Consider the following 57,671-nt stretch of genomic DNA (forward strand, 5'->3'; position numbering starts at 1 on the left):
GTGTATGTCGCCCTGATGGAGGTTTCCACTCATGTCGCCACCGAAATAGGTTCCGCTGTTGTGACTGGCGGCTGGCTGGTTCATCGGGGCACTCACTTTCGAACCGGTTTGAACGAGTCGGAGATGTGGTTGGCGTGTATGTCGCCCTGATGGAGGTTTCCACTCATGTCGCCACCGAAATAGGTTCCGCTGTTGATCAGGACGTTCGCGCGCTGGCGGAACTCGGTGACGTCCACCCCCTGCTCGACGAGGAAGTCGAGGGTGGCGGCGACCAGGCGGCGAGTGACGATCTCCTGGTACTTCGCGACGTCCTGGTTCTGGAAGTCGTTGCGGACCTCGTCGAAGGTGGCCAGCTCGCGAACTCCGACCCGGGCGCCCCGGTCGATGCCGTACGGCAGGTTGGCCTGACCCGTCGCACCCCGCCGGACCAGCGACCGCACGACGGTCCGGGCCAGGTTGACCGGGGCCATCGCCACCACCCGCGGTGATTCGGCCAGCCCGGACAGGGCGGCCCTGGCGTAGGGCAGCGGCCCGATACTGCTGACGTCGTCAACGATCCGGTACTCGTCGCGGCACGGTGCCAGCGCGCAGGTGACGATCTCGAGATAGAGCGTGCGGCCCTGCAGCGCGAAGTGTGCGTACACGGTGGTGACCAGCTCGCCCCGCCAGGAGGTGACCTGGCAGGCGAGGTAGTGCCGGCGGGCGTCGAGTGGCTGCCGGATGATGTCCACCATGGCGGGGCCCGGGGTCATCTGGGCCAACTCGGTGGTCTCGGTACCTGCGGTGAAGACCTTGTCCGCCACCGTGAGGCCGGGCAACAGGTGCTCCGGCGAGTCCGCCTGACCGAGCGTCGCGAGCCGGTCCCGGACGTGCCCGACCAGCCGTTCGGCGGTGAACGGCAGTTCGTCGATCTCCCGCTCTGACTCGGAGGACCGGTCGTCGAAGCCCTGCTGCGGGCGGACCATCCGGACGGCCAGGTCCGAGGTACTCAGCACCCTTCCCGATCCGACGAAGGGCGAGTAGCCCGAGTAGACGATGGTGTTTCCGCCCTGCTGCCGCAGGACCTCCCGGATCCGGCCGTCGGACTGCAGGGGAGTCGGACGACCAGCTGGCCCGAACTGGATGGCCCGATGCCAGCGGAGCACCCTGGCGACGACCGTGGGTCCGATGCCGGTGAAGACGGCCAGCGCGACTCCGATCTGGATGATCGCCAGGAGACTCGTGACGGGGTTGGTGGCCGTGCCCCGAAGCGTATGGCCGGTCGCCTCGATGGCGACCCACGAGAACAGCAGTGCCAGCATCAGCCAGAACAGGCTGACGCTGAGCAGGCTGCCGACGGCGGGGCCGACCAACCGGTACAGCTGTGGAGACTCGCCGTTAACCATCCGACGCAGCGAGTCGCGGGCCAACCGGGCGGCCGAGACGGTCGACTGCACCGCGCTGAGCACGATCCCGGTCGCCAGGATGCCGAACGGTATGACGCAGAGGCTGAGGAACAGCACTCCGACGATGACGGAGTCCCGGATGGTGAGGATGTGCCCGGCCTGTCGGCAGTGCCCGAGCACGGTGCCGAGGTCGAACCCGTAGGACGGGGCCACCGCCCGGTTCGGCTGGTCGTACACCTCCCCCAAAGCGGTTCGGCAGAACCGCTCGTCGAGGTACGCGCCGGCGACGAGGTGTCGGGTGGCCGCGGTGGGCGTCACCATCGTGGCCGGCGTCGGCGTGAACGGTTGCGGCGTGGGTGGCCTTGGCGGCGGTACGGGGGAGAACTGATCGGTCATGGGTCGACCTCCGGGGAGGGAGCTGAGATCGGATTGTGGTGGGACGACCGGGCGGGACTGGGCCGTCACGGGGTAGCCGATAGATATCGTCAGGCTGACGTAATCAGTTACCAAGGGTAAGTGCCCGACTGGTTATCGTCAAGGTGACGATTGGATACACTCAGGCCGTGAACGGTCGAGGAGAGGTGACCCTGGTGTCACTGACGGTTGACCTGGTCGTGTTGACCGTGCGGGACGAGCGATTGCAAGTCCTGCTGATCGAACGAGGTAAGCAGCCCTTTCTGGGCAGGACCGCCCTACCTGGAGGGTTCGTCGGCGCCAATGAGGACTCCGGTGCCGCCGCCCTGCGGGAGCTCGCCGAGGAGACCGGGATCGACGGCCGCGCCCTCCACCTCGAACAGCTGTACAGCTACACCGAGCCCGGGCGCGATCCGCGAGGCCGGGTGGTCAGCATCGCGTACCTCGCGCTCGCCCCCGACCTGCCGCTGCCGGCGGCCGGCACCGACGCGCGACATGCCAGGTGGACGCCGGTTGACGAGCTCGGCTCGGACGACCTCGCCTTCGACCACGCCACGATCCTGGCCGACGGAGTCGAACGGGCCCGCGCCAAACTGGAGTACACGACGCTGGCGACGGCGTTCTGCCCGCCGATCTTCACCATCACGGAGCTGCGGCGGGTGTACGAGGTGGTGTGGGGGACAGGAATTGATCCCCGCAACTTCCATCGTAAGGTGGTCAACGCTGACGATTATCTCATCCCTACCGGCCAGCGCCGGGTGACCGACGTGGGCCGGCCCGCCGCGCTCTACCGTGCCGGCGGGGCGACCGTGCTGTATCCGCCGATGCTGCGCAGCGGAAGCCACGGGCCAACGGCGGGACAGCGGTGATATCGAGTCCGGCCCGCCGGACCGAAGGGCCGCGCCTAGCTGGTGGTGCCCCCGGTGGGATTCGAACCCACACTGTCGGAGGTTTGAGCTCCGTCTCTCTACCGGTTGGAGTACGGGGACCTTTGTCGGGTCTGGGGCCCGGCTACGCCAAGCCTACCTACTACGCTGAAGGCGGTGACACCCAACCCGGTGGGTGTCGGGTGGCAAGCGTTGGGGGTAGGGGTACGTGGCCGACACGCAGGCGGGTGCCGAGCGCAGGCGGGTGCTGATCGCGGAGGACGAGGCGTTGATCCGCCTCGATCTGGCGGAGATGCTCCTGGAGGAGGGCTACGACGTGGTCGGCGAGGCCGGGGACGGCGAGACGGCCGTCCGGCTCGCCGAGGAGCTCAAGCCCGACCTGGTCATCCTTGACATCAAGATGCCGATCATGGACGGGTTGGCGGCGGCCGAGCGGATCGCCGGTGGCCGGATCGCCCCGGTGGTCATCCTCACCGCGTTCAGCCAGCGGGACCTGGTGGAGCGGGCCCGGGCGGCGGGTGCGATGGCGTACCTGGTGAAGCCGTTTCAGAAGAGCGACCTGGTGCCGGCGATCGAGATCGCGCTCTCCCGCTACTCCGAGGTGGCCGCGCTGGAGTCCGAGGTCGCCGGACTGACCGACCGGCTGGAGACCCGCAAGGTCGTCGAGCGGGCCAAGGGCATGTTGATGACCTCGTACGGCATGACCGAGCCGCAGGCGTTCAAGTGGATCCAGCGGATGGCGATGGACCACCGGATGACCATGCGCGACGTCGCCGACCGGATCCTGGCCGAGACGCCCGGTGAGGCCGCCAGCCAGCAGCAGTGAACCGAGGCCGCCAGGCAGCAGCAGAGCGGCGACGCCGGCGGCAGCAGTGAGCCGCCGCCCCGGCATCGACGTCGGGGGATGACAGCCGACGCGTGTTACAGCCATACGGGCAGTCAGGCCACGCTACGTAACGTTTTTGTCAACGGCCCTTCCTGGACCTTACGGCGTGCCCGGCAGGTGGGATAGCGTCCCGCCCCAAGGCCGGGATAGCGGCCGGGTGCGTGCTTCCCGCAAGAGCCAATCGGCAGTGGGTGGTTCGGGCCAATTGGATCTAGGAGGGTTTCGAGCCTTGAAGCGTAATCTTGTCCGCGTGCTCGGCGGCGTCGCCATGATGGCGCTCGTCGCGGGCGGCGCCGCCTGCGGCAGCGGCGATGGCGACACCACGGAAGCTGGCGGCGATGCGTGTGGTTACAAGATCGCCTTTTTCGGGGCGCTGACCGGTCCCTCGGCGGCGCTCGGCATCAACGAACGTAACGGTGCCGCGCTCGCGGTCGAGCAGTACAACGAAGCGAACCCGGACTGCGAGGTCGAGCTGGAGGGTCTGGACTCGCAGGGCAGCCCGGACCAGGCGCCGGGTCTGGCCCAGCGGGCCATCGACGACGACAAGATGCTCGGCATCGTCGGTCCGGCGTACTCCGGTGAGTCGGAGGCGGCCGGTCCGCTGTTCGCCGAGGCCGGTCTGGTCACCATCACCCCGTCGGCGACCCGGCCGAGCCTGGCCGACCAGGGCTGGCCGACCTTCTTCCGGGGCGTCGGCAACGACCTGAGCCAGGGTCCGGCCGCCGGCGTCTACATCCGCGACGTGCTGAACGCGGAGAAGGTGTTCGTCATCGACGACCAGTCGGCGTACGGTGCCGGGCTGGCCGACGAGGTCAAGAACGTCCTCGGCGACCTGGTCGTCGACTCCGACAAGGTCCAGGGCGAGGGCAAGCAGGTCGACTTCTCCGCGACCGTCACCAAGGTGCGTTCCTCGGAAGCGGACGCGGTCTTCTTCGGTGGCTACTACCAGGAGGCCGGCCTGATCCGTAAGCAGCTCACCGACGCGGGCATCACCGCGACGATGGTTGCCGGTGACGGCGTCAACGACCCGGCGTTCGTCGAGTCGGCCGGTGCGGCCGCCGCCGAGGGCACCATCCTCACCTGCCCCTGCCAGCCGGCCACCGAGGCGCGCGGTAGCTTCGCCGCCGACTTCGAGGCGCTGCACGGCAGCCCGCCGGGCACCTACAGCGACACCGCCTACGACGCGGCGAACATCATGCTCGAAGGCATCAAGGAGGGCAACACCACCCGCGAAGCGCTGCTCGAGTGGGTGCGTGGCTACGAAGGCGAAGGCGTCGCGGCCAGCTACAAGTTCGACGACAAGGGCGAGATGGACGTCAACCAGGTTGTCGTCTGGGCGTTCAAGGTCGTTGACGGCGAGGTCGTGGCGGACCAGGAGATCCCCAAGCCCTGATCTGCCCGATCGGCGAGATCAGCTGTCTAGCGGGTGCGGCCGGGAGCACGCTCCCGGCCGCACCCGACTCTTTTCCCAGCCCTCGATGGAGCACCCTCCTTGGACGTCAACGGACTGCTCTCGAACTTCGGAGAGCTCACCACGACCGGCTTGACACAGGGCGCCATCTATGCCCTGGTCGCGCTGGGTTACACGCTGGTCTACGGCGTACTCAGACTCATCAACTTCGCTCACTCCGAGGTCTTCATCGCCGGTGCGTTCGCCGCGCTGTGGACCTGGGGCGCGCTCGGCCTGACCCAGGACTCGGTGGTCAGCGGAGTGGGCCAGATCGTCTTCTACTTCCTGATCGCGATGGTCGCCGCGGCGCTGGCGTCGGCGGCGACCGCGACCCTGGTGGAACGGGTCGCGTACCGGCCGTTGCGTAAGCGCAACGCGCCGCCGCTGGCGTTCCTGATCACCGCGATCGGCGCGTCCATCGTGATGGCCGAGGCGTTCGGGATCTACACCCGGCGGTTGCCGCAGGGCCTGCCGACCATCGTCAGCAATGAGCCGTGGTTCACCGTGGCCGGGGTGCCGGTCAGCATCGTGCAGGTACTGACCGTCGTCGCGGCGCTGGGCATGATGATCGGCCTTGACTTCTTCATCAACCGCAGCCGGATGGGCCGGGGCGTGCGGGCCGTCGCCCAGGACCCGAACACCGCCGCGCTGATGGGGGTGAACAAGGACCGGATCATCATGATCATCTTCGTGATGGGCGGCCTGATGGCCGGTGTCGCCGGCCTGCTCTACAACGTCCGCATCGGGGTGCTCACCTACAGTGTCGGCTTCCTGCTCGGGCTCAAGGCGTTCACCGCCGCCGTGCTCGGCGGGATCGGCAACCTGCGCGGCGCGCTGCTCGGCGGCTTCCTGCTCGGCGTGGTCGAGAACTACGCCTCCGGCCTGTTCGGTACGCAGTGGAAGGACTTCGTGGCCTTCGCCGTGCTGGTCGTTCTGCTGATGTTCCGGCCGACCGGCCTACTCGGCGAGTCCCTGGGGAGGGCGCGGGTATGACCAGTCTGCGGACCAAGCTGCACGACGCACGCGGCCAGCTCTCCGACCGCTGGCACCACATGCCCAAGTGGACCCGCTGGGTGCTGATCGCCGCCGTGGTGGTGTTCTTCTACGCCCTGCCCAACGAAGGCTTCTACCAGCACCTCGGGCCGATCCCGACCACCGAGTCCAACTTCGGTCAGGTGCTGTTCACCGTCTCCATCTACGTGCTGCTGGCGGTCGGGCTGAACATCGTGGTCGGCTTCGCCGGCCTGCTCGACCTCGGCTACTTCGGCTTCTTCGCCGTCGGGGCGTACACGGTCGCGGTGCTCACCTCGCCGAGCAGCGACCTGAAGACGCTCTGGCAGTGGGAGATGGCGCTGCCGCTGGCGATCGGCATCACGATGATCTCCGGCCTGATGCTCGGCACCCCGACCCTGCGGCTGCGCGGCGACTACCTGGCGATCGTCACCCTCGGCTTCGCCGAGATGATCCGGATCGCCGCGGTCAGCTCCGAGTTCCTCAAGGGCCAGCGCGGGCTCAACCAGATCCCGCACCCGCCCGGCGAGTACGCCGACGGCAAACCGGTCTTCGGTGTGCTGGACGCCCGCCCGTACTACTGGCTGGTGCTCACCCTGATCATCGTGGTGGTGATCCTGGTCAGCAACCTCAACCGCAGCCGGGTCGGCCGGGCCTGGGTCTCGATCCGGGAGGACGAGGACGCCGCCCAGCTGATGGGGGTGCCCACCTTCAAGTTCAAGCTGTGGGCGTTCGCCATGGGCGCGGCGATCGGTGGCCTGGCCGGCGCGTTGTTCGCCGGCAAGCAGAACTTCGTCAGCTCGCAGAACTTCGAACTGCTCAACTCGATCATCATCCTGGCCGCGGTGATCCTCGGCGGCTCCGGCAACATCGTCGGCGCGATCGTCGGCGGCGGCCTGGTGGCGTACCTGATCGAACGCTTCCGGGGCATCGAGCTGTTCGGCGTCGAACTCTACGAGTACCGGTTCCTGGTCTTCGGCCTGACTCTCGTCGTCATGATGATCTTCCGGCCGCAGGGCCTGATCGCCAACCGGCGACGATCCGCCGAGTTCAAGGACCGCCGTAAGGAGGTGGCCGTCGGTGGCTGACACCGAAGCGACCGGGGCCGGCCCGACCGCCGCGACCCGCGAACCCCTGCTCGAGGTCGACCACGTCACGCTGCGCTTCGGCGGCGTGGTCGCCCTGGACGACGTGAACTTCACCCTCTACAAGGGCGAGATCCTCGGCCTGATCGGCCCGAACGGGGCCGGCAAGACGACCTGCTTCAACGCGATGACCGGCATCTACCGGCCCACCGAGGGCGAGATCCGGTTCCGGGGCGAGCGGATCACCGGCAAGAAACGCCACCAGATCACCAAGATGGGCATGGCCCGGACGTTCCAGAACATCCGGCTGTTCCCCGAGATGACCGCCCTGGAGAACGTCCAGGTCGGCGCGGACGCCCACCACAAGACCAGCGTCATCTCGGCGATGCTGCGGCTGCCACGGCACTGGCGCGAGGAACGTGACGGCCGGGAGAAGGCCCGCGAGCTGCTGGACTTCGTCGGCATCGGGCACCGGATCGACGAAATGGCCCGCAACCTGTCGTACGGCGAACAGCGGCGGCTGGAGATCGCCCGGGCGCTGGCCACCAGCCCGGTGCTGCTGTGCCTCGACGAGCCGGCGGCCGGATTCAACCCGGCAGAGAAGGAGGAGCTGCTCCAACTGATCCGGCAGATCCGCGACCGGGGCGTCACCGTGCTGCTGATCGAGCACGACATGCGTCTGGTCATGGGAGTCACCGACCGGATCGTGGTGCTGGAGTTCGGAAAGAAGATCGCCGAAGGGCTCCCCGCCGAGGTGCGGGACGACCACCGGGTGATCGCCGCCTATCTGGGAGTGCCGGACGATGCTGCTTGAGATCGACGACGTCAGCCTGCTGTACGGGCGGATCCAGGCGCTGCACGGTATCAGCCTGACGGTGAACGAGGGCGAGATCGTCGCCCTGATCGGCGCCAACGGTGCCGGCAAGTCCACCACCATGCGGGCCATCTCCGGCATCCGGCCGATCGCCGCCGGGCGGATCACCTTCGACGGCGAGGACATCTCCAAGCTCCGGGCCGACCTGCGGGTCCGGCGCGGACTGTGCCAGGCACCGGAAGGCCGGGGCATCTTCCCCGGCATGACGGTGCTCGAAAACCTCGACATGGGGGCGTACACCCGGCGCGACCGCGACGGTATCGCCGCCGACCTGGAGCGGGTGCTGGGCCTGTTCCCCCGGCTGGCCGAGCGGCGCAGGCAGCACGGCGGCACGCTGTCCGGTGGCGAGCAGCAGATGCTCGCCGTGGGCCGCGCGCTGATGAGCCGACCGAAGCTGCTGCTGCTCGACGAGCCGTCGATGGGGCTCGCCCCGATGCTGATCCAGCAGATCTTCGACATCATCGTGGAAATCAACCAGCAGGGCACCACCGTCCTGCTGGTCGAGCAGAACGCCCAACAGGCGTTGTCCCGGGCCCACCGCGCGTACGTGCTGGAGACCGGTCGGATCGTCAAGTCCGGCACCGGCGCCGACCTGCTGCACGACCCGGCCGTCAAGGAGGCGTACCTCGGTGTCGCCTGACCCGGCACCGGTACGACCCGACCACCCCTCGGAGGAAACGTGACCACCTCACATCACCGGATCCGGCGGGCCGCCGCCGGCGTCGCCGGTGCCCTCGCCCTGCTGCTGGCCGTCGCCGGCTGCGGTGAGCAGGACAGCGTCGAACAGCCGGGCGGCGACGCGCCGAGCACGTCGGCCGACGACGAGCTTGCTGCGCTGGTCCCGGACGAGATCAAGGCCGACGGCAAGATCCTGGTCGGCGTCGACGCGACCTACGCCCCGGCGGAGTTCCTCGACACCGACGGCAGCACCGTCATCGGCTTCGACGTCGACCTGTTCAACACCGTCGCGGGCAAGCTCGGCCTGACCACCGAGTACGTGCCCAGCCAGTTCGACGACATCATCCCCGGGGTGATGTCCGGCAAGTACGAAATCGGGGTCTCCTCGTTCACCATCAACGACGAGCGCAAGGCCCAGGTCGACATGGTGTCCTACTTCGCGGCCGGCACCCAGTGGGCATCACGAGCCGGGGAACCGGTCGACCCGGACGACGCCTGCGGCAAGCGGGTGGCGGTCCAGGCCGGCACCGTGCAGGTGGAGGACATCGAGGCCCGCTCGGCGGCGTGCGTCGACGCCGGCGACCCGGAGATCACCATCGAGCAGTTCCAGGGGCAGGACCAGGCGACCACCTCGGTGGTCTCCGGCAAGAACGACGCCATGCTGGCCGACTCGCCGGTCTGCGCGTACGCGGTCCAGCAGACCAACGGCGAGCTGGAGCTGTCCGGTGACATCTACGACTCGGCGCCGTACGGCTACGTGGTCGCCCAGGATCAGGCCGGGTTCGCCGAGGCGCTGGCCGAGGCGCTCGACGCGGTCATCGCCGACGGCGGCTACGAGCAGGCGCTGAGCAACTGGGGCGTCGAGGCGGGCGGGATCACCGACCCGGCCGTCAACCCCTGAGCACCGGCTGCCGATGTCCGCGGACAATCCTCCCTCCCCGGACGGCGTGACGCCGTCCGGGGAGGCACCCCCACCCGGGCCACCTGCGCCCGAGTCCGGTTCGCCGGAGCCGGCGCGTGGCCGACCCGAGCCGATCCGGGCGGTGCCGGTGCGCCGGCCGGGCCGTTGGTTGGCGGTCGGCGTGCTCGCCGTACTCGCTGCGATGTTCGTCCATCTGCTGGTCACCAACGACCGGTTCCAGTGGACCTTCATGATCGACAACATGTTCCGGCCGCCGATTGTCGAAGGCGTGCGGACCACCATCACGATGACCCTGCTCGCGATGGTGATCGGCGTCGCGCTCGGGGTGCTGGTCGCGGTGATGCGGCTGTCCGGCAACCCGGTCCTGGCCGGCGTCGCCTGGCTCTACACCTGGTTCTTCCGGGCAGTACCCCGGGTGGTGCTGCTGGTGCTCTTCGGCAACCTCGGCATCCTCTGGGAACGGCTGGAGTTCGGGCTGCCGTTCGACCGGCAACTCGGCGCGCTGTTCGGCGTCACCGACTTCGAGGCCCGGATCTGGGGCTTCGACGCCCGGACCGCGATCAGTGGTTTCGTGGCCGGTCTGCTCGGGCTGGCGCTGTCCGAGGCCGCCTACATGGCGGAGATCGTCCGCGCCGGCATCGGCTCGGTCGACCCCGGCCAGGCGGAGGCCTGCGCCGCGCTCGGCATGAGCCAGGGCCTGACCCTGCGGCGGGTGGTGCTGCCCCAGGCGATGCGGGTGATCGTGCCGCCGACCGGCAACGAGACCATCGCGATGCTCAAGGACACCTCGCTGCTGGCCTTCGTTCCGGTCACCAACGAGCTGTTCTTCCAACTGTCGGCGGTCGGCTCGCGGACCTTCCAGGTATTCCCGATGCTGGTCGCCGCCTGCCTGTGGTATCTGGCGCTGACCAGTGTGCTGATGGTCGGGCAGTCATTCGTCGAACGGCGGTTCTCCCGCGGCTTCGGCACCGTCGCTGCGAAGGGGACGCGATGACCGCGCCGTCCACCGGGTCGGACACCCTGATGGTGCACGCCGAGAACGTGCACAAGTCGTTCGGCCCGGTCGACGTGCTCACCGGAGTGGACCTGGCGGTCCGGCCCGGTGAGGTGTGCTGCGTGATCGGGCCGTCCGGCTCCGGCAAGTCGACCTTTCTGCGCTGCATCAACCACCTGGAGAAGATCGACGCCGGGCGGATCCGGGTGGACGGGGAACTGGTCGGCTACCGGCAGCGGCGCGGCAAACTCCACGAGCTGCCCGCCCGGGAGGTGGCCGCGCAGCGCCAGCAGATCGGCATGGTGTTCCAGCGGTTCAACCTGTTCCCGCACATGACAGCGCTGGACAACGTGATGGAGGCACCGCTGCGGGTCCGCCGCCAGCCCCGGCCGGCGGTCCGCGAACTGGCGGCGGCGCTGCTGGACCGGGTGGGTCTGGCGGACCGGGCCGGCACCTACCCGGGGCAGCTGTCCGGTGGGCAGCAGCAGCGGGTGGCGATCGCCCGCGCGCTGGCCATGCGGCCCAAGCTGATGCTGTTCGACGAGCCGACCAGCGCGCTGGACCCGGAACTCGTCGGTGAGGTGCTGGACGTGATGCGGGACCTGGCCCGGGACGGGATGACGATGATCGTGGTGACCCACGAGATCGGTTTCGCCCGGGAGGTCGGTGACTCGCTGGTATTCATGGACGGCGGGGTGGTGGTCGAGTCGGGCGTACCCCGGCAGGTCCTGGCCGACCCGCGGCACGACCGGACCCGGGCCTTCCTCAGCAAGGTGCTGTGACCTCGGGCGGGTCGCGGTGACCTCGCGCCGGCGCGGCGGGCGCGGTGACCTCGCGCCGCGTCCGGCGCGAGCCGCCCGGCGCGGTGTCACACCCCACGACTAGAGTCGCTTGACGTGACCGACGACGCGTCCCGCCTGCTGCTGCTCGACGGCCATTCGCTGGCCTACCGGGCGTTCTTCGCGCTGCCCGTGGAGAACTTCTCCACCAGCACCGGCCAGCCGACCAACGCGGTCTACGGCTTCACCTCGATGTTGATCAACGTGCTGCGCGATGAGCGGCCGACCCACATCGTGGTCGCCTTCGACGTGTCCCGCCGGTCGTTTCGCACCGAGCGGTACGCCGAGTACAAGGCCGGCCGATCAGAGAGCCCGGCCGACTTCGCCGGCCAGGTCAGTCTGGTTCAGGAGGTCCTGGCCGCGCTGCGCATCCCGTACGTCAGCAAGGACAACTACGAGGCCGACGACGTCATCGCCACCCTGGCCGGCCAGGGGCGCGACGCCGGCATGCAGGTGCTGATCTGCACCGGCGACCGGGACGCCTTCCAGCTGGTCGACGACCGGACCACCGTGCTCTACCCGCGTAAGGGTGTCTCCGACCTGGCCCGGATGGATCCGCCGGCGGTCACCGCCCGCTACGGCGTCGGTCCGGGGCATTACCGTGACCTGGCGGCGCTGGTCGGCGAGTCCAGCGACAACCTGCCCGGGGTGCCCGGCGTCGGTCCGAAGACCGCCGCCAAGTGGATCAGTCAGTACGGCGGCCTGGACGGGGTGATCGCCCAGGCAGACAAGATCAAGGGCAAGGCGGGGGAGAGCCTGCGGGAGCGGCTCGCCGACGTGATCCGCAACTACGAGCTCAACTGTCTGGTGGCCGATCTGGAGCTGCCGCTCACTCCGGCCGAATCCCGGTGGACCGGGTGGGACCGGGAAGCCGTCCACCAGGTCTTCGACACCCTGCAGTTCCGGATCCTGCGCGACCGGCTCTACCAGTACCTCGACGCGGTCGAGCCGGAGGCCGAAGCCGGTTTCGACCTGGCCGGCGAGGTGCTCGGCACCGGGGCGGTCGCCCCCTGGCTGGCCGCGCACGCTCCGGCCGGGGCCAGCGTCGGCGTCGCGGTCGCCGGCAGCTTCGGCCGGGGCACCGGCACGGTGACCGCGATCGCGGTGGCTACCGACGCCGGGGCCGCCGGGTGGTTCGACCCGGCCGCGCTGGACGCCACCGACGAGGCGGCGGTCGCCGGCTGGCTCGCCGACGACCGCCGACGCAAGGTGCTGCACGACAGCAAACCGGCCCGGCTGGCGTTCGCCGCGCACGGTTGGTCGCTGGACGGCATCGACCGGGACACCGCGCTCGCCGCCTACCTGGCCCGCCCGGACCAGCGCTCCTACGACCTGGTCGACCTGGCCCTGCGCTACCTGCACCGGGAGCTGCGGGTCGACGCCCCCGACGACGGCCAGCTCACCCTCGACGGGCTCGGCCCGCAGAGCGAGGTCGAGCAGAACCTGATGCTGCGTGCCCGGGCCACCCTCGATCTGGCGGCGGCGATCGATGCCGAGCTGGCCCGTGACGGGGACGCCTCGACCCGGCTGCTCGCCGACGTCGAGCTGCCGCTGGTCGAGGTCCTCGCCACCATGGAGCAGGCCGGCATCGCCGCCGACACCGAGTACCTGACCGAGCTGGAGGCGCAGTTCGCCGCCGAGGTCAAGGCCGCCGCCCAGGCCGCGTACGGGGTGATCGGCCGCGAGTTCAACCTCGGCTCGCCCAAGCAGCTGCAGGAGATCCTCTTCACCGACCTGGGCCTGCCCAAGACGAAGAAGATCAAGACCGGCTACACCACCGACGCCGACGCGCTGCAGTGGCTGTTCGCCCAGACCGAGCATCCGCTGCTGGCCCACCTGCTGCGCCACCGCGACGTGGCCCGGCTCAAGTCGACCGTCGACGGGCTGCTCAAGTCGATCTCCGACGACGGCCGGATCCACACTACCTTCAACCAGACGGTGGCCGCCACCGGCCGGCTCTCCTCCACCGACCCCAACCTGCAGAACATCCCGATCCGCACCGAGGAGGGCCGCCGGATCCGGCGGGCGTTCGTGGTCGGAGCCGGCTACGAGTCGCTACTGACCGCCGACTACAGCCAGATTGAGATGCGGATCATGGCGCACCTGTCCGGCGACGAGGCCCTGATCGACGCGTTCAACTCCGGCGAGGACTTCCACGCCGTCACCGCGGCATCGGTGTTCCAGGTGTCGTTGGAGTCGGTCGACGCCGAGCAGCGCCGCCGGATCAAGGCGATGAACTACGGTCTGGCGTACGGGCTGAGCGCCTTCGGCCTGTCCCAGCAGCTCGGCATCGCCACCGACGAGGCGAAGGCACTGATGGAGGAGTACTTCCGCCGGTTCGGCGGGGTCCGTGACTACCTGCAGGCGCTGGTCGGCCAGGCCCGCCAGGACGGCTACACCTCCACCATCCTCGGCCGCCGTCGTTACCTTCCTGACCTGGTCAGCGATAACCGGCAGCGTCGGGAGATGGCCGAGCGGATGGCGCTCAACGCCCCGATCCAGGGCTCCGCCGCCGACCTGATCAAGGTGGCGATGCTGCACGTCGACACCGCGCTGCGCACCTCGTCGCTGCGGTCGCGGATGCTGCTGCAGGTGCACGACGAGCTGGTCTTCGAGGTGGCGCCGGGGGAGCGGGCCGAGCTGGAGAGCCTGGTCCGTCGCGAGATGGGCGGCGCCCACCCGCTGTCGGTGCCGTTGGAGGTCTCCGTCGGGGTCGGCACCGACTGGCACACCGCCGGGCACTGACCGGCCGCCGACCGACGTCGGAGCCGCCGGCCGGCCCGGCGTCCGGGGTCGGGGGTCGGGGGTCAGCCGACCGGGTCACGCCTTCAGCGGGTCGTGGCCCCAGTTCATCAGCGAGTGCCGCCACCGGGTGTCGCTGACGTCGCCGGACGGACGCTGGGCCAGGTGCCGGTGCACGTACCCGACCACCTTGCGCATGTGGGCGTAGTCGTCGTCGGACAACGCCTCCCGCTTGGTCCGCAGCAGGTCGACGATCCGGCGGCCGGAGGCGTGCCCCACCGACTCGCCGCCGTCGTGGTGCTGCCCGGCGGCGGTCGACTCCGGGGTACGCAGCCACTTCTCCAGCTCACCCGGGCTCATGTTGACCGCTTCGACGAACGCCCGGTACGCCGCCGCGCCGTCGGAGGCGTCGGTCCGGGTCGGGCGGGAGCCTGCGGTACGGGTGCGGTCACTCGGCACGGCGCAAGGCCTCCGGCTTGTGCACCGCGTCGCGGCCGGACTTGTCGCTGCGGACCCGGTACTGCGGATGCTCCTGGTCGGCGACCACGGTACGGCCGGCGGCCTCCCGCCGGGTGGTGATCTCCTCTTCGACGGTGCCCGGCACGGTCACCCCGTGGCTGCGCCAGTTGACCCGGTCACCGGGTCGCGGATGCTCGACCGGTCGGCCGGGCCGCTGCTCGGGCCGGTCGCCCTCGCGGGGGCGTTTGTTCCTCGCCATGGCGCCCGGGTACCCACCGTCCGGGCCGGCAATCCCGCCGGCGCGAGGTCTACGGGGTGATCTCGGAGATCGGCAGCTTCACCGGGAACGGGGCGTCGAGTTCGAGCAGGTCGGCGGACTCGCCGACGAGGGCGTACTCCCGCTCGCCGCTGGCGCCCGGCCGGTCGCCGAGCCGGTAGGCGTAGATCCGCACCGGGTCCTGCTCGACCCGCCAGTAGTGACCGATGCCGACGGCGGCGTACCCGGCGGGTTTGTCGAACCGGTCCCGGCGGCGGGTCGCCGGGGAAACCACCTCGACGACCAGCAGCACCTCGTCGGGGGTCAGGTAGTGCCGGTCGCGGCTGCCCTCGGCGCGGTGCAGCAGCACGTCGGGTTCGTAGGTGTTGCGTGGCCCGACAGCGACCCCGACCGCCTGGGTGGCCCGGTAGCCGTCCGGCGCGTGCCGGCGCAGCCAGGCGCAGAGCAGGAACGAGATGTCCTGGTGGTCGAGAGTGGGGGAGGGAACCACGGTGAGGACTCCGTCGAGGAGTTCGACGCGGGGGGCGTCGGCGGGCAGGGCGAGGACGTCTTCGATGCTGTAGTCAGCCAGCTGCTGCCGGACCGGGTCCGGCTGCCACGGTGCGGTCCACGCCCCGCCGGACGCTGCGGCAGGATGGATCGGCTCGGCGCTCACCCGGTCAGCGTACCGCCGCCGGGGTGCCGGCGAGGGCCGGCGGCGCGTCGGTGGGTCGGCACGGTGCGCGTCGGCCGTCTCACCCCGCCGTGGGCGGCCGGTCGGCGACGAAGATCGCGGTGCCGGGGAACAGCCGCCCGCGCAGTGGACTCCACTGCCCCCAGATCTGCTCGTGCCCGTCCGGCCACGGTGGTTCGACGACGTCGAGCAGCCGGAACCCGGCGGTGACGAGTTCCCGGACCCGGTCGCCGAGCGTACGGTGCTGCTCGACGTAGCTGGGGGTGCCGTCGTCGTCGGTCTCCACGTACGGCCGCCGGTCGAAGTAGGAGTGCACCGCGACCAGGCCGCGCTCGCCGGGGTCGTCGAGGAAGATCCAGCGCATCGGGTGGGTGACGGCGAAGACCCAGCGTCCGCCGGGGCGCAGCACCCGGTGTACCTCACGCATCACGGCCGCCGAGTCGGCGACGAACGGCACCGCGCCGAACGCGGTCCAGACGATGTCGAACGCGGCGTCGACGAACGGCAGCGTCAGGGCGTCGGCCTGCACCAGCGGCACCCGAATACCGGTGCGGTCGGCGCCGGCGACGGCCTGGCGCAGCATGCCCACCGACAGGTCGAGTCCGACGGTGCGAGCGCCCTGCCCGGCGAGCCATCGGCTGCCGCTGGCGGCTCCGCAGCCCAGTTCGAGTACCCGCCGGCCGGCGACGTCGCCGAGCAGCCCGGCGTCGGCCTCCCGCAGCCCTTCCGGGCACCAACGCAGGTCGGCGTCGCCGAGGAACCCGCCGTGCTCGGCCTGGTAGGCGTCGGCGTCGGAGTCCCACCAGCGTCGGTTGGCCTGCCGGGCCTGCTGATCGCTGACCTCGTTTCTGGTTACTCTGAGTTGGTCAGGATCCGGGAGCCGGCCGGGATCCGGGCCGACGTCGGGCCCGTCGGCGGGTGCGGGCGGTGCGGTGGTCACGGCTCAGACGGTACGGGCAGCGTCGTGTGGGAGCGTTACCGGCCTGGCGTGCTACGCTTGATGACCCGCGAAATCGATGTGATCTCGGTCACAGTGGGCCGCCGGGGGTGCGGGAATCCCCGCCTGTGGGTCCGTTTTTTCCCAACCACCGACATGCGCGCCCGGATAGCTCCCGGGAGGGCTTGCACGCTGTGGTAATGCAACCGGTAGGCTAGTCGATGCGCTCGCGGATCGTGTGCCTCGGCAGGGAGCAGGTCCGCGGTCGGCGGTTACATCCGATGATGGCAGCGGCGGTCGATGATCCCCTCGGTCACGGTCGGTGACGAAGACGTCATCGTCGCGGTGTGCCCGCCGGCGGATCCGTGAGCCATGCCAGGTCACCGCAACGACAAGCCAGCAGTGACACCCATCCGATCCGGAGCAACCGCCCACATGACGAGCAGCATCGAGGCCACCTCGAGCGCCCCCAAGGTCACCGTCGACGACCTCGGCACCGAGGAAGCCTTCCTCGCGGCGATCGACGAGACCATCAAGTACTTCAACGACGGCGACATCGTGGAAGGTACCGTCGTCAAGGTCGACCGGGACGAGGTCCTGCTCGACATCGGCTACAAGACCGAGGGCGTCATCCCCTCGCGTGAGTTGTCGATCAAGCACGACGTGGACCCAGCCGACGTTGTCTCGGTGGGCGACCACATCGAAGCCCTTGTCCTGCAGAAGGAGGACAAGGAAGGCCGGCTGATCCTGTCGAAGAAGCGCGCCCAGTACGAGCGCGCGTGGGGCACGATCGAGAAGATCAAGGACGAGGACGGGGTCGTACGCGGCTCGGTCATCGAGGTGGTCAAGGGCGGTCTGATCCTGGACATCGGGCTGCGTGGCTTCCTGCCCGCATCGCTGGTGGAGATGCGCCGGGTCCGTGACCTGCAGCCGTACGTCGGCCGCGAGCTCGAAGCCAAGATCATCGAGCTGGACAAGAACCGCAACAACGTGGTCCTGTCCCGCCGGGCCTGGCTGGAGCAGACGCAGTCCGAGGTGCGCACCGAGTTCCTCAACAAGCTGCAGAAGGGCCAGGTCCGCAAGGGCGTCGTCTCCTCGATCGTCAACTTCGGCGCCTTCGTCGACCTCGGCGGGGTGGACGGTCTGGTGCACGTCTCCGAGCTGTCCTGGAAGCACATCGACCACCCGTCCGAGGTGGTCGAGGTCGGCCAGGAGGTCGAGGTCGAGGTGCTCGACGTCGACCTGGACCGCGAGCGGGTCTCGCTGTCGCTGAAGGCCACCCAGGAAGACCCGTGGCGTCAGTTCGCCCGGACCCACGCGATCCAGCAGATCGTGCCCGGCAAGGTGACCAAGCTGGTGCCGTTCGGTGCGTTCGTCCGCGTCGACGACGGCATCGAGGGCCTGGTGCACATCTCCGAGCTCGCCGAGCGGCACGTCGAGATCCCCGAGCAGGTCGTCCAGGTCGGCTCGGACGTCATGGTCAAGGTCATCGACATCGACCTGGAGCGTCGCCGTATCTCGCTGTCGCTCAAGCAGGCCAACGAGGGCTTCGTCGAGGGCGAGGAGCACTTCGACCCGACCCTCTACGGCATGGCCGCCACGTACGACAACGAGGGCAACTACATCTACCCCGAAGGCTTCGACCCGGAGACCGGGGAGTGGCTGGAAGGCTTCGACAAGCAGCGGGAGACCTGGGAGCAGCAGTACGCCGAGGCCCGCAACCGCTGGGAAGCGCACACCCGGCAGGTGCAGACCGCCCGGGCCGCCGACGCGGACGCCGCGGCCAACCCGGCTCCGCCGGTCGCCGCTGCTCCTGCGGGCGGCGGCGGAGGCGGCGGCGGTGGGGCGACCTCCAGCTCGACCCCGTCGCGGGCCAGCGAGGAGCCGGCCGGCACCCTCGCCACCGACGAGGCGCTCGCCGCGCTGCGGGAGAAGCTGGCCGGGGGCAAGAGCTGAGGCCCCATAGCAACACCGGTTGACACAGACAACGGTCCCGCCGGGCGGAATGCCCGGCGGGACCGCTGTCTGTCGCGGCGTACCACTGTCTGCCGCGCCCACCGTGCGGCCCGGGTCCTGCGAGACCGCCCGCTGACCGGATCCGGTGACCACGAGCCCCCCGGCGGACCGGCCGGGCAGCCGATCCGGTTCACTGGGCGGCATGCTGAGGGTAGGTCTCACCGGCGGCATCGGCGCCGGCAAGAGCGCCGTCGCCAACCGGCTCGCCGCACACGGCGCGGTGATCGTCGACGCCGACCGGCTGGCCCGGGATGTGGTGGCACCGGGCACCGACGGGCTGGCCCGGGTAGTCGCGGCCTTCGGGCCGGAGATCGTCGCCGCTGACGGTGCCCTGGACCGGCCAGCCCTGGGCGCCCGGGTCTTCGCCGACCCGGCCGCACGGCGTCGGCTGGAGGAGATCGTTCATCCGCTGGTCCGGGCCCGTACCGCCGAACTGACCGCCGCCGCCCCGGCCGACGCGGTCGTGGTCAATGACGTACCGCTGCTGGTGGAGACCGGGCTGGCCGCCACGTACCACCTGGTGGTCGTGGTGTCCGCGGCCGAGGCACTGCGCGTCGAACGGCTGACCCGCGACCGGGGGATGGCACCCGATGACGCGTGGGCCCGGATCCGTGCCCAGGCCGACGACGCGCAGCGGCGCGCCGCCGCCGACGTGCTGTTGTCCAACGACGGCAGCCGCGACGACCTCACCGCCGCCGTCGACCGGCTCTGGCATGACCGGCTGGTGCCGTACGAGGCGAACCTGCGGGCCGGCCGGCCCGCGCCGCGTCCGCCGCTGGCGCTCCTCGCCGAGCCCGATCCGATCTGGCCGGAGCAGTTCGACCGGCTGGCCGCCCGGGTGCGGCGGGCGGTCGGCGCCGACCGGCGGGTGGACCACATCGGCTCCACCTCGGTACCGGCGCTGCCGGCCAAGGACGTCATCGACATCCAGCTCACCGTCGAGTCGCTGGACGACGCCGACGGCTGCGCGGACGCCCTCACCGCAGCCGGGTTCCCCCGATTCCCCGGCGCCTGGTGGGACAACCCGCGCCGCGATCCGGCCACCGGCCGGCCGGGTGAACGCTGGCCGAAGCGGCTGCACGGCAACGCCGACCCGGGCCGACCGGTCAACCTGCACGTGCGGGTCGCCGACTCGCCGGGCTGGCGGTACGCGTTGGCGTTCCGCGATCACCTGCGCGCCGACCCGGGCGAGCGGGCCGACTACCTGGCCGGCAAGCGGCGGATCGCGGCGACCGCGCCGACCACCCGGGAGTACGCCGAAGCCAAGGAGCCGTGGTTCGACCAGGCCTGGCCGCGCCTGCTGCGGTGGATCGAGGAAACCGGCTGGCAGCCGTGACGACGGACCGGCCTGCGGGGTGAGCAGGTGGGGCGCTCGCGGCGGCCGGGTCACGCGGGGCGTGACAACTCCGGGTGCGCTCACCGGCTGGCGCCAGGGCAGCTACCCGAACATCCGGACCCGTGGCGCGCCGCGATGGGCGCTGCCGGTGGTCCGCGCGGCCGCCGCGAGCGGCCTACCCTGTCACGGTATCGCGGGTGAGGCAACCCACACAATGACAATATCGATGCCGATCGGCGACCATCGGCACTCTGTCGGACCCGCGGCGTAGGTTGGGGGTCATGGCGCTCGACATCCCGCGACTCGACGGCCGCTTCCAGGTCGTCAGCGACTATTCGCCGGCCGGCGACCAGCCGGCGGCCATCGACGAACTTGAGCGCCGGGTGCGTCGCGGCGATCGGCATTCGGTGCTGCTCGGCGCGACCGGCACCGGCAAGAGCGCCACCACCGCCTGGCTCGTCGAGCGGCTGCAGCGGCCCACCCTGGTGATGGCCCCCAACAAGACGCTCTGCGCCCAGCTGGCCAAGGAGTTCCGCGAGCTGATGCCGCACAACGCGGTGGAGTACTTCGTCTCCTACTACGACTACTACCAGCCCGAGGCGTACATCCCGCAGACCGACACCTACATCGAGAAGGACTCCTCGATCAACGAGGAGGTGGAGCGGCTACGGCACTCGGCGACCATGTCCCTGCTGACCCGCCGCGACGTGATCGTGGTCGCCACCGTCTCGGCGATCTACGGCCTCGGCACCCCGCAGGAATATCTCGAACGCGCGGTCAAGGTCACCGCCGGCGCCGAGCAGGACCGCGACTCGCTGCTGCGCCGCCTGGTCGACATCCAGTACACCCGAAACGACCTGTCGTTCACCCGGGGCACGTTCCGGGTCCGCGGCGACACCCTGGAGATCATCCCGGCGTACGAGGAGCTGGCCGTCCGGATCGAGTTCTTCGGTGACGAGATCGAGCGCCTCTACTACCTGCACCCGTTGACCGGTGACGTGGTGCGCGAGGTCGACCAGCTGCTGATCTTCCCGGCGACGCACTACGCCGCCGGGCCGGCGCGGATGGAGCGGGCGATCCGCGACATCGAGGCCGAGCTGGCCGACCGCTTGGCCGAGCTGGAGCGGCAGGGCAAGCTCCTCGAGGCGCAGCGGCTGCGGATGCGCACCACGTACGACATCGAGATGATGCGCCAGGTCGGTTTCTGCTCCGGCATCGAGAACTACTCGATGCACATCGACGGGCGCGACTACGGCAGCCCGCCACACACCCTGCTGGACTACTTCCCGGACGACTTCGTCACCGTCGTCGACGAGTCGCACGTGACGATCCCGCAGATCGGCGGCATGTTCGAGGGCGACGCCTCGCGCAAGCGGATGCTGATCGACCACGGGTTCCGGCTACCCAGCGCCGCCGACAACCGGCCGCTGCGCTTCGACGAGTTCCTGGAGCGGGTCGGCCAGATGGTGTTCCTGTCGGCCACCCCCGGGCCGTGGGAGCTGGAGCAGGCGGCCGGCGAGTTCGTCGAGCAGGTGATCCGCCCGACCGGCCTGGTCGACCCGCAGGTCAAGGTCAAGCCGACCAAGGGCCAGATCGACGACCTGATGCACGAGATCCGGCTGCGCACCGACCGCGACGAGCGGGTGCTGGTCACCACGCTGACCAAGAAGATGGCCGAGGACCTCACCGACTACCTGTTGGAGCACGGCATCCGGGTGCGCTACCTGCACTCCGAGGTCGACACGCTGCGCCGGGTCGAGCTGCTGCGCGAGCTGCGTAAGGGCGACTACGACGTACTGGTCGGCATCAACCTGCTCCGCGAGGGCCTGGACCTGCCCGAGGTGTCCCTGGTGGCGATCCTTGACGCCGACAAGGAGGGCTTCCTGCGTAGCGGCCGCTCGCTGATCCAGACTATCGGCCGGGCCGCCCGTAACGTTTCCGGCGAGGTCCACATGTACGCCGACAAGATGACCCCGTCGATGACCGACGCGATCGACGAGACGAACCGGCGGCGGGCCAAGCAGGTGGCGTACAACGAGGCCAACGGCATTTCCCCGGAGCCGCTGCGCAAGAAGATCCACGACATCCTGGACGACATCTACCGGGAGGCCGACGACACCGACGGCGCGCTCGCCGGTCGGTCGGTCGGCGGCTCCGGCCGGCAGATGTCGCGCGGCAAGGGGCCGGTGCCGGAGACCCGCAGCAAGGGCCGGGGCACCGCCACCCCGTCGAGTGCCGGCATGGCCCGCGCCGACCTGGCTCAGCTGATTCAGGAGCTCAACGACCAGATGCTGAATGCCGCACGTGAGCTGCAGTTCGAGCTGGCCGCCCGGATCCGCGACGAGATCTCCGAGCTGAAGAAGGAACTGCGGGCGATGGACGTCGCGGGCGTCAGCTGAGCCGATCGCCGGGGATGAGCTGGGCCAGCTCCGCGCCGGGGCGCTGGTAGGCCCGCCACAGCAGCCCCCACGTGTCGTCGAGACCTGCCTCGTCGTCGCCTCGCCTGCCGGGCGCGGTCTGGGCGGGCTGTGGTGTCGGTGGGGCAGGCGTGGCAGGCCAGCCCGGCTCACCGGGGCGGACCAGCTCCAGCTCACCCCATTGCAGGTAGAAATCCCAGGCGTCCTCGACGGTGCGGAAGACGCCGACCTCACGGATCTCCCGCTGCGGGTGCCGGAAGTAGACCAACGCCTCGTCGGTGTACTCCAGACCCCACCCGACGGCCGGAAACTCCGGTGCTCCGTCCGCCGAGTCGACCGGTTCGATCAGCACGAACTGCGCGGGCGGTGAAATTGCTTTCACTGTTCCTCCAAGTTGTAAACTATGGGAATCCCATGTTCTGCGGTGACTGGCAGACATTCAAGTCTCGAAATCTCGCTAACCTCTACTTACCCTCAGTCGCGAACGGAGGGAGTCGGAAGTGGCGATGCCTGCAAGTCCCACGATCAGACGGCAGCGGCTCGGTGGCGAGCTGCGTCGGCTCCGCCGCGTGGCCGCAATGACTCTGGAGCAGGTCTGTGACCAGCTCGGCTGGGCGTCAACATCGAAGCTGTCCCGGCTCGAACTGGGCCAGAGCAGACCAGACCTGGCCGACATCCTGGACCTGCTCGACGTCTACAACGTCGTGCCAACCGAGCGGGAGAAGTTGGTCATCATCGCCCGCGATGCCGCCGCCACCCGAGGCCGGTGGAAGGCGCTCGGGTCGATGGGCCAACGCCAGCGTGGCTACACCGAGCTGGAGGCCAGCGCCGCCACAATCTTCCAGTACCAGCAACTGCTGGTGCCTGGGCTGCTGCAGACCCCGGAGTACGCCCGGCTACGGGTGCGCTCCGGCCGCGACGTCTACGGCGACCTCGACGTCAATGCCGACACACTCGCCCGCACCGCCCGCCAGGAAGTGCTGCGCCGCGAGCACCCGCCGCACTACGAGGCGGTCATCGACGAGAGCGCCCTGCTGCGGGCCAGCGTGCCACCCGAGACCCGGCGTGGCCAACTGCGCCACCGAACGCACTCGGCGAGCTGGACAAGGTCACCATCCAGGTGCTGCCGCTCGCTGCGGTTCTGCACGACTCGTTCGTGCCACACACCAGCTTCTCGCTCTACTCGTTCCCTGATCCGGCCGATCCCCGCACCGTCGTGCTGGAGACGCTGACCAGCGACATCCACCTCACCGACGACGAGGACGTGATGCTGTACGCCCGGATCGGCCGCTGGCTTCAGCAGGCGGCGCTGCCGGCCGATGAAAGCCGGGATCTGCTGGCTAAGCTGGTGGCAGAGAGTTGAGTGGATTGCCCGCCGGAAGGGGGTGCGCCGTGGAGTCGACCCCAACCGAGCCGCTGTGTTGGCGCAAGAGCAGCCGCAGCAACGCCAACGGCAACTGCGTCGAGGTTGCCCCGGCTGATGGGGTCGTCGCAGTGCGCGACTCCACCGATCCGACCGGTCCGCAGCTCGCCTTCCCGGCCACCGGCTGGCGATCCTTCGTGGACAGCCTGCGCGGCTGACGTGGTGCGGGCGAAGCCCTACCGTAAGGGGCGGCAGCGTGGCGCCGCCAACCGATCGTCTGACCCGCCGACCGGGGTAGACGGTCGAGTGCCCGGTCACGACTCAGGGGCGCCGCCGAGCCTCACACCCCAACGGGGCCAGGGTCAGCTTGACCTCGGCCCGGGCGTTGCACGGGAGGCCGGGGTTGAGGCGTCGACACGGGCAGCGCGGCGTCGCGCCGGGTTGCTATCGTGCCGGGTCCGCAGCCCCACGCCCTCCCCGGAGCGCCGTCGATGACCATCAACGAGCACATCACCCATTTCGCCGGACTGCCGGTGGTCGACTTCGACCCGCAGACGGCGGCGGAGCACACCGGCACCCCGGTCGCCTGGCGACTCAGCGCGTCGGAGGAGGACGAGGTCGAATTCGCCCAGCTCTTCGCCACCTGGCTGGACACCGTCGACCCGGCGAGCGTCGACGCGCTGGTGACCGGCGACTGGGGAGAACCGTGGGACGTCGCGTTCCCACTGGAGCTGCTGGTCGACGCCGCGCCCCGGCTGACCAACCTGCGGGCCGTCTTCCTCGGCGAGATGACCTTCGACGAGTGCGAGATCTCCTGGATCCTGCAGCCCGACGTCACCCCGCTACTGGCCGCCTACCCGGCGCTGCAGGTGCTGCGGGTACGCGGTGCGATGTCGCTGCTGTTGCAGCCGGTGCGGCACACCGGGTTGCGCGAGTTCGCCATCGAGTCCGGTGGGCTGCCGGCCGGCCTCACCCGCGTCGTCGCCGCCAGTGACCTGCCGGCCTGCACCCATCTGGAACTGTGGCTGGGCACCCCCGACTACGAAGGTGACACCTCAGTGGACGACCTGGCGCCCATTCTCGACGGCACCCGGCTGCCCGCGCTGCGTACCCTCGGGCTGCGCAACGCCGAGATCGCCGACGCGGTCGCCGCCGCGCTGACCGCCGCGGCGGTGGTGCCCCGTCTGGAGACCATCGACCTGTCGTTGGGCACCCTCGGCGACGACGGAGCCACCGCCCTGCTCGCCGGGCAGCCGCTGACCCACCTGCGTCGTCTCGACCTGCACCGGCACTACCTGTCCGACGCGATGATGGTCCGGCTGCCGGCCGCGCTGCCCGGCGTCGACGTCGACCTGAGCGACCAGCAGGAGGTCGACCCGCACCGGGGGCGGTACGTCTCGGTCGGCGAATGACCGGTTGTTAACCTCACCCGATGAGCCACACCACGCCACTGGTCGTGGTCGGCAACCCGGGCAACCGGCGGGTCGGGGCGTTCCGCGCCGCCGCGCACGCCGCTGGCCTGCGTGTCCGGGTGCTGCCCTGGCGGGAACTCGCCGCCGGGGCGGAGGTCGCCCTGCCCGACGGGGCGACGGTACGGATCGACTCACCCGACGAGGACTCCGAGGTGGACCGGTTGCTGCGCGGCGCCGACCGGCCGCTCGACCATGGCGAGATCAGCGGCGGCGCCGCCTGGTACGCCGGACTGCGTACCGCCCTGGGGCGGCTCACCGCCGCCGCCCGGCGGGCCGGCGCGACCCTGCTCAACGACCCGGCCGACATCGCCGTGCTGTTCGACAAACGCGTCGGGCACCGGCGACTGGCCGTCGCCGGGGTGGCCCAACCGGCCATCCTGGACATCGCGCCCGGCGACTGGGCACAGCTGCGTACCGCCCTGTCCGACGCCGGCTGGGCCCGGGCCTTCGTCAAACCGGTGCACGGGTCGTCGGCGTCCGGGGTGCTCGCCCTGCACGCGCACGGCAGGCGGGTGCAGGCGGTCACCTCGGTCGAGCTGGCCGACGACGGGCGGCTGTTCAACTCGTTGCGGGTGTGCACCTACCGTACCGAGCGGGAGGTCGCCTCGATCGTGGACCAGCTGGCGCCGGACGGGTTGCTGGTGCAGCGCTGGTTCCCGAAGGCCGGCCTGTACGGCCGGGTCGTCGATCTGCGGGTGCTGGTGATCGCCGGTGAGCCGGGCCACGTCGTGGTGCGCAGCAGCGACGGCCCGCTGACCAACCTGCACCTGGGTAACCGGCGCGGCGACCCGGCGGCGGTGCGGGCGGCGTTCGGCCCGCGCCGGTGGGCGGCGGCGCTGGCCGACTGCGTGCGCGCGGCGCGCAGCTTCACCGGCAGCCTGCACGTCGGAGTGGACCTGATGATCGGCAGTGACTGGCGGCGGCACGCCGTGGCGGAGGTGAACGCCTTCGGGGATCTGCTCCCCGGGGTGTGCGACGCCGCCGGGCGGGACAGCTACGCTGCCCAACTGCATGCCATACGTACCGGCCGATTCGCCGCCTGGCGGACCAGGGCCGCGATGGGGAGGTCGGCATGAAGGACCTGATCGGCAGCCATGACCTGCTGTTCGTCACGCTCGACACGTTGCGCTACGACGTGGCGGCCGAGTTGCTCGCCGCCGGTCGGACACCGCAGCTGGCCCGCGCGCTGCCCGACGGGCAGTGGCAGCGCCGGCACAGCCCGGCCAGCTTCACGTACGCCGCACATCAGGCGTTCTTCACCGGCTTCCTGCCCACTCCGGCCGAGCCGGGCCGTCATCCCCGGATGTTCGCCGCGGCGTTCCCCGGCAGCGCCACCACCGACGAGCACACCTGGGTCTTCGACGCACCCGACCTGGTCACCGCGCTGCGCAAGGAGGGCTACCACACGGTGTGCGTCGGCGGGGTCGGCTTTTTCAACCGGTCCTCGCCGTTGGGCGCCACCCTGCCGGGGCTGTTCGCCGAGGCGCACTGGGAGCCGGCGTTCGGGGTGACCGCGCCGGGCTGCTTCGAGGCTCAGCTGGACCGGATCGCCGAGGTCGTCCCGGCCGTTCCCGCCGACCAGCCGCTGTTCCTGTTCGTCAACGTGGCCGCGATGCACCAGCCGAACCGGCACTACCTGCCGGGCACCGAACGCGACAACAGGGACAGCCACGCCGCCGCACTGGAGTACGTCGACCGGCACATCGGCCGGCTGTTCGCCATGGCCAGCTCCCGGGGCCGGCCCTGCCTGACCATCATCTGCGCCGATCACGGCACCGCGTACGGCGAGGACGGGCACAGCGGGCACCGGGTCGGCCACGAGGTGGTGTGGACGGTGCCGTACGCCGATTTCGTGATCGCCCCCGGCGACTGGTCCGACGCCGCGACGCCGGACCCGGCGTGACCGTCGCGGACCTGGACGGCTCGCCGTACCAGGGCTACCTGTACGGGTATCCGCACAAGACGGCCTACCGGCCGCTGCGGCCGCGCCCCGCGCTGGCCGACGTCTGGTCCGGGCAGCGCCGCACGGAGCTGTTCTGCTACCTGCACCTGCCGTTCTGCGAGATGCGCTGCGGCTTCTGCAACCTGTTCACCCGGGCCAACCCGTCGGCCGGGCAGGTGGCCGCCTACCTCGACCAGCTGCGCCGCCAGGCGGTACGGGTGGCCGCCGCGCTCGGCGACGACGCCCGGTTCGCCCGGGTCGCCGTCGGTGGCGGCACCCCCACCTACCTGGACCCGGACGAGCTGTCGACGATGTTCGACCTGATCGACCGGTTCCGGCCGGCGGGCGTGCCGACGGCGGTGGAGACCTCACCGGCCACCGCCACCCCGGACCGGCTGGCGGTGCTCGCCGCCCGCGGCACCACCCGGATCAGCATCGGGGTGCAGAGTTTCCTCGACGCCGAGGCGCGGGCCGCGGGCCGGCCGCAGCGTCGCGTCGAGGTCGAGCGTGCCCTGGCCGCCATCCGGGACCAGCCGATCCCGGAGCTGAACATCGACCTGATCTACGGCATCCCCGGCCAGACCGACGCCACCTGGGCGCAGTCGCTCGACGCGGCGCTGTGCTGGGAGCCGGAGGAGATCTACCTCTACCCGCTCTACGTCCGCCCGCTGACCGGCCTGGCCCGCCGCGCCCCGGCCGACCTGCCTGATCCACAGTGGGACGCCCAGCGGCAGGCGCTGTACCGGCACGGCGTCGACCGGCTGCGCGCCGCCGGCTACCGGCAACTGTCGATGCGGCATTTCCGCCGTGCGTCGCTGCCGGTCGTCGTCGCCCCGGAATACTCCTGTCAGGAGGACGGGATGGTCGGTCTGGGCTGCGGTGCCCGGTCCTACACCAGCGACCTGCACTACTCGTTCGACTACGCGGTCTCCGTCGGGCAGGTGCGGGCGATCATCGACGACTACCTGCGCCGGCCGGAGTCCGACTTCGACGTCGCCGAGGTGGGTTTCCGGCTGGACCGCGACGAGCAGCGCCGGCGCTGGCTGATCACCTCGCTGCTGCGCACCGACGGATGCGACCGGGCGGCGTACGCGGCGCGGTTCGCCACCCGGGTCGTCGACGACTTCCCGCAGCTGGCGACGCTGGTCGACCGGGGCTGGCTGACGATCACCCCGGACCGGCTGGCGCTGACCGACGCCGGCCTGGCCCGCAGCGACGCGATCGGCCCGTGGCTGGTCTCGACCGTGGTCCGGGCGGCGATGGCCGGCCTGCCGGCCCGGTGAGTCGGATGGACCTGAGCATCCTCTACCGGGGTCCGCTGGCCAGCTGCAACTACGACTGTCCGTACTGCCCGTTCGCCAAGCGCCGCGACGACCCGGCGACGCTGCGCACCGACCGGGCGGCGCTCGACCGGTTCGTCGACTGGGCCGGCCGCAACCCGCACGGTGACCGGATCTCGGTGCTGTTCACTCCGTGGGGCGAGGCGCTGACCAGGTCCTGGTACCGGCGGGCGCTGCTGCGGTTGGCCGCGATGCCGCAGGTACGCCGGGTGGCGATCCAGACCAACCTGGCCGCCCGGCTCGACTTCCTGGCCGACGCCGACGCCGAGCAGCGTCGCCGGCTGGCGTTCTGGGCCACGTACCACCCGGGCCAGGTCGACCGGGAGGTCTTCCTACGCCGCTGCGGCACGCTGCGTACCGTCGGGGTGCGGTTCTCGGTGGGGGTTGTCGGCCTGCCCGAGCACCTGGCGGCCGCGCGGTCGCTGCGGGCCGCCCTGCCGGCCGAGGTCTACCTGTGGGTCAACGCCGCGGACGGGCACCGTTACGACGCCGCGCAGCAGCGGGCGTGGACCGCGATCGACCCGCTGTTCGACTACAGCGTGCACCCGCATCCGTCGGCCGGCCGGTCGTGCCGTACCGGCGAGTCGGTGGTCTCGGTCGACGGTGCCGGCACGGTACGCCGCTGCCATTTCGTCGCCGAACCGCTGGGCAACCTCTACGACGGCTCCTACCGGGTCGGCCTGCGGCCGCGTCCCTGCCCACTGGACTCGTGCGACTGCCACATCGGCTACGTGCATCTGCGGGACCTGCCGCTGTACGACGTTTTCGCCGGCGGCGTCCTGGAACGTATCCCGCACGCCTTTCCCGATACGGCGTCGGGGATCGCAGCGGCGGCCCGACCGGCCGCCGCCGCGGATCCGGTCAGCGGCGGGTGACCCGGTCGACGGCGCGCAGCACCGCGGCGTACCCGTCCTCGGCGGCGATCCGGGCCGCGAGGTGCCGGGCCCGTTGCGCGTACGTCGGCCGGTCGAGCACCGCGCGGATGGCGTCGGCCAGTCGGTCGGCGGTGAGCCGCCGGGCCGGCAGCGGTTCGGCGGCGACCCCGAGACGCGCCAGCCGGGCGGCCCAGAACGGCTGGTCGGCGATGAGCGGTACGGTCACCGCCGGCACCCCGGCCCGCAGCCCGGCGGCGGTGGTGCCGGCCCCCGCGTGGTGGACCACCGCCGCCACCCGGGGCAGCAGCCAGTCGTGCGGTACGTCGCCGACCGCGAGGACGCCGTCGTCGCCGACCCGCAGCCCGCCCCAACCGGCCTGCACGATCGCGCGTACGCCGGCCCGGCGTAGCGCCGCACCGATCAGGGTCGGAAGTGACGCGTCGAGCACCGCCATGCTGCCGAAGGTGATCAGCACCGGCGGCGGTCCGGCGTCCAGGAATCCGGTCAGTTCCGGCGGGGGAGTGCAGTGCGGGTCGGTGGCCGGCCACCAGTAGCCGACGACCTCCAGCCCGGGGCGCCAGTCGGCCGGTCGGGGCAGCACACTGGGGCTGAATCCGTGCAGCACCGGCCAGCCTGAGCGTCTGGCCTGCCGCAGCAGGGCGGCCAGCGGGACCGGCGGCAGGCCGAGCCGGTGGCGTAGCCGCCGGGAGGAGCGGTCGTACGCCCGGGCGCTGGCCGCCTCGGCGCCGCGCCCCAGCGCCCGGTTGCCGACCGGACCGAAGGACCGGTCGCCGAGCAGCACCGGCGGGAAGTCGCCGGTCGGTGCGACCGGTTGCAGGAAGACCCCGATGCTCGGGATCCCGCGTCGCTGTGCCACCGAGTAGCCCAGCGGCGCGGTCGTGGTGGCCAGCAGCAGTACGTCGGCGTCGGCACCGACGTCGACCAGCCCGGTTGCGAGATCGTCGAGGTAGCGCCGGCCCTGCCGGACGAACTCGGCGGTGCCCCGCAGCCCGCCGCCGAGCCGGTGCAGCCGCCGCCCGCCGGGGGTGCGTTGGGCGGCGTACGGGTCACCGGGTAGCGGCCGGAAGGCGAGACCGCCGCCGGTCACCAGCGCGTCGAAGGTGCCGTGGGTCGTCACGGTGACCCGGTGGCCGGCGGCGCGCAGGGCCTGTCCCAGCCCGGTGTACGGTGCGACGTCGCCCCGGCTGCCGGCGGTCACGATCTCTATCCGCACTGCGGGCTCCGACTTGCTCCGGACCGGCCGGACACCGGCAGGGTCCGGGTCACGCCGGCAGGTCGACGAAGTGTTCGACCACCGGCGGCGCGGCGAAGTACGGACCGATCAGTTCCCGCCACCGCAGGTACCGGTCGGTGGCGCGGAAGTTCTGCTCGTGCGCGTCGACGGAGTCCCATTCGACCAGCAGTACGAACCGGCTGGGACTCTCCACTCCCCGGGTCATCCGCACCGACCGGCAGCCGTCGGTGGTGGCCAGCAGGTGGCGGCCGGCGGCGTACGCTGCGGCGAAGTCGGCTTCCCGGCCGGGCTGGACATCGACCAGCGCGATCTCAAGCACCATGGCGGGAAGCCTGCCACACGGCTGCGCCCGGACCGGCCCGAGGGGCCGTCTCCGGCGGGTATGGAGGACTATCTAGCCTCCTAGGACGCTCGAGAAGTTGTGCTTGTCGTCACCGATGACCCGCCCCGGTGTGTCGTTTGCCCGGTGGTTGCGCAACAATGACGCAGGAGGAGGGGAGTATTCCCTCGCGCTGGTGTCGTCAGCACGGTTGGCCCGCATGGTGGACCGACCCGGCACCTGCGGTCGTCGTCACCGAAGCAGACAGTTCGGCAGACGATGGCGGAAGAGACCTCCGTCAGTCACTGCTGTGCGCATCTCCACGAAGGCCGGGGCGTCCCTGTCCCGGTGCCGGTCGGCGGTGCCCTGTGTCTGCCGGAGGTCCGAGTGAACATCCCTGCCTGGGTTTGGCTGGTCAGCCTGGTCGTACTGACCGCGGTGCTGATCGCCGACCTGTTGATCATCGTCCGGCGGCCGCACGAACCGAGCATGCGCGAGTCAGCCGGCTGGACCGTCTTCTACATCGTGCTAGCGGTGATCTTCGGCCTCGGGGTGTGGGCCACGTCCGGCGGGCGGTACGCCGGCGAGTTCTTCGCCGGCTACGTCACGGAGAAGAGCCTCTCCGTCGACAACCTCTTCGTGTTCGTGATCATCATGGGCCGGTTCGTGGTGCCCCGGAAGTACCAGCAGAAGGTGCTGCTGGTCGGCGTCGTGCTGGCGCTGGTGCTGCGCGGCGGGTTCATCGCGGCGGGTGCCGTGCTGATCTCCCAGTTCTCCTGGGTGTTCTACATCTTCGGCGCCTTCCTCATCTACACCGCCATCGGTCAGCTGCGCCAGCCTGAGACGACCGACGAGTTCTCCGAGAACGCGCTGATCCGGTGGAGCCGTCGGGTGCTGCCGGTCTCCGGCGCCTACGACGGTGGCCGGCTGACCACGCTGACCGAGGCCGGCCGGCGAATGTTCACACCGATGCTGATCGTCATGATCGCGATCGGCGTCACCGACCTGATCTTCGCGCTGGACTCGATCCCGGCGATCTTCGGCATCACCCAGGAGCCGTACCTGGTCTTCACCGCCAACGTCTTCGCGTTGATGGGGCTGCGGCAGCTCTACTTCCTGCTCGGCGGCCTGCTGGACCGGCTGGTCTACCTCAGCTACGGCCTGGCGGTGGTGCTGGGCTTCATCGGGGTGAAGCTGGTGCTGGAGGCGTTGGCCGACAACACCCTGTTCTTCGTCAACGGTGGCGATCCGGTCGGCTGGGCACCGCACATCCCGATCTGGCTGTCGCTGACCGTCATCTTCGTGACCCTGCTGGTCACCACGGTGGCCAGCCTGGTCAAGTCGTCCCGGGACCGTAAGCGGGAGCTCGCCGACATCGTCAAGTGACCGGCCGCTGGGGTCGCCGGCAGCCGGCGACCCCAGCGGCGGCGCGGTTCAGCTCTGGTGCTTGCGGCGGGCCGCCGCCCGGGCCCGGGCGGTCTGGTCGAGGATCACCTTGCGCAGCCGTACCGCCTCTGGGGTGACCTCAACGCACTCGTCCTCGCGGCAGAACTCCAGCGCCTGCTCCAGGGAGAGCTTGCGGGGCGGCACCAGCCGCTCCAACTCGTCGGCGGTCGACGAGCGCATGTTCGTCAGCTTCTTCTCTTTGGTGATGTTGACGTCCATGTCGTCGGCGCGGGAGTTCTCGCCGACCAGCATGCCCTCGTACACCGGGGTGCCCGGCTCGACGAAGAGCGAGCCGCGTTCCTGCAGGTTGAACATGGCGAAGCTGGTTGCCACGCCGGTCCGGTCGGCGACCAGTGAGCCGGTGGGCCGGGTCCGCAGCTCGCCGAACCACGGCTCGTAGGACTCGAAGACGTGGTGCAGGATGCCGGTGCCCCGGGTCTCGGTGAGGAACTCGGTCCGGAACCCGATCAACGCGCGGGCCGGTACCAACCACTCCATCCGGATCCAGCCGGTGCCGTGGTTGACCAGCTGCTCCATCCGGCCCTTCCGGGGGGCCAGCAGCTGGGTGATCGCGCCCAGGTACTCATCGGGGGCGTCGATGGTCAGCCGCTCCACCGGCTCGCAGACCCGTCCGTCGATCTCCCGGGTGACCACCTGCGGCTTGCCGACGGTCAGCTCGTACTGCTCGCGGCGCATCTGCTCGACCAGGATGGCCAGCGCCAGCTCACCACGACCCTGCACCTCCCAGGCGTCCGGGCGTTCGGTGGGCAGTACCCGCAGCGACACATTGCCGATCAGTTCGCGGTCCAGCCGGTCCTTGACCAGCCGGGCAGTCACCTTCGACCCCTTGACCTTGCCGGCCAACGGTGAGGTGTTGGTGCCCAGGGTCATCGAGATCGCCGGCTCGTCGACGGTGATCAACGGCAGCGGGCGGGGGTCGTCCGCGTCGGCCAGGGTCTCGCCGATCATGATGTCCGGGATGCCGGCCACCGCCATGATGTCGCCCGGGCCGGCTGCCTCGGCGGGCTTGCGTTCCAGTCCCTCGGTCATCAGCAGCTCGGAGATGCGGACCTTCTGCAGGCTGCCGTCGGTGCGGCACCAGGCGACGGTCTGGCCCTTGCGGATGGTGCCCTGCCGGACCCGGCACAGCGCCAGCCGGCCCAGGAACGGGGAGGCGTCGAGGTTGGTCACGTGCGCCTGCAGCGGCGCGTCCGGGTCGAAGGCCGGTGCCGGGATCGTCTCCAGCAGGGTCCGGAACAGTGGCTCCAGGTTGTCGCTGTCGTCCGGCACCGCGCCGCCGGCCGGCTGGGTCAGCGAGGCGACGCCGTCGCGGGCGCAGGCGTACACGATCGGGAAGTCGATCTGGGTCTCGTCGGCGTCGAGGTCGAGGAAGAGCTCGTACGTGTCGTCGACGACCTCTTTGATTCGCGCGTCCGGCCGGTCCACCTTGTTGATCACCAGGATGATCGGTAGCCGGGCCTGCAGCGCCTTGCGCAGCACGAACCGGGTCTGCGGCAGCGGCCCCTCGCTGGCGTCGACCAGCAGCACCACGCCGTCGACCATGGTGAGGCCGCGCTCCACCTCGCCGCCGAAGTCGGCGTGCCCCGGGGTGTCGATGATGTTGATGACGACCGGGTCGCCCTGGTCGGGCACGTAGCTGATCGCGGTGTTCTTGGCCAGGATGGTGATGCCCTTCTCACGCTCCAGATCCATGGAGTCCAGCGCCCGGTCGGGCAGTTCGGCGCGGGTGTGCAGCTGGCCGCCTTGGCGCAGCATCGCGTCCACCAGCGTGGTCTTGCCGTGGTCGACATGCGCGATGATGGCCACGTTGCGGAGATCGGAGCGGGTCTGCATGCTCCTATCCTCCGGCATCGGCGTGCCGGCCCGGCATCGGGTCGGCCCCGACGGGCATTGGCGTCGGCTCCGGGACGCGGCGGCGGGCGAGCGCGTTGGGCCACCCAGAACCGCCGGCCGAGCACCATCGCGATCGCCGGCACCAGCAGGGTCCGGACCAGCAACGTGTCGAGCAGTACGCCGAACCCGACGATGATCCCGATCTCGGTCAGGGTGTCCAGCGGCAGTACGCCGAGGACGGTGAAGACCGCGGCGAGCAGGACGCCGGCGCTGGTGATCACCCCGCCGGTGACGGCGAGCGCGGTCCGCACGCCCTGCCGGGTGCCGTTGACGGCCGCCTCCTCCCGGGCCCGGGTGGTGAGGAAGATGTTGTAGTCGACGCCGAGGGCGACCAGGAACAGGAACGCCAGCAGCGGCACGCTGGTGTCCAACGCCGGGTAGCCGAGCACCTGGGTGAACAAGGTGGTGGCCGCGCCGAGGGCGGCGAAGAAGGTGGCGACGACGGTACCGACCAGGATCAGTGGTGCGACGATCGACCGCAGCAGCACGATCAGCACCGCCAGCACCATCACCAGCACCAGTGGGACGACGACCCGCAGGTCACGCAGGGCGGCGTCGCGGGTGTCCAGGTTCGCGGCCACCGAGCCGCCGACGAGGGCGTCGGCCTGCGGTACGGAGTCGAGCGTGGCGCGCAGGTCCCGGATCGTGCGGTAGCTTTCCGTGCTGTCCGGTTCGGCGCGTAGCGCCACTTCGACGACGGCGAGGTCGTCGGTGCCGCCGGCTGGTCGTGCGCTGGCGACTCCGTCGACCGATTCGACGGCGGCGAGCACCGCCGGGGCCCGGGCGGCGTCGGCGACGACGGTCACCGGGTCGGCGGCGCCGGGCGGGAAGGACCGGGACAGGGTGGCCAGCACGGCGAGCAGCAGCAGGGATCCGGCGAGCACGGTGCGCGGCCGGCGGCTGACCAGCGCGCCGGCCCGGGCCCAGATGCCGCTGCGGGTGGGATCGGACTGTCCGGGACGGGGGACGAACGGCCAGAACAGGCCACGTCCGCAGACGGACAGGGCGGCGGGCAGCACGATCAGGCCGTACAGCATGGCGGTGGTGATGCCGGCGGCGCCGGCGGCGCCGATCGCCCGGTCGTTGGCGAGTACGGCGGCGAGCAGGGTGAGCAGGCTGAGCACGACGGTCAGGGCGCTGGCGGTGATCGCCGGCGGTCCACCGTCCGCAGATGATCGCGTCAGCCGGGTGCCGAGCGGTGTGGGCATGTGAGACCTCGTTCATCGCTGGGTGGTCGCCGGATCCCGCCCGCCTGTCGCTGAGCGGGCGAGGGCAAGATCTCACGTCTATCAAGTATCTCGGTCATCAAGACTATAGCTGGACTGGGATAGGGTCATGTCAGGGCACGGATCGGAGGGCACACGGTGGGCGCCGGTGTATGGGGGACCCGGCCGAGCGGTCGGTCGGCGGTGGTGGCGGAGATCATCCGCCGGTTGCGCAGCTACACCGTCGACGCCGGCCACGTCGGCCATGCCTTCGCCGCGCTGTACGACCTGCACGCCACCGACCTGCAGGCACTGATCGCGGTGATGGACGCCGAGCAGACCGGGGTTCCGATCACCCCGGGCGGCCTGGGCGCGCACCTCAACCTGACCTCCGGCTCGGTCACCGCACTGGTGGACCGGCTGGAGCGGGCCGGACACCTGTACCGCGACCGGGACCCGGACGACCGGCGCAAGGTGCGGCTGCGGTACGCGGCCGAGGGCGCCGCGCTGGCCCGCGAGTTCTTCGCCCCGCTGGGTCGGCGTACCGACGCCGTGATGGCCGACTTCACCGACGACGAGTTGGAGACGGTCCGCCGGTTCCTGGCGGCGATGGGCGAGTCCACCCGGGCGCACCGCGACGAGGTGCGTGCCGCCGCCCGGGACGGCGGCCGTGGGCGCTGACGGCGTACCCGGCGGCCGGGCCGACCGGCGGCGCGGCGTTGCGGGCCTGCGGCGGTTCGGGATCCCGAGCCTGCGGCGGCTCGGGGCCGGGGGTCCGTGGCGGGTCCGGATCCGGCGCGACCTCGCCGTGCGGACCCGTGACGGGTTGCGGCTGCGGACTGACCACTATCGGCCGGTGGGTGCGGGCACCGCGCCGGCCGTGCTGATCCGGACCCCGTACGGTCGGGGCGGTCCGGTCCGGCTGCTCGGTCTGCTGTTCGCCCGCCGTGGCTGGCACTGCGTCGTCCAGTCGTGCCGGGGCACGTTCGGGTCCGACGGCACGTTCGAGCCGTTGCTGCACGAGCGGGCCGACGGGCTGGACACGCTGGAGTGGCTGCGCCGGCAGCCCTGGTACGACGGGCGGCTCGGCACCTTCGGCATCTCCTACCAGGGCTTCGGGCAGTGGGCCACGGCCGCCCACGCCGGTGACGACCTGCGGGCGATGGTCGCGGTGGTCACCGCCGCGCAGACCCGCGACTCCACCTACGCCGGCGGGGGGTTCTCGCTGGACACGGTGCTGACCTGGGCGGAGCTGATGTCGGCCCAGCAGGTGCCGTGGCTGACCCGCCAGCGTGAGCTGCGTCGGGGCCTGCCCCGGCTGACCGCCGGTCTGGCGCACCTGCCACTGGCCGAGGCCGACCGGGTCGCGACCGGCGCCACCGTGCCGTTCTTCCAGGAGTGGCTCACCCAGCACCGTCCGGCGGCACCGTACTGGTTGCCCCGTACCTTCCACCGGGAGGTCGCCCAGGTCCGGGCCCCGGTGTCGATGGTGACCGGTTGGCACGACATCTTCCTGCCGGCACAGCTGGCCGACTACGCGGCGTTGCGGGCGGCGGGCCGGCGACCCCGACTCACCGTCGGGCCGTGGACGCACGGCAGCCCCGGGCTGTTCGTCACGGCGTACCGGGAGGCGGCGGCGTTCTTCGCGGCCCGTTTCGGTGCGGGGCCCGGTGCGGCCGGTGCGCCGACGCGGGGCAGCGGTGGGCCGTCCGGGCGTTGGCCGGTACGGGTGCACGTCGCCGGGTTCGGCTGGCGCGACCTCGCCGATTGGCCGCCGCCCGCGACGACCATCGGATGGTACCTGTGGCCCGGCGGCCGGCTGGGCCGGACGGTGCCGCCCCGGTCGGCGCCGGACCGGCACCGCTACGACCCCGCCGCACCGACTCCGGCGGTGGGCGGGCCGATGCTGATCGCCCAGCACGCGGGGGTGCGCGACAACCGGGAGCTGGAAGCCCGCCCGGACGTGCTGACCTACACGAGCGGGCCGCTGGACCGGCCGGTGGAGCTGATCGGTCCGGTGACGGCCGAGGTGTACGTCCGCTGCAGTGTCGCGTACTTCGACGTGTTCGTGCGGCTGTGCCGGGTCGACCGGCGCGGCAGGTCCTGGAACATCTGTGATGGATTGTCTCGGATGGATGGTGCGATGGGCGGCGCGGTGGTCCGGGTGCCGGTGACTCTCTGGCCGACCGCCTGCCGGCTGTCAGCGGGGGAACGGCTACGGGTGCAGGTCAGCGGTGGCGCGCATCCGCGGTGGGCGAGGAACCCGGGCTCCGGCGAGCCGCTGGGTACCGCAGCCCGGCTGCGGAGCAGCCAACGGTGGATCTTCCACGACCCCCAGCGGCCGTCGGTGGTCTGGTTGCCGGTCACACAGGACTGACGATCCCCGCCGCCCGCCGGCTTCCGGCGGCGGGCCGGTGCCACCCGATCCGGACCGGCAGCGGTCCACGACTTTACCCGATGCCGCCAATACTCAGAGTTATTTGCCCTGGTCAGAAGCTTGTTGGTCGCGCTATTCTCGATACATGGCACCGTCGGGAGGGCGTCGGTCACCAAGACTGACGACACCGGGAGGACCGGGGTCGAGCTGTCGCCGGACGTGCCAGTCGAAGTGAGTCACCGGCCTGGCCAGCCGGTGCGCACAGTGGACCTGATGGCGCGGCGGCGCCCGCACCGGTGAGCGGGACCGCCCCGGTGGTGGGGCCACCCGGCGGGCGACGGCCGAGCCGGTCCACGTCCTACGCGTCCTCCGACGCTGACCGCCGATCGACCCGGCACCGGTCGATCACACCAGGTCGGGCCGGTCCACCGGCCGGGTCCGGCCGGACCCGAACAGCCGGCGGCCCCGACCGGGATCGATCCACCTACCCCATTCGCCGGCCGGGGAAGGAGGCACCACCACATGGGAATCTGGACCGATCTCGCTACCTGGCGGGGTCCCACCGTGAACAGCGGCAACGGCACCGGTGCGGTGAACGAGCCGGAGGACCGCCTCGACGCGCACCACGGCATCGTGGTGCACATCGCCGCCGGATACTTCGAGGGCACCATTGCCTGGCAGCGTAACCCCGCGTCGCGGGTGTCGTCGCACTTCGTCGTGGCCAAGGACGGGCGCATCGCGCAGATGGTCGACACCGAGATCCGGGCGTGGACACAGCGGGCCGGCAACCGCACCTGGCTCAGTATCGAGAACGAGGGGTTCCTGCCGGACCGGCTCACCGCACCGCAGCTGGAGGCGAACGCCCAACTGCTGGCCCGATCACACCTCGAACACGGCGTGCCGGTGCGCAACGCGAACAGCCCGCGCGAACGTGGTCTCGGCCATCACAGCATGGGTGCCGAGAACGGCTTCGACTGGGGACACAGCCAGTGCCCCGGTCCGGCGATCGTCGCTCAGAAACCGACGATCGTCGCCCGCGCGGCGCAGATCGTCACCGCGATCCGACCGCCGGCGCCACCCCGACCACGATGGATCATCGACGACCTCGACGACCCGGGAGACACCGTCATGTATCTCGTGCAGTGCACCATCCAGACCCCGAACCCGATCTACGTCGTGCACGACAGCGGCAAGGTCCGGCACATCGGGCCCGCCGAGCTCGCGTACCTGCGCAGCCTCAGCGGCGAGGACGAGGTGGCCACCATCACCGAGTCCGATCCGGCCGCCTGCTCGCGGTTGCTGGCCGAGGCCCGGGTCGCCCAGGGCTTCCTGCAGAACTGAGCGGTCCGGTGCGGCCCGGGCCTCATCCTGCCGGTGTCAAGGACTCCCAGCTGACGCCCGGGTACCCGCCGGACTGCCGCCAGAAGTCGTCGAACTGGGCGAGGGTCAGCTGACCCGGCATCGGATACCGGGCCGGGATCGCCTGCAACGCCTCGTCGTAACGCGCGTACAGCGACATCTCACAGGGGAAGTCCGCCAGGTTCCGGCCAAGGTAGCGCCCGCTGCGGGTGGCCCGGTCGAGCACCGCCTGCCACCGCTCGGGCGGCGGCCAGCCGACCGCGTTCGGCACGCCGTTCTGGAACAGCGCCAGGTGGATGTCGGCGTACGGTTCCCGCTCGTCCAGGTAGCGTTCGACGTCATGCAGGCTCGGATCCATGGTGAACGTCATCCAGTAGGGCACCGAGCCGGTCCGCAACGTCCACCAGGGGTCGAGCACGATGAACGACTCGATCAGCAGCCGGCGCGCCGGGATGCGCCGCTGCCGGTACCACCACTGGTAGAGGTCGGCGACCATCGACGACGGCGCCGACGGCCGGTCGAACACGATCCGCCGGACCTGGTAGCCGTTCTCGGCGGCGAACCGGTCGATGTCTTCGGCCAGTTCCGGGGCGAAACCCCACTCCGCCTCCGGACTGACGCTGTCCGGTTCCGGGCCGACCCACCGGCGTACCGGGGAGCCGTAGCGGTGCAGGTACGCCGCCACTCGAGGGCCACCCCGGTGGAACTCGTTCTGGGTGGCACCGCCGACCGCACCGTGCTGGAACACATGCCGTTCACCGACGGCGGTGGTCCGCCACTGCGTGCGGCAGTCGGCGATGATGATCGTCCCGCCGGGCGCCAGCCGCTCCCGGAGGAACGCCTCGTACTCCGCGCCCAGGGTGCGCCGCTTGAACCGGAAGTAGGTCAGCGCCCGCACCATCAGCCGGTCCTGGTTGGCGTCGTGCATGTGGTGCAGCTGGATGTCCGGGTTGGCGTCGAGCAGCGCCCGACCCGGCTTCAGGCCTTTGCGCAACGCGGTCGTCGGATCGTCCGGGTGCACCCGCTGGGCGACCGGGATGAAGAAGGTCTGCGGCAGCCACGGCACTCCCAGCGCCGCCCACAGGTGCACCAGCGCGCCGCTGGACGAACCGACCGCCACCGCCGGATAGCGGCGCTGCGGGTACTTCCGCGTCACCCACCGGGAAACCTCCGCCACGTCGATGCGGCCCATTTTCGCGGCCCGTACCGCCTCGGTCAGCCCGCCGACGATGAACGCCTTCTCCCTGGCCCGGCCCGGCAGCAGATCGGTCGCCCTCACCAGCGGCTTCAACAGCGTCGACCGCCCCAGTGCGGGAAACGACTCACCCCGTAGGTACGCGGCAGTGGCCAGCAGCATCGCCGAGGCCGAGTCGAAGCTAGCCAGGAACGCGGGCGCGGGCACCGTCGACACCTCCACCGGTCGTCGTGAACTCGTCGAGGAATCCGTGGATCACCCGGGCGAACTCGGCCGGGTTGTCGTGGCTCATCGCGTGCACCACGCCGGGCAGTCGGCACAGCCGGGCATCGGGTGCCTGCCGGCGCAGGTCGGCGACCCACTGGTCGGACACCAGCGGGTCGCGGGTGCCCCGGCACACCAGCACCGGCGCGCCGACCCGTCGGATCTTGTCCTCGGGCCGGTCGGCCAGCGCCGCCGAGAAGGTCCGCAGCACCCGCCCCACACCTGCCCGGCGGTAGTCGGTCAGCTGGATCCGTTTGAGCCGGACGGACTGGGTGGTCTGCTCGGCCTGCCAGCGCCACAGCTGGCTGCGCCACGCGCGGCGACCCGGATCCACCGTGGGGCTGGCCAGCACCACCGCCGACACCCAGTCGGGGGCCTGGGCGGCGGTCTCCAGCACCACCTGACAACCGAGCGACACGCCGACCAGTACGGCCGGGGCGGTGACCACCGCTGGCAGCCAACTGGCCACGGCGGTGCCGAGTTCGGCGACGCCGGGCACCGGATCCGGTTTGCTGCTGCGGCCGCAGCCGGGCAGGTCCGGGGCCAGGACGGTGCCGGTGGCGGCGAGTCGGCCCGCCACCGGTACGCAGAGTCCGGCGGCGACTCCGAGCCCGTGCACCAGCACGATCGGCGGCCGGCGGTGGGTCGGTACCAGGTCGGCCGGCACTGGGCCGGCCGGTGTCGGCGGCCGGTTCGGGCCCTGCGTCGCCGGCACCACCGATCGGTCCCAGCACAGGCTGGTGATCGTCCACCCGGCGTCCATGGGCGCGCCGGCCCGGACCCGCCAACTCGGTGGGGCCGGCACCTCGACCTGCCGGGTGGCCGGCTGCGGCGTTGGCGAGCCGGGCGGCGACGGCGTCAGCAGCGGACTCATCGGGCACCACGCGAGGCGGGGTACGCCGGACTCCGGCCGCTGTCGACCCGGGCACCGAGTGGCATGGGTCGCAGCAGGTTGCCGGCGGTGTAGCCGACGGGGCCGTCGGCGACCTGGGTCCGTCGCGCGGTCCGGGCGCGGGACCGCCCGGTCAGCGCCGGCAGCAGCCGGGCGGCGAGCACCCCGAGCCGGGCACCGGGCCCGACGTGCACCTCCCGGCGAGGGCTGCGGACCAGCTTGACGACGACCCTGGCCACCTCGTCGGGGTGGCAGGGGTGGGCCGGCGGCACCACCCGCCGGCCGGTCCAGTTGGCGGCGGAGCGCCACATCGGGGTGTCCACCGGCCCCGCCAGCACCGTGCACACCGCGATCCCGGGCACGTCGCGGACCTCCTGCCGGGTGCAGTCGCTCAGCGCCCTGACGGCGTGCGCGCTCGCCGCGTACGCGCTCTGCTGTGGCGTCGGTGCCCAGCCGTGCACCGAGGAGACGGAGATCAGGATCCCGTGTCCCTGGTCCCGCAACCACGGCAGGGCGGCGCGGATGCCGTGATAGGTGCCGAACAGGTTGGTCCGCACCACCTGATGCCACAGCTGTGCGGGGGTCTCCTCGACCGCGCCGTGCAGGTTGACCCCCGCGTTGTTGATCCAGACGTCGATCCGGCCGAATCGGGCGACGGCCTGCCGGGCGGCGTCGGCGACGGCGTCGGCGTCGGTCACGTCGAGCGGAACGACCAGCACCTGTCCGCCCCGCCCGCGGCACTCGGTCGCCACCGTCTCCAGCGCGTCCCGGCGGCGGGCCAGCAGCACCAGGGTGGCGCCGGCGGCGGCGAAGCGGCGGGCGCAGGCCCGGCCGGTTCCGCTGGACGCGCCGGTGACGACGACGACTTTTTCGTCGAGGTGTCTGGCCACGGGTTTCCTCCCGGTCTCGGTGGGCAGCGGTCAGTTCATTGGGGGTACGCCGAACGGCAGCGCCATCGGCCGGCCCCAGTCCCGCCACGGTGGGCAGGGCAGTGGCGGTTCGTCGTCGAGGAACCGGTTGACTTCGTGGTAGAACGCCGGGGTGTCCGGCAGGTAGGGATGCGCCTCGCGGACCGGGCAGACGTTGCGGGCGACCGGCAGCCGCCAGCCGTCCGGCATCAGCGGCAGGTCGGTCGCCGACGTGACCGCGACCGCCCGCACCGGTGGTGGCAGCGGATCGGTCAGTACGGTGGCGCCGCCGTTGGCCGGGGCGAGCAGTTCCCGGGCGGCCGGGGCGTCCGGTTCGAAGTGGAAGTCAACCCGGTCGGAGATCGGCACCAGCAGCCGGAACAGGTCGCTGCCGACCCGACCGGGCCCGTCGCGACCCGGTGGGAGGTAGCCGGCCGGGCTGTCCGGGAACGGCCCGATCAGGATCAGCTCGTCCACCTGGGTGGTGGCTCCGCCGGCCAACGCATCCCAGGCCACCCACACCGCGTGCGAGTGGGCGGCGACGACCAGCGGGCGGGGCAGGTCCCGGACCTGGGCGGCGAAGATGGCGACCTGTTCGGCGAACGGCCGCTGGGTGTCCGCCCGGTGGTACGGGGCGCCGGTGCGGATCGGGCAGCGGGCCCGGCCCTGCGGCTGGCCGTCGCCGGGGCCGGCGTAGGAGAAGTAGAACGTCTGCGCGCAGGTGTAGCCGAGGACGTCGGTGCGGGTGCCGAAGATGGTGCCCCGGCCGGAGGCGGAGTTGATCCCGCTCATCAGCAGGATGGAGCCGGCGCGTGGTGCGGCCGGGTCGGTGACCGGCACCGACCTGGTGGCGATGAACACGGCGGTCGCGACCAGGAACAGCATGGTGGCGCTGGCGAGTCGCAGCCGGGGGTACGCCGGGGCCGGGCGGGCGAGCAGTCGGACCGCGACTGCGGTCAACGCCCCGGAGACCGGCACGGCGACCAGCCGCAGTGCCGGGACCTGTTCGGCGAGCACGCCGAGGCCGATCAGGGCGGCCGCGTACGGCACGGTCACCTCGACCCGCAGCCCGTGGCGCCAGGCGCGTGGCCAGGCCTGGCGCAGTCGCGTCGTGCCCTGCCACGGCAGCGCAACGACGACGACCACGACCAGAGCCAACAACCCGACGCCTGCCCAGAACAGCCGGGAGTAGAGGACCGCGGCGGCGATGTAGGTGGCCTCGGCAGCGAACAGCAGGACCGGCAGCACGGTGAGGTAGACGGTGGCGGCCAGACGTAACCGTTGCCGGTCCAGCCCGCCGAGCATCAGCGCCAGCACGCTCACCCGTACCGCCAACGCCCCGATCAGCCCGGCGGCGAACCACGGCCGGGACGGCGCTCTGGTCAGCAGCAGCCGCAGGTCGGTGTACAGGTCGACCGGGGGCAGGGCGACCAGGTGCGCGAGGCCGGGCCAGCGGGGCAGCGCGCCGGTGGCCGCCAGCAGGGTCGCCCCGACGGTCAGCACGGCCAGCGGCCAGAGCCGGGGCGGTCCGAGGGTCGGTGCCGCCCGGATCGCGCCAGCGGTGTCCGTCTCGTCCCGTATGTTCATCCGGTCGCGCCCGCCCGTCCTGTCCCGGCCGGCCGTGGCGAGCCGGGTCTGCTGATGCCGAAACGACGGCTGCCCGCCGGCGGGTGGCTCAAACCTGCCGGACGGTGGACGCCGGTGCCGGGGATCGGCGGACGGTTTCGGTCCGGCGTGGTGTGGGTACGGCTGCGGTGTTCACACCTGTTGCGCCCGTACCGTGAGGAGCGAACGATCATGGCCGACCAGCACATCCGGCAGGATCCGACGGAGCAGTACGGTCAGCGGCGGGGGCAGCCGGTGCAGAAGCAGCCACCGCCGGGCACCGGCGCCAGGATGGATCCGCCGCCGGACCACGGCGAGGAGAGTTACCACGGCTCCGGCAGGTTGACCGACCGGCGGGCGGTGATCACCGGCGGGGACTCGGGGATCGGCCGCGCGGTGGCGCTCGCGTTCGCCCGGGAAGGCGCCGACGTCGTCCTGTCGTACCTGCCGCAGGAGGAGCGCGACGCCCGGGAGACGGTCCGGCTGGTCGAGTCGGCCGGCCGGCGGGCGGTGCCGGTGCCCGGCGACATCACTACCGAGCATCAGTGCGTCGAGCTGGTGCGACGCGCCGTCGAGGAGCTCGGCGGCATCGACATCCTGGTCAACAACGCCGGATACCAGATGGCGCAGGAGAAGGGGATCGCGGAGATCTCCACCGAGCAGTTCGACCGGGTGCTGAAGACCAACCTGTACGCGTTGTTCTGGATCTGCAAGGCAGCCGTGCCGCACATGCCGCCGGGGTCCAGCATCATCAACACGTCGTCGATCCAGGCGTTCGATCCGTCACCGTCGTTGCTGGACTACGCGACCACCAAGGCGGGCATCGTCAACTTCACCAAAGGGCTGGCGGCGAACCTGGTCGACCAGGGGATCCGGGTCAACTCGGTGGCGCCCGGGCCGGTCTGGACGCCGTTGATCCCGGCGACCATGCCGCCGGAGGCAGTGGGCAAGTTCGGCACCACGTCGCCGATTGGCCGGCCGGCGCAGCCGGCGGAACTGGCCCCGTCGTTCGTCTTCTTCGCGTCGCAGGAGTCCAGCTACACCACCGGTGAGGTGCTCGCTGTGACCGGCGGTCGCCGCACGATCTGACTGTCGCCGCGTCGCCGGTGACGGGTCACCAGCCACGGGCCCGCCACTGCGGCAGCGCGGGGCGTTCGGCACCGAGCGTGGAGTCCTTCCCGTGACCCGGGTAGAACCAGGTGTCGTCGGGCAGCCGGTCGAACAGCTTGTGCTCGACGTCGTCGATCAGTGAGGTGAAGTTGCGCCGGTCACCGCGGGTGGCCCCGACCCCGCCGGGGAACAACGCGTCGCCGGTGAACAGGTGCGCCACCCCGTGCGGATCCCGGTAGAGCAGGGCGACCGAGCCGGGCGTGTGCCCGACCAGGTGGACGACCTCCAGCTCGCAGTCGCCGACCGCGACCCGGTCGCCGTCGGCGATGGTGGCGGTGACCAGGGGCAGCCCGTCGGCGTCGGCCGGGTGGGCGAGCGCGGCGGCCCCGGTCGCGGCGGCCACCTCCTCCAGCGCGACCCAGTGGTCCATGTGCTGGTGGGTGGTGACCACGGCGGCGAGCCCGGCCGGACCGATCAGCTCCAGCAGCCGGGGCGCCTCGTTCGCCGCGTCGATCAGCACCTGCTCGCCGGTGCTGGTGCAGCGCAGCAGGTAGGCGTTGTTGTCCATCGGCCCGACCGCGACCTTGGTGATGGTCAGCCCGGTCAGCTCCCGGACGTCCGGCGCGCCGCCGACGGTGACATCTCCCTGGTAGGACACGGGAACCTCCTGCTGGTCGCGGCTGGGCGGAATTGGCTTTCCCCGGTTGCCGGGAGAAGGCTACCGTTGCCGTGACGCGTCAGGCAGAGCTCTCTGGAAGGGAGGTGGTGACGACCGTGACTGTCCCCTGCGGTTCGTCCGCCCATTCTTCCCCCCGGGGTCGTCCGGCCGGTCCGGCCGGCGGACGCCCCACGACCTGACAAGGGTTCTCAATGACGTTCGATCTGGCGTCCCTCGGCTGGGACGCATTCCACGACCGTGCCCTGCCGGCTCTCGACACCGATCATCAGCCCGGCCGGGTGGCCCGGGTGGACCGCGGGGTGTGCACCGTGCTGGTGTCCGACGGACCGATGCGGGCCAGCGTCGCCGGCGCGCTCCTCACCGCTGCCGCGTCCGACCCGGTGGCCCTGCCCTGCGCTGGCGACTGGGTGACGGTGCGGACCTGGCCGGACGACCGGACCACCGTCGAGCAGGTGCTGCCCCGGCGGACCGCGCTGGTACGCCGTACCGCCGACAAGGACTCCACCGGGCAGGTGCTCGCCGCCAACGTCGACACCGCCGCCGTCGTCGAACCGATGCACCCGGCACCCGACCTGGGCCGCATCGAACGCTTCCTGGCGTTGGCCTGGGAGTCCGGCGCCGAGCCGGTGGTCCTGCTGACCAAGTGTGACGCGGTGGCCGACCCGGCGGCGGTGGGCGACCAGGTGTCCGCCGTGGCACCGGGCGTACCGGTGATCACGGTCAGCGCGCAACGCGGTGACGGCATCGACGAGGTGTCCCGGCTCGTGGCGCCCGGTCGCACTCTGGGACTGTTGGGGCCGTCCGGGGCGGGCAAGTCGACGCTGGTCAACGCCCTGGCCGGCACCGAGGTGATGGGGGTGCAGGCCATCCGTCGGGTTGACGGCAAGGGCCGGCACACCACCACCTACCGGGCGCTGATCCCGATCCCGGGCGGCGGGGCGGTGCTGGACACCCCGGGGGTACGGGCGGTGGGTCTGCTGGACTCCGCCGACGGCCTGGACGAGGCGTTCTCCGACGTGGCCGAGCTCGCCGCCGCCTGCCGGTTCGCCGACTGCGCGCACAGCGGTGAGCCGGGCTGCGCGGTGCGTGCCGCGATCGAGTCGGGCGACCTGCCGGTGCGCCGCTGGGAGAGTTGGCAGCGCCTGCAGCGGGAGGTCGCGCACGAGATGCGTCGCCGGGACGCGCGGCTGGCCGCCGCCGAGCGGGCCAGGTGGAAGCAGATCTCGAAGGACAACCGGGCACGTTACCGGCAGCGGTGACGCCGGATCAGCGGCCGGTCGGGTGTTCGCGCAGCCAGTCGTCGACGGTGTCGCCACGGACCGCCGCGTACAGGTCTGCTGCGGCCGCCTCGTCGGGGAAGACGACACTCTGCCCGGCCTGCTGGCCGGTGCCCGCCGACGGCGAGGTGAGCATGGTCAGGTCGGTGCTGCGTAGCTGCCGCAGCGCCCACACCGTGTCGAACACCGAGGTGCCCTCGTCCACGGTGACCGCGTCGGCGGTGGCGCGCAGGAAGTCGTCCAGCTGGCCCGGGCTGGTGAGCAGCCCGCTGCTGCTGGCCTGGTCCAGCACCGCCGCGATGATCTCCTGCTGGTGCCGTACCCGGGTGAAGTCGCCGTCGGCGAACTGTTTGCGCTGCCGGGCGTAGTCCAGCGCGGTGTCGCCGTCCATCTGCTGCAGTCCGGCGGTGAACTGCCGGTACGGCGGGTGGACCGAGGTGAACGACTCGTCGACGGCGAGTTCGATTCCGCCGACGGCGTCGATGATCTCGGCGAAGCCGGCGAAGTCGATGAGCACCACGTGGTCGATCCGGACTCCGGTGAACGCCTCCACGGTCTGCACCAGCAGCGGCGTCCCGCCGGTCGCGTACGCGGAATTGATCTTGTCCTGGCGGCCGTCGCCGCCGTCCGGGTCCGGCACCCGGACCCAGGTGTCCCGGGGGATGGAGATCATCTGTACGCCGCTGCGGTCGGCCGGCAGGTGCGCCAGGATGATCGTGTCGGTGCGGGAACCGGAAGTGTCCGGATCCCGCGAGTCGCTGCCGACGATCAGAAAGTTCCTCGCCTGCTCGACGGCCTTGACCGGGCGTTGCGCCTCGGGCAGTGCGGTGAAGATCTCCAACTTTTCGACGTGCGACTCGACGGATCGGGCGTACAGCCATCCGGCGGTGGCGGTGCCGCCGACCACCAGGAGCAGCGACAGCCCTGCGACGAGCAGGGCGAGTCGCAGCCAGCGGCCGCCACGGCGGCGGGAGGGCGGCTGCCCCGTCGTGCCGGGCGGCGACCCGTCGGTTTCGGGTACGACCGTGTCGGATTTGAGTTCCGTATCGAGCATGACTCTCGCATCGGGCGTAGCGTTCGCTTCGACCGTGGGGTCGGAGACCGCGTCGGACATGGGATCAGAGGCTACGTCGCCGCTGACCAACCCGACATTGCCGGCTTGGTCGGTCCTGCTGGCCGGATGGCAGCGGGGGCCGACCCGTCCCACCCCCCGATCGGACGGGCCGGCCCGCTGACACGTGGAGGAACCCCCTGCTCCACGCCAGGTCAATGGGTGACTTGACCAGTATGTGCAGTATGCCGGCCGATCCGGCCCGCCCGGGCGGTATTGGCGGGACCGGTGCCGGGATACCCCGATCGGGTGACGACGTGTGTCGGGCAGAGTTGTCGGAGCCTGGGGCTACAGTTGCCGGGGCGTCGGCCAGGTCGGCTACAGACCACTGGCCGGAAGCGACAAACGTGACGATTCAGACACCCGACAACACCCACCCTTGTGAGCCTCTACGGGAGCAGGCGGACCGTGGCCGACCGATTGATCATCCGTGGCGCGCGTGAGCACAACCTCCGCGACGTCAGCCTTGACCTGCCACGTGACGCGCTCATCGTGTTCACCGGGCTGTCCGGCTCGGGCAAGTCGAGCCTCGCGTTCGACACCATCTTCGCCGAGGGGCAGCGGCGGTACGTCGAGTCGCTGTCGTCGTACGCCCGGCAGTTCCTCGGCCAGATGGACAAGCCGGACGTCGACTTCATCGAAGGGTTGTCACCGGCGGTCTCCATCGACCAGAAGTCGACCTCGCGCAACCCGCGGTCGACGGTCGGCACCATCACCGAGGTCTACGACTACCTGCGGCTGCTCTTCGCCCGGGTCGGCGAGCCGCACTGCCCGGTCTGCGGCGAGCGGATCTCCCGGCAGACCCCGCAGCAGATCGTCGACCGGGTGCTGGCCATGCCCGAGGGCACCCGGTTCATGGTGCTCGCCCCGGTGGTGCGCGGCCGCAAGGGCGAGTACCTCGACCTCTTCGCCGACCTGCAGGCCAAGGGGTATGCCCGGGCCCGGGTCGACGGGGTGGTCCACCCGTTGACCGAGCCGCCGAAGCTCAAGAAGCAGGAGAAGCACACCATCGAGGTGGTCGTCGACCGGCTCACCGTCAAGCAGAGCGCCCGGCGGCGGCTGACCGACTCGGTGGAGTCGGCGCTCGGCCTCACCGGTGGCATCGTGCTGCTCGACTTCGTCGACCTCGCCGAGGACGACCCGGCCCGCGAGCGGCGCTTCTCCGAGCACCTGGCCTGCCCGAACGACCATCCGCTGGCGATCGAGGACCTGGAGCCGCGGGTCTTCTCGTTCAACGCGCCGTACGGTGCCTGCCCGGAGTGTGTCGGTCTGGGGACCAAGAAGGAGGTTGACGCGGAGCTGGTCGTCCCGGACGTGGAGCGGTCGCTGCGCGACGGCGCCATTCAGCCGTGGTCCGGCGGGCAGACCCAGGAGTACTTCGCCCGGCTGCTCGCCGCGCTCGGCGAGGCGGAGCACTTCGACCTGGACACCCCGTGGCGCAAGCTGCCCAGCCGGGCGCAGAAGACCATCCTGTACGGCTCCGACGACCAGGTGCACGTCCGCTACCGCAACAAGTACGGCCGGGAGCGGTCCTACTACACCGGCTTCGAGGGCGTGGTGCAGTGGATCGAGCGGCGGCACACCGACACCGAGTCGGAGTGGTCCCGGGAGAAGTACGAGGGCTACATGCGGGACGTGCCGTGCGGGTCGTGCGGCGGCGCCCGGCTCAAGCCCGAGGTGCTCGCGGTCACCGTGGCCGGACGCAACATCGCCGAGGTGACCGGGCTGTCCGTCGGTGAGTGCGCCGACCTGCTGGGCGGGCTGGTGCTCACCGACCGGCAGAAGATGATCGCCGAGCGGGTGCTCAAGGAGATCAACGCCCGGCTGCGGTTCCTGGTCGACGTCGGCCTGGACTACCTGTCGCTAGACCGCCCGGCCGGCACCCTCTCCGGCGGCGAGGCGCAGCGGATCCGGCTCGCCACCCAGATCGGCTCCGGCCTGGTCGGGGTGCTGTACGTGCTGGACGAGCCGTCGATCGGGCTGCACCAACGGGACAACCACCGGCTGATCGAGACCCTGGTGCGGCTGCGCGGCCTGGGCAACACGCTGATCGTCGTCGAGCACGACGAGGACACCATCCGGACCGCCGACTGGATCGTCGACATCGGGCCGGGCGCCGGTGAGCACGGCGGCCGGATCGTGCACAGCGGGCCGGTCGACGCGCTGCTGACCAGCGACGAGTCGCTGACCGGGGCGTACCTGTCCGGCCGCAGGGCCATCCCGGTGCCGGTCACCCGGCGGCCGGCGACAGCCGGCCGCGAACTGGTGGTGCACGGCGCCCGCGAGCACAACCTGCGCAACCTGACCGTCACGTTTCCGCTCGGCCAGCTGATCGCGGTCACCGGGGTCAGCGGCTCCGGCAAGTCGACGCTGGTCAACGACATCCTCTACACCGTACTGGCCAACCAGATCAACAACGCCCGGCTGGTGCCCGGCCGGCACACCCGGATCACCGGGCTGGACCACGTGGACAAGGTCGTCGGCGTCGACCAGTCGCCAATCGGCCGGACCCCACGGTCGAACCCGGCGACCTACACCGGGGTGTTCGACCACGTCCGCCGGTTGTTCGCCGAGACGACCGAGGCCAAGGTGCGCGGCTACGGTCCGGGACGGTTCTCGTTCAACGTCAAGGGCGGCCGGTGCGAGGCGTGCTCGGGCGACGGCACCATCAAGATCGAGATGAACTTCCTGCCGGACGTCTACGTGCCGTGCGAGGTGTGTAAGGGCGACCGGTACAACCGGGAGACCCTCGAGGTCCACTACAAGGGCCGGACCATCGCCGAGATCCTGCAGATGCCGATCGAGGAGGCGGCCGACTTCTTCGAGGCCATCCCGGCGATCCACCGGCACCTGAAGACCCTGGTCGACGTGGGGCTGGGATACGTGCGGCTCGGCCAGCCGGCGCCGACCCTGTCCGGCGGCGAGGCACAGCGCGTCAAGCTCGCCTCCGAGCTGCAGAAGCGCTCCACGGGCCGGACCGTCTACGTGCTCGACGAGCCGACCACCGGGCTGCACTTCGAGGACATCCGCAAGCTGCTGACCGTGCTGGCCGGCCTGGTCGACAAGGGCAACACCGTGGTGGTCATCGAGCACAACCTCGACGTGATCAAGACCGCAGACTGGCTGATCGACATGGGGCCGGAGGGCGGGCACCGGGGCGGCACCGTGGTCGCCGCCGGTACGCCGGAGGAGGTCGCCGAGGTCGCCGAGAGCCACACCGGGGCGTTCCTGCGCCCGGTCCTGGGCCGCACCGGCGACGCCGGCGGGGCCGCCGCCGCGTCCGCGCGGGCCGCGAAGGCCAACGGTACGCCCGGCCGGACCAACAGCGCGTCGAGCCGGGCCAAGCGTGGTTCCGGCGGGCGACGGGCGGCCGAAGCCGTCGCACAGCATTGACACAGCTGCCGTACAGCGGCGTCTACGGCTGCTCATAGATCATGGTCCTGCCGTCATACCGGGATGAACCGTTTGTGACGCGTCGCCGTTTCTACTGGCGTGGCCACGGACGACCAGCCGTGGCAACTGACAGGAGGCAAGCTGAATGACTGAGCACCAGACGACGACCGACGCTGGTCCGACCAGCCGCCGGGCGCTGCTGATCGGCGCGGGCGGGGTCGGAGCGACCGTGGCGCTCGCCGCCTGCGGCACCAGTACCGACGACAGCCTGGGCGACGGTGCCAACGCGCCGATCGACGCCGGCCAGTCCGCCGGCACGGACGACAGCGGCGACACCGGAACCGGCGGTGACGGGCTGACCACCAGCCAGGTGCCGGTCGGCAGCGGTATCATCCTCGCCGCCCAGGGCGTCGTGGTCACCCAGCCCGCTGAGGGCGAGTTCAAGGCGTTCAGCAATGTCTGCACCCACCAGGGCTGCCCGGTGGCCAACCTCGACGGTGGCACCATCAACTGCACCTGCCACTTCAGCAGTTTCTCCATCTCCGACGGCTCGGTGCTCTCCGGCCCGGCGTCGGCGCCGCTGGAGGAGAAGACCGTCACCGTCGACGGCGAGACCATCTCGGTGGCCTGACGGGTCCGGTCGTCCGCGTCCGCCGGGTGCGCTCCGCCCACGCGGACGCGGACGACTGGAGCTGTCGCAGCCCTCGACTACGCTGACGGCGATGCCAGATCCGTCCAGCTACCGCCCTGCCCCCGGCACCATCCCGGACTCGCCGGGGGTCTACCGGTTCCGTGATCCCACCGGGCGGGTCATCTACGTCGGCAAGGCCAAGAGCCTGCGCAGCCGGCTCAACTCCTACTTCGGCGACCTGTGGCAGCTGCACCAGCGCACCCAGCAGATGGTCACTACCGCCGCGTCGGTCGACTGGGTGACCGTCGGCAGCGAGGTCGAGGCGCTGCAGCTGGAGTACCTCTGGATCAAGGAGTACGACCCCCGGTTCAACGTCCGCTACCGGGACGACAAGTCCTACCCGTACCTGGCGGTGACGCTGGACGAGGAGTTTCCCCGGCTGCAGGTGATGCGCGGGGCGAAACGCAAAGGGGTGCGTTACTTCGGGCCGTACTCGCACGCCTGGGCGATCCGCGAGACCCTTGACCTGCTGCTGCGGGTCTTCCCGGCGCGGACCTGCTCGGCCGGGGTGTTCCGGCAGGCCGGCCAGGTCGGGCGGCCGTGTCTGCTCGGCGACATCGGCAAGTGCTCGGCGCCGTGCGTCGGCCGGGTCGACCCCGCCGGGCACCGGGCGATCGTCGACGAGTTCTGCGACTTCATGGCCGGGCGCACCGACACCATGGTGCGCCGGTTGGAGCGGGACATGCACGACGCCGCCGAGGCGTTGGAGTTCGAACGGGCCGCCCGGCTGCGTGACGACGTTGCGGCGCTGCGCAAGGCGATGGAGAAGCAGACCGTCGTGCTCGGAGACGGCACCGACGCCGACGTGGTCGCCTTCGCCGAGGACCCGCTCGAAGCGGCGGTGCAGGTATTCCACGTCCGCGGCGGCCGGGTACGCGGTCAGCGCGGCTGGGTGGTGGAGAAGGTCGAGCAGCTGACCACCGCCGACCTGGTGCACCACTTCTGCACCCAGGTGTACGGCCCCGAGCAGGGCGAGACCGACGTGCCCCGCGAGTTGCTGGTGCCCGAGCTGCCGGCCGACGCTCCGGCGCTCGCCGACTGGCTGACCGCCCGCCGGGGCAGCCGGGTGACGCTGCGGGTGCCGCAGCGCGGCGACAAGCGTGCCCTGATGGAGACCGTCGCCCGCAACGCCGGCGAGGCGTTGACCCGGCACAAGCTGCGCCGGGCCAGTGACCTGACCACCCGCAGCCAGGCGTTGGAGGAGATCGCCGAGGCGCTGGGGCTTGCCGCCGCGCCGCTGCGTATCGAGTGTTTCGACGTGTCGCAGATCCAGGGCACCGATGTGGTGGCCAGCCTGGTGGTGTTCGAGGACGGGCTGCCCCGCAAGGCCGAGTACCGCCGGTTCGCGGTCCGCGGCGCGACCGACGACCTGTCCGCGATGAGCGAGGTGCTGCGCAGACGCTTCGCCCGCCACCGCCAGCCCGCCGACGAACCGCTGCCGCAGGAGCCGGCGGCCGGGGCGCCGTCGCAGGCGACCCCGGACGGGGCATCGCCGCAGCCGTCGGTGGACGTGGGGCAGCCGCCGGCGGGTGTCGACCCGCAGACCGGGCGGCCACGCCGGTTCGCGTACCCGCCGCAGTTGGTCGTGGTCGACGGCGGCGCGCCGCAGGCGCAGGCCGCCGCGACGGTACTGGCCGAGCTCGGCGTCGACGACGTGGCGCTGTGCGGGCTGGCCAAGCGGCTGGAGGAGGTGTGGCTGCCCGGCGACGACTACCCGGTGATCCTGCCGCGCACCTCCGAAGGGCTGTACCTGCTGCAGCGGATCCGCGACGAGGCTCACCGGTTCGCGATCACCTATCACCGGCAGCGCCGGTCAAAGCGGATGACCGCCTCCGGGCTGGACCAGGTGCCCGGGCTCGGCGAGACCCGCCGCAAAGCGCTGCTGCGGCACTTCGGCTCGATCCGGCGGATCGCCTCGGCGACCGTCGACGAGATCACCGAGGTGCCCGGCATCGGACGACGGACCGCGGAGACGATCGTCGCTGCGCTCGCCGGGTCGCCGGATGACGGCGCGGATCGCACCTAGAATCCCATCTGTGGTGCCGACCTGCGCGCACTTGGCGCGCCGCGTACCCGAGGCAGGAGGACCGTGAGGCAGAACAGCCTGAACCCGGGCGAGGACATCACCCGGCCGGCCGACGACACACCGGCCAGCGTCGCGGCGGTCGACGACCTGGCCGGCAGCGCCGTGCACGACGGCGAACCGACCGGCACCTCGGCCGACCAGAACGAGGCCCGGCTGGTCGTGGTGACCGGCGTGTCCGGGGGCGGACGCAGCACGGTGGCCCGGGCCCTGGAAAACGTCGGCTACTACGTGGTGGACAACCTGCCGCAGGCGTTGCTGCTCGACATGGCCGAGCTGGCGATGCGGGCCGGCGGGGCGGCCCGGCGGACCGCGATGGTGCTGGACGTGCGAAGCCGCGCCTTCTCCACCGACCTGGTCGGCGCGATCCGCGCCCTCAAGGAACGCGGCTACCAGCCCCGGGTGGTCTTCGTCGACGCCGCAGCCGACGTGCTGATCCGCCGGTTCGAAAGTGTCCGGCGTTCGCATCCGCTGCAGGGCGACGGCCGGCTGGCCGACGGCATCGCCGCCGAGCGGGACCTGCTCGCCGAGGCCCGCGACCAGGCCGACGTGATCATTGACACCAGCCATCTGAACGAGAACCAGCTCCGGCGCCGGGTCGAGGAGCTGTTCGGCGGCGAGGACGCCCGCCGGCTGCGGATCACCGTGCTGTCGTTCGGCTTCAAGTACGGGCTACCGCCGGACGCCGACTTCGTGATCGACGCGCGGTTCCTGCCCAACCCGTACTGGGTGCCGGACCTGCGCGAGTACACCGGCCGGGAGGCGTCGGTCAGCGGGTACGTGCTCAGCCAGGAAGGCGCCGACGACTTCGTCCGCAACTACGCCGAGCTGGTCAACGCCACCACCGCCGGGTTCGAGCGGGAGGGCAAACGCTATCTGACCGTCGCGGTCGGCTGCACCGGCGGCAAGCACCGCAGCGTGGCGATCGCCGAGGAGCTCGCCGTACGGCTGCGTCAGGCTCGGCTGTCGGTCAACGCCCAGCACCGTGACCTGGGGCGCGAGTGAGCGTACTGCGGGTGGTGGCCTTCGGCGGCGGGCACGGGCTGGCCGCCTCGCTGCGTGGCCTGCGTCACGCCGGTGCCGAGCTGGCGCTGGACCTCACCGCAGTGGTCACGGTCGGTGACGACGGTGGGTCGAGTGGCCGGCTGCGGGCCGACCGGGGCGCGCTGCCCCCCGGCGATCTGCGTCAGGCGCTCGCCGCGCTGGCCGGGCCGGCGCCGGCCGACCAGTTGACCGCCGAGTTGTTCCAGCACCGGTTCGTGCCGGTGCCGGGGGAGGCGCCGGCGACCGACCGACCCGATCCGCTCACCGGGCACGCGGTCGGCAACCTGGTGCTCTGCGGGCTGATGGAGCTGCTCGGCGACCCGGTCGCCGCCCTCGACCACGTCGGCCGGCTGCTCGGCGCGACCGGCCGGGTGCTGCCGATGTCCTGCGAGCCGGTGTCGATCGAAGCCGACGTGCGCGGTGGCGACCCGCGCCGGCCGACCGACGTGGTCACCATCCGGGGCCAGCACGCGGTGGCGGTCACCCGGGGCCGGGTCGAATCGGTGCGGCTGCAGCCGAAAGCACCGGCCGCCTGCCGGCCGGTGCTTTCGGCGGTGCGCGACGCCGACTGGCTGATCTTCGGGCCGGGCAGCTGGTACACCAGCGTCATCCCGCATCTGCTGGTGCCGGACCTGGCCGCCGCGATCGTGGCCAGCCCGGCCCGGCGGCTGGTCACCCTGAACCTGGCGGCGGAGAAGGAGACCCTCGGGCTGTCGGTCGCCGACCACCTCGCCGCGCTCAGCTGGTACCTGCCGCAGCTGCAGGTCGACACGGTGCTCGCCGACGGTACGGCGGTCGGCGATCCCGACCCGGCGGCCCGTGCGGCAGAATCGCTGGGTGCGTGTTTGACGCTCGCCCCGTTGGCGGTCGCCGACGGCAGCCCCCGGCACGATCCGGTCGCGTTGGGTGCCGCCCTGGTGCCTGTCCTGGGGTCCGCTCGTTAAGCACGTACGTATCGGTACCCGCCGTCTAACCGGCCCCCGTGAGGTGAATGACTATGGCGATGACCGCTGCCGTCAAGGACGAGCTGAGCCGGGTCGACGTGCCCAAGCCGTGCTGCCGTCGGGCTGAGATGGCCGCGTTGCTGCGCTTCTCCGGCGGACTGCACATCGTCGCCGGCCGGGTCGTCGTCGAAGCTGAGCTGGACACCAACGCGGTCGCCCGGCGGCTGCGCCGGGAGGTGGCCGACGTCTACGGCTACTCGAGCGAAATTCACGTGCTGAGCCCGAGCGGGCTGCGCAAGGGCAACCACTTCATCATCCGGGTCGTCAAGGACGGTGAGGCGTTGGCCCGGCAGACCGGCCTGCTGGACGTTCGGGGCCGGCCGGTGCGCGGTCTGCCCCCGCACCTGGTGTCGGCGAACGTCTGCTGCGCCGTGTCGGCCTGGCGTGGGGCGTTCATGTCGCACGGGTCGTTGACCGAGCCGGGCCGGTCCAGCGCGTTGGAGATCACCTGCCCGGGGCCGGAGTCGGCGCTGGCGCTGGTCGGCGCCGCCCGGCGGCTGGGGATCGCCGCCAAGGCGCGCGAGGTGCGCGGCGTCGACCGGGTGGTGGTCAAGGACGGTGACGCGATCGCCGCGCTGCTCACCCGGATCGGCGCGCACTCCAGCGTGCTGACCTGGGAGGAGCGGCGGGTACGCCGGGAGGTGCGGGCCACCGCGAACCGGCTGGCCAACTTCGACGACGCCAACTTGCGCCGCTCGGCCCGGGCGGCGGTGGCCGCCGCTGCCCGGGTGACCCGGGCGTTGGAGATCCTCGCCGACGACGCCCCCCGGCATCTGACGTCGGCGGGCCGGCTGCGGCTGGAGCACCGCCAGGCGTCGCTGGAGGAGCTGGGCGCGTTGGCCGACCCGCCGCTGACCAAGGACGCGATCGCCGGGCGGATCCGCCGGCTGCTGGCGCTGGCCGACAAGCGGGCCCGCGATCTCGGCATTCCGGACACCGAGGACGCGGTGACGGCGGAGATGCTCGTCGGGTGAACACCAGGTGCGAACCAGGGTGACCGGACGCCCCGGCGCAACACGGCACGGGCTTCTCGGATAGGGTCGCAGTGTACGGCGACGGGGCCGGCACCCGGCTCTCCCGCCGCGACCACCGCCTCGGGTGTCCCGCCCGAGCCACGTACGGCTGCGGCGTGACCAGCCGGATCATCTGATCGGCGCCCGGCCCGCCACGCGGTCGGCGCACACCAATCCGTCCGGCTCCGGCCCGGACGGGCGAGAAGCAAGGAGATGGGACCTGTGACCATCCGGGTTGGCATCAACGGCTTCG

At 71.3% G+C, this 57,671-nt stretch carries 50 protein-coding genes, 1 tRNA gene and 1 pseudogene (1 of these 52 running past the window's edge); 35 read left to right on the forward strand and 17 right to left on the reverse strand.

Going from position 1 to position 57,671, the window contains the following annotated elements:
• Positions 1-92: 92 nt before the first annotated feature.
• On the reverse strand, positions 93-1,781 hold the full coding sequence (locus ACFHWT_RS19870; protein WP_416596173.1) for a hypothetical protein: 1,689 nt from the start codon (positions 1,779-1,781) through the stop codon (positions 93-95).
• Positions 1,782-1,948: 167 nt separating this feature from the next.
• Here ACFHWT_RS19870 and ACFHWT_RS19875 point away from each other — a divergent pair, with 167 nt between their 5' ends.
• Positions 1,949-2,668, forward strand: coding sequence for an NUDIX domain-containing protein (locus ACFHWT_RS19875; protein ID WP_416596174.1), 720 nt, complete (start codon positions 1,949-1,951; stop codon positions 2,666-2,668).
• Positions 2,669-2,711: 43 nt separating this feature from the next.
• Here ACFHWT_RS19875 and ACFHWT_RS19880 read toward each other — a convergent pair.
• Positions 2,712-2,788: transfer RNA gene (locus ACFHWT_RS19880), tRNA-Leu, on the reverse strand.
• 106 nt (positions 2,789-2,894) lie between these two features.
• On the opposite strand from ACFHWT_RS19880, the gene ACFHWT_RS19885 reads away from it, so the two are divergent.
• The 10 genes from ACFHWT_RS19885 (at position 2,895) to polA (ending at position 14,170) form a co-directional block, all read left to right on the forward strand.
• The gene (locus tag ACFHWT_RS19885) at positions 2,895-3,512 is read left to right on the forward strand and encodes an ANTAR domain-containing response regulator (RefSeq protein WP_123602467.1); all 618 of its coding nucleotides are present in this window, start codon (positions 2,895-2,897) and stop codon (positions 3,510-3,512) included.
• A gap of 328 nt (positions 3,513-3,840) precedes the next feature.
• Positions 3,841-4,965 (forward strand): branched-chain amino acid ABC transporter substrate-binding protein, encoded by a 1,125-nt coding sequence (locus tag ACFHWT_RS19890; RefSeq protein ID WP_416596239.1) that lies wholly within the window; start codon positions 3,841-3,843, stop codon positions 4,963-4,965.
• A 99-nt stretch (positions 4,966-5,064) separates the two neighbouring features.
• Positions 5,065-6,015, forward strand: coding sequence for a branched-chain amino acid ABC transporter permease (locus ACFHWT_RS19895; RefSeq protein WP_278170022.1), 951 nt, complete (start codon positions 5,065-5,067; stop codon positions 6,013-6,015).
• Positions 6,012-7,121: a branched-chain amino acid ABC transporter permease gene (locus ACFHWT_RS19900; protein WP_281550462.1), complete on the forward strand. Its 1,110-nt coding sequence runs from the start codon at positions 6,012-6,014 to the stop codon at positions 7,119-7,121. Before ACFHWT_RS19895 ends, ACFHWT_RS19900 begins: the two co-directional genes overlap by 4 nt.
• A complete protein-coding gene (locus ACFHWT_RS19905; protein ID WP_282231317.1) occupies positions 7,114-7,932 on the forward strand; it encodes an ABC transporter ATP-binding protein in 819 nt (272 codons plus the stop codon). The genes ACFHWT_RS19900 and ACFHWT_RS19905 overlap by 8 nt, the downstream gene beginning before the upstream one ends.
• Positions 7,922-8,632 carry an ABC transporter ATP-binding protein gene (locus ACFHWT_RS19910; RefSeq protein ID WP_416596177.1) on the forward strand — a complete coding sequence of 237 codons (711 nt, stop codon included), beginning with the start codon at positions 7,922-7,924 and terminating at the stop codon, positions 8,630-8,632. Before ACFHWT_RS19905 ends, ACFHWT_RS19910 begins: the two co-directional genes overlap by 11 nt.
• A 39-nt stretch (positions 8,633-8,671) precedes the next feature.
• On the forward strand, positions 8,672-9,571 hold the full coding sequence (locus tag ACFHWT_RS19915) for an ABC transporter substrate-binding protein (RefSeq protein ID WP_416596178.1): 900 nt from the start codon (positions 8,672-8,674) through the stop codon (positions 9,569-9,571).
• A gap of 13 nt (positions 9,572-9,584) precedes the next feature.
• The gene (locus ACFHWT_RS19920; RefSeq protein ID WP_416596179.1) at positions 9,585-10,586 is read left to right on the forward strand and encodes an amino acid ABC transporter permease; all 1,002 of its coding nucleotides are present in this window, start codon (positions 9,585-9,587) and stop codon (positions 10,584-10,586) included.
• Positions 10,583-11,368 carry an amino acid ABC transporter ATP-binding protein gene (locus tag ACFHWT_RS19925; protein WP_416596180.1) on the forward strand — a complete coding sequence of 262 codons (786 nt, stop codon included), beginning with the start codon at positions 10,583-10,585 and terminating at the stop codon, positions 11,366-11,368. The genes ACFHWT_RS19920 and ACFHWT_RS19925 overlap by 4 nt, the downstream gene beginning before the upstream one ends.
• A 114-nt stretch (positions 11,369-11,482) precedes the next feature.
• Positions 11,483-14,170: a DNA polymerase I gene (gene polA, locus ACFHWT_RS19930; protein WP_416596182.1), complete on the forward strand. Its 2,688-nt coding sequence runs from the start codon at positions 11,483-11,485 to the stop codon at positions 14,168-14,170.
• A gap of 75 nt (positions 14,171-14,245) precedes the next feature.
• Here the strand turns inward: polA and ACFHWT_RS19935 are convergent, their stop codons facing one another.
• The 4 genes from ACFHWT_RS19935 to ACFHWT_RS19950 all read right to left on the reverse strand — a co-directional run bounded on the left by ACFHWT_RS19935 (position 14,246) and on the right by ACFHWT_RS19950 (position 16,516).
• Positions 14,246-14,626: a DUF3140 domain-containing protein gene (locus tag ACFHWT_RS19935; protein ID WP_282231312.1), complete on the reverse strand. Its 381-nt coding sequence runs from the start codon at positions 14,624-14,626 to the stop codon at positions 14,246-14,248.
• Entirely contained in the window at positions 14,616-14,885 is a 270-nt protein-coding gene (locus tag ACFHWT_RS19940; protein WP_416596184.1) for a DUF2945 domain-containing protein, read from the reverse strand. Before ACFHWT_RS19940 ends, ACFHWT_RS19935 begins: the two co-directional genes overlap by 11 nt.
• A gap of 49 nt (positions 14,886-14,934) precedes the next feature.
• The gene (locus ACFHWT_RS19945) at positions 14,935-15,558 is read right to left on the reverse strand and encodes a Uma2 family endonuclease (protein ID WP_416596185.1); all 624 of its coding nucleotides are present in this window, start codon (positions 15,556-15,558) and stop codon (positions 14,935-14,937) included.
• 79 nt (positions 15,559-15,637) lie between these two features.
• Entirely contained in the window at positions 15,638-16,516 is an 879-nt protein-coding gene (locus ACFHWT_RS19950) for a class I SAM-dependent methyltransferase (protein WP_416596186.1), read from the reverse strand.
• A 432-nt stretch (positions 16,517-16,948) separates the two neighbouring features.
• Between ACFHWT_RS19950 and rpsA the strand changes: the two genes are divergently transcribed.
• The 3 genes from rpsA (at position 16,949) to uvrB (ending at position 22,264) form a co-directional block, all read left to right on the forward strand.
• Positions 16,949-18,469, forward strand: a complete 1,521-nt coding sequence (rpsA, locus tag ACFHWT_RS19955) for a 30S ribosomal protein S1 (RefSeq protein WP_416596187.1) — start codon at positions 16,949-16,951, stop codon at positions 18,467-18,469.
• A gap of 202 nt (positions 18,470-18,671) precedes the next feature.
• Positions 18,672-19,865 (forward strand): dephospho-CoA kinase, encoded by a 1,194-nt coding sequence (gene coaE, locus ACFHWT_RS19960; protein WP_416596188.1) that lies wholly within the window; start codon positions 18,672-18,674, stop codon positions 19,863-19,865.
• A gap of 281 nt (positions 19,866-20,146) precedes the next feature.
• Positions 20,147-22,264 carry an excinuclease ABC subunit UvrB gene (uvrB, locus tag ACFHWT_RS19965; RefSeq protein ID WP_416596190.1) on the forward strand — a complete coding sequence of 706 codons (2,118 nt, stop codon included), beginning with the start codon at positions 20,147-20,149 and terminating at the stop codon, positions 22,262-22,264.
• Here the strand turns inward: uvrB and ACFHWT_RS19970 are convergent.
• Positions 22,257-22,664 (reverse strand): hypothetical protein, encoded by a 408-nt coding sequence (locus tag ACFHWT_RS19970; RefSeq protein ID WP_416596191.1) that lies wholly within the window; start codon positions 22,662-22,664, stop codon positions 22,257-22,259. The two genes, uvrB and ACFHWT_RS19970, sit on opposite strands and share 8 nt — an antisense overlap.
• Positions 22,665-22,788: 124 nt before the next feature.
• On the opposite strand from ACFHWT_RS19970, the gene ACFHWT_RS19975 reads away from it, so the two are divergent.
• The 8 genes from ACFHWT_RS19975 to ACFHWT_RS20010 all read left to right on the forward strand — a co-directional run bounded on the left by ACFHWT_RS19975 (position 22,789) and on the right by ACFHWT_RS20010 (position 29,274).
• Positions 22,789-23,514: a helix-turn-helix domain-containing protein gene (locus ACFHWT_RS19975; protein WP_416596192.1), complete on the forward strand. Its 726-nt coding sequence runs from the start codon at positions 22,789-22,791 to the stop codon at positions 23,512-23,514.
• Positions 23,403-23,645: a Scr1 family TA system antitoxin-like transcriptional regulator gene (locus tag ACFHWT_RS19980; RefSeq protein ID WP_416596193.1), complete on the forward strand. Its 243-nt coding sequence runs from the start codon at positions 23,403-23,405 to the stop codon at positions 23,643-23,645. The genes ACFHWT_RS19975 and ACFHWT_RS19980 overlap by 112 nt, the downstream gene beginning before the upstream one ends.
• A gap of 29 nt (positions 23,646-23,674) precedes the next feature.
• Positions 23,675-23,863 (forward strand): DUF397 domain-containing protein, encoded by a 189-nt coding sequence (locus tag ACFHWT_RS19985; protein WP_416596194.1) that lies wholly within the window; start codon positions 23,675-23,677, stop codon positions 23,861-23,863.
• A gap of 273 nt (positions 23,864-24,136) precedes the next feature.
• Positions 24,137-25,057: an STM4015 family protein gene (locus ACFHWT_RS19990; RefSeq protein WP_416596195.1), complete on the forward strand. Its 921-nt coding sequence runs from the start codon at positions 24,137-24,139 to the stop codon at positions 25,055-25,057.
• 20 nt (positions 25,058-25,077) lie between these two features.
• The gene (locus ACFHWT_RS19995) at positions 25,078-26,193 is read left to right on the forward strand and encodes an STM4014 family protein (RefSeq protein ID WP_416596196.1); all 1,116 of its coding nucleotides are present in this window, start codon (positions 25,078-25,080) and stop codon (positions 26,191-26,193) included.
• Positions 26,190-27,020 (forward strand): STM4013/SEN3800 family hydrolase, encoded by an 831-nt coding sequence (locus tag ACFHWT_RS20000; RefSeq protein WP_416596197.1) that lies wholly within the window; start codon positions 26,190-26,192, stop codon positions 27,018-27,020. Before ACFHWT_RS19995 ends, ACFHWT_RS20000 begins: the two co-directional genes overlap by 4 nt.
• Positions 27,017-28,342, forward strand: coding sequence for an STM4012 family radical SAM protein (locus tag ACFHWT_RS20005; RefSeq protein ID WP_416596198.1), 1,326 nt, complete (start codon positions 27,017-27,019; stop codon positions 28,340-28,342). The genes ACFHWT_RS20000 and ACFHWT_RS20005 overlap by 4 nt, the downstream gene beginning before the upstream one ends.
• Positions 28,343-28,347: 5 nt before the next feature.
• Positions 28,348-29,274: an STM4011 family radical SAM protein gene (locus ACFHWT_RS20010; RefSeq protein ID WP_416596199.1), complete on the forward strand. Its 927-nt coding sequence runs from the start codon at positions 28,348-28,350 to the stop codon at positions 29,272-29,274.
• On the opposite strand, the gene ACFHWT_RS20015 is transcribed toward ACFHWT_RS20010, so the two are convergent.
• Positions 29,261-30,493: a glycosyltransferase gene (locus ACFHWT_RS20015; RefSeq protein ID WP_416596200.1), complete on the reverse strand. Its 1,233-nt coding sequence runs from the start codon at positions 30,491-30,493 to the stop codon at positions 29,261-29,263. The two genes, ACFHWT_RS20010 and ACFHWT_RS20015, sit on opposite strands and share 14 nt — an antisense overlap.
• Positions 30,494-30,557: 64 nt before the next feature.
• The gene (locus tag ACFHWT_RS20020) at positions 30,558-30,851 is read right to left on the reverse strand and encodes an antibiotic biosynthesis monooxygenase family protein (protein WP_278169981.1); all 294 of its coding nucleotides are present in this window, start codon (positions 30,849-30,851) and stop codon (positions 30,558-30,560) included.
• Positions 30,852-31,235: 384 nt separating this feature from the next.
• On the opposite strand from ACFHWT_RS20020, the gene ACFHWT_RS20025 reads away from it, so the two are divergent.
• Positions 31,236-32,234: a TerC family protein gene (locus tag ACFHWT_RS20025; protein WP_416596201.1), complete on the forward strand. Its 999-nt coding sequence runs from the start codon at positions 31,236-31,238 to the stop codon at positions 32,232-32,234.
• A gap of 48 nt (positions 32,235-32,282) precedes the next feature.
• Here ACFHWT_RS20025 and typA read toward each other — a convergent pair whose 3' ends face one another.
• A complete protein-coding gene (typA, locus tag ACFHWT_RS20030; RefSeq protein ID WP_416596203.1) occupies positions 32,283-34,148 on the reverse strand; it encodes a translational GTPase TypA in 1,866 nt (621 codons plus the stop codon).
• Between the two features lie 149 nt (positions 34,149-34,297).
• Positions 34,298-35,416 (reverse strand): annotated as a pseudogene (locus ACFHWT_RS20035) (MMPL family transporter); the annotation flags it as partial.
• A gap of 156 nt (positions 35,417-35,572) precedes the next feature.
• Here ACFHWT_RS20035 and ACFHWT_RS20040 point away from each other — a divergent pair.
• The 3 genes from ACFHWT_RS20040 (at position 35,573) to ACFHWT_RS20050 (ending at position 39,131) form a co-directional block, all read left to right on the forward strand.
• Entirely contained in the window at positions 35,573-36,094 is a 522-nt protein-coding gene (locus ACFHWT_RS20040) for a MarR family winged helix-turn-helix transcriptional regulator (RefSeq protein WP_416596204.1), read from the forward strand.
• 46 nt (positions 36,095-36,140) lie between these two features.
• Positions 36,141-37,790 (forward strand): CocE/NonD family hydrolase, encoded by a 1,650-nt coding sequence (locus ACFHWT_RS20045; protein ID WP_416596240.1) that lies wholly within the window; start codon positions 36,141-36,143, stop codon positions 37,788-37,790.
• A 522-nt stretch (positions 37,791-38,312) separates the two neighbouring features.
• Positions 38,313-39,131, forward strand: coding sequence for an N-acetylmuramoyl-L-alanine amidase (locus ACFHWT_RS20050; RefSeq protein WP_416596205.1), 819 nt, complete (start codon positions 38,313-38,315; stop codon positions 39,129-39,131).
• Positions 39,132-39,153: 22 nt separating this feature from the next.
• Here ACFHWT_RS20050 and ACFHWT_RS20055 read toward each other — a convergent pair whose 3' ends face one another.
• The 4 genes from ACFHWT_RS20055 to ACFHWT_RS20070 are packed head-to-tail and all read right to left on the reverse strand — an operon-like array spanning position 39,154 to position 43,995.
• On the reverse strand, positions 39,154-40,551 hold the full coding sequence (locus tag ACFHWT_RS20055; RefSeq protein WP_416596206.1) for a hypothetical protein: 1,398 nt from the start codon (positions 40,549-40,551) through the stop codon (positions 39,154-39,156).
• Entirely contained in the window at positions 40,526-41,482 is a 957-nt protein-coding gene (locus ACFHWT_RS20060; RefSeq protein ID WP_416596207.1) for an alpha/beta fold hydrolase, read from the reverse strand. Before ACFHWT_RS20060 ends, ACFHWT_RS20055 begins: the two co-directional genes overlap by 26 nt.
• On the reverse strand, positions 41,479-42,390 hold the full coding sequence (locus ACFHWT_RS20065; RefSeq protein WP_416596208.1) for an SDR family NAD(P)-dependent oxidoreductase: 912 nt from the start codon (positions 42,388-42,390) through the stop codon (positions 41,479-41,481). Before ACFHWT_RS20065 ends, ACFHWT_RS20060 begins: the two co-directional genes overlap by 4 nt.
• Before the next feature lie 30 nt (positions 42,391-42,420).
• On the reverse strand, positions 42,421-43,995 hold the full coding sequence (locus ACFHWT_RS20070; protein WP_416596209.1) for a hypothetical protein: 1,575 nt from the start codon (positions 43,993-43,995) through the stop codon (positions 42,421-42,423).
• A gap of 210 nt (positions 43,996-44,205) precedes the next feature.
• Between ACFHWT_RS20070 and ACFHWT_RS20075 the strand changes: the two genes are divergently transcribed.
• Complete coding sequence (locus tag ACFHWT_RS20075) at positions 44,206-45,102, forward strand: SDR family oxidoreductase (RefSeq protein WP_416596210.1); 897 nt, start codon at positions 44,206-44,208, stop codon at positions 45,100-45,102.
• Positions 45,103-45,127: 25 nt separating this feature from the next.
• Here ACFHWT_RS20075 and ACFHWT_RS20080 read toward each other — a convergent pair whose 3' ends face one another.
• On the reverse strand, positions 45,128-45,781 hold the full coding sequence (locus tag ACFHWT_RS20080; RefSeq protein ID WP_416596211.1) for an MBL fold metallo-hydrolase: 654 nt from the start codon (positions 45,779-45,781) through the stop codon (positions 45,128-45,130).
• Between the two features lie 212 nt (positions 45,782-45,993).
• Here ACFHWT_RS20080 and rsgA point away from each other — a divergent pair, with 212 nt between their 5' ends.
• Complete coding sequence (gene rsgA, locus ACFHWT_RS20085) at positions 45,994-47,061, forward strand: ribosome small subunit-dependent GTPase A (RefSeq protein ID WP_416596212.1); 1,068 nt, start codon at positions 45,994-45,996, stop codon at positions 47,059-47,061.
• Between the two features lie 7 nt (positions 47,062-47,068).
• Here the strand turns inward: rsgA and ACFHWT_RS20090 are convergent, their stop codons facing one another.
• Positions 47,069-48,133, reverse strand: coding sequence for an LCP family protein (locus tag ACFHWT_RS20090; protein WP_416596213.1), 1,065 nt, complete (start codon positions 48,131-48,133; stop codon positions 47,069-47,071).
• Between the two features lie 465 nt (positions 48,134-48,598).
• On the opposite strand from ACFHWT_RS20090, the gene uvrA reads away from it, so the two are divergent.
• From uvrA to gap, 7 genes are all read left to right on the forward strand, one after another.
• Entirely contained in the window at positions 48,599-51,583 is a 2,985-nt protein-coding gene (uvrA, locus tag ACFHWT_RS20095) for an excinuclease ABC subunit UvrA (RefSeq protein ID WP_416596214.1), read from the forward strand.
• Positions 51,584-51,728: 145 nt separating this feature from the next.
• A complete protein-coding gene (locus ACFHWT_RS20100; RefSeq protein ID WP_416596215.1) occupies positions 51,729-52,214 on the forward strand; it encodes a Rieske (2Fe-2S) protein in 486 nt (161 codons plus the stop codon).
• Positions 52,215-52,305: 91 nt separating this feature from the next.
• Positions 52,306-54,300 (forward strand): excinuclease ABC subunit UvrC, encoded by a 1,995-nt coding sequence (gene uvrC / locus ACFHWT_RS20105; RefSeq protein WP_416596216.1) that lies wholly within the window; start codon positions 52,306-52,308, stop codon positions 54,298-54,300.
• A gap of 162 nt (positions 54,301-54,462) precedes the next feature.
• Positions 54,463-55,362 (forward strand): RNase adapter RapZ, encoded by a 900-nt coding sequence (gene rapZ / locus ACFHWT_RS20110; protein WP_416596241.1) that lies wholly within the window; start codon positions 54,463-54,465, stop codon positions 55,360-55,362.
• Positions 55,359-56,345 (forward strand): gluconeogenesis factor YvcK family protein, encoded by a 987-nt coding sequence (locus tag ACFHWT_RS20115; protein ID WP_416596217.1) that lies wholly within the window; start codon positions 55,359-55,361, stop codon positions 56,343-56,345. Before rapZ ends, ACFHWT_RS20115 begins: the two co-directional genes overlap by 4 nt.
• A gap of 53 nt (positions 56,346-56,398) precedes the next feature.
• Entirely contained in the window at positions 56,399-57,379 is a 981-nt protein-coding gene (whiA, locus tag ACFHWT_RS20120) for a DNA-binding protein WhiA (protein ID WP_123602428.1), read from the forward strand.
• 261 nt (positions 57,380-57,640) lie between these two features.
• A protein-coding gene (gene gap / locus ACFHWT_RS20125; RefSeq protein ID WP_278169959.1) for a type I glyceraldehyde-3-phosphate dehydrogenase crosses the window boundary here: on the forward strand, positions 57,641-57,671 show its 5' portion. The gene runs 974 nt beyond the window's last position; only the first 31 of its 1,005 coding nucleotides appear in the window; it begins with the start codon at positions 57,641-57,643; its stop codon lies off the right edge, out of view.

It is taken from the genome of Micromonospora sp. LOL_021 (assembly GCF_048060215.1).
Lineage (GTDB): Bacteria > Actinomycetota > Actinomycetes > Mycobacteriales > Micromonosporaceae > Micromonospora_E.

Excerpts from the sequence above, each read along its gene's own strand:
- ACFHWT_RS20020 (WP_278169981.1), bottom strand. The coding sequence starts at position 30,851 with ATGGTGCTTGAGATCGCGCTGGTCGATGTCCAGCCCGGCCGGGAAGCC.
- ACFHWT_RS19870 (WP_416596173.1), bottom strand. The coding sequence starts at position 1,781 with ATGACCGATCAGTTCTCCCCCGTACCGCCGCCAAGGCCACCCACGCCG.
- ACFHWT_RS19890 (WP_416596239.1), top strand. The coding sequence starts at position 3,841 with ATGATGGCGCTCGTCGCGGGCGGCGCCGCCTGCGGCAGCGGCGATGGC.
- ACFHWT_RS20100 (WP_416596215.1), top strand. The coding sequence starts at position 51,729 with ATGACTGAGCACCAGACGACGACCGACGCTGGTCCGACCAGCCGCCGG.
- ACFHWT_RS19925 (WP_416596180.1), top strand. The coding sequence starts at position 10,583 with ATGACCGCGCCGTCCACCGGGTCGGACACCCTGATGGTGCACGCCGAG.
- typA (WP_416596203.1), bottom strand. The coding sequence starts at position 34,148 with ATGCAGACCCGCTCCGATCTCCGCAACGTGGCCATCATCGCGCATGTC.
- ACFHWT_RS19940 (WP_416596184.1), bottom strand. The coding sequence starts at position 14,885 with ATGGCGAGGAACAAACGCCCCCGCGAGGGCGACCGGCCCGAGCAGCGG.
- ACFHWT_RS19920 (WP_416596179.1), top strand. The coding sequence starts at position 9,585 with ATGTCCGCGGACAATCCTCCCTCCCCGGACGGCGTGACGCCGTCCGGG.
- coaE (WP_416596188.1), top strand. The coding sequence starts at position 18,672 with ATGCTGAGGGTAGGTCTCACCGGCGGCATCGGCGCCGGCAAGAGCGCC.
- ACFHWT_RS19990 (WP_416596195.1), top strand. The coding sequence starts at position 24,137 with ATGACCATCAACGAGCACATCACCCATTTCGCCGGACTGCCGGTGGTC.
- ACFHWT_RS20070 (WP_416596209.1), bottom strand. The coding sequence starts at position 43,995 with ATGAACATACGGGACGAGACGGACACCGCTGGCGCGATCCGGGCGGCA.
- ACFHWT_RS20050 (WP_416596205.1), top strand. The coding sequence starts at position 38,313 with ATGGGAATCTGGACCGATCTCGCTACCTGGCGGGGTCCCACCGTGAAC.
- ACFHWT_RS19975 (WP_416596192.1), top strand. The coding sequence starts at position 22,789 with ATGCCTGCAAGTCCCACGATCAGACGGCAGCGGCTCGGTGGCGAGCTG.
- ACFHWT_RS20010 (WP_416596199.1), top strand. The coding sequence starts at position 28,348 with ATGGACCTGAGCATCCTCTACCGGGGTCCGCTGGCCAGCTGCAACTAC.
- ACFHWT_RS19995 (WP_416596196.1), top strand. The coding sequence starts at position 25,078 with ATGAGCCACACCACGCCACTGGTCGTGGTCGGCAACCCGGGCAACCGG.
- ACFHWT_RS20090 (WP_416596213.1), bottom strand. The coding sequence starts at position 48,133 with ATGCTCGATACGGAACTCAAATCCGACACGGTCGTACCCGAAACCGAC.
- whiA (WP_123602428.1), top strand. The coding sequence starts at position 56,399 with ATGGCGATGACCGCTGCCGTCAAGGACGAGCTGAGCCGGGTCGACGTG.
- rsgA (WP_416596212.1), top strand. The coding sequence starts at position 45,994 with ATGACGTTCGATCTGGCGTCCCTCGGCTGGGACGCATTCCACGACCGT.
- ACFHWT_RS19910 (WP_416596177.1), top strand. The coding sequence starts at position 7,922 with ATGCTGCTTGAGATCGACGACGTCAGCCTGCTGTACGGGCGGATCCAG.
- ACFHWT_RS20075 (WP_416596210.1), top strand. The coding sequence starts at position 44,206 with ATGGCCGACCAGCACATCCGGCAGGATCCGACGGAGCAGTACGGTCAG.
- uvrC (WP_416596216.1), top strand. The coding sequence starts at position 52,306 with ATGCCAGATCCGTCCAGCTACCGCCCTGCCCCCGGCACCATCCCGGAC.
- ACFHWT_RS20060 (WP_416596207.1), bottom strand. The coding sequence starts at position 41,482 with ATGAGTCCGCTGCTGACGCCGTCGCCGCCCGGCTCGCCAACGCCGCAG.
- ACFHWT_RS20000 (WP_416596197.1), top strand. The coding sequence starts at position 26,190 with ATGAAGGACCTGATCGGCAGCCATGACCTGCTGTTCGTCACGCTCGAC.
- ACFHWT_RS19900 (WP_281550462.1), top strand. The coding sequence starts at position 6,012 with ATGACCAGTCTGCGGACCAAGCTGCACGACGCACGCGGCCAGCTCTCC.
- rpsA (WP_416596187.1), top strand. The coding sequence starts at position 16,949 with ATGACGAGCAGCATCGAGGCCACCTCGAGCGCCCCCAAGGTCACCGTC.
- uvrB (WP_416596190.1), top strand. The coding sequence starts at position 20,147 with ATGGCGCTCGACATCCCGCGACTCGACGGCCGCTTCCAGGTCGTCAGC.